48 protein-coding genes and 1 tRNA gene (1 of these 49 running past the window's edge) are annotated in these 57,671 nt (G+C 74.8%); 16 read left to right on the top strand and 33 right to left on the bottom strand.

From position 1 onward, the window contains the following. The coding region (locus ACIQI7_RS06295) for a transposase (RefSeq protein WP_401106869.1) at positions 1 to 128 on the bottom strand (128 nt) is incomplete at its 3' end. 192 nt (positions 129 to 320) lie between these two features. Here ACIQI7_RS06295 and ACIQI7_RS06300 point away from each other — a divergent pair. Then, the gene (locus tag ACIQI7_RS06300; protein ID WP_401105706.1) at positions 321 to 1,082 is read left to right on the top strand and encodes an SDR family oxidoreductase; all 762 of its coding nucleotides are present in this window, start codon (positions 321 to 323) and stop codon (positions 1,080 to 1,082) included. A 75-nt stretch (positions 1,083 to 1,157) separates the two neighbouring features. Continuing rightward, positions 1,158 to 4,103 (top strand): lysylphosphatidylglycerol synthase domain-containing protein, encoded by a 2,946-nt coding sequence (locus ACIQI7_RS06305; RefSeq protein ID WP_401105708.1) that lies wholly within the window; start codon positions 1,158 to 1,160, stop codon positions 4,101 to 4,103. Positions 4,104 to 4,262: 159 nt separating this feature from the next. On the opposite strand, the gene ACIQI7_RS06310 is transcribed toward ACIQI7_RS06305, so the two are convergent. Further along, positions 4,263 to 4,463: a hypothetical protein gene (locus ACIQI7_RS06310; protein ID WP_401105710.1), complete on the bottom strand. Its 201-nt coding sequence runs from the start codon at positions 4,461 to 4,463 to the stop codon at positions 4,263 to 4,265. 224 nt (positions 4,464 to 4,687) lie between these two features. On the opposite strand from ACIQI7_RS06310, the gene ACIQI7_RS06315 reads away from it, so the two are divergent. The 3 genes from ACIQI7_RS06315 (at position 4,688) to ACIQI7_RS06325 (ending at position 6,600) form a co-directional block, all read left to right on the top strand. After that, positions 4,688 to 5,209 carry a carboxymuconolactone decarboxylase family protein gene (locus tag ACIQI7_RS06315; RefSeq protein ID WP_401105711.1) on the top strand — a complete coding sequence of 174 codons (522 nt, stop codon included), beginning with the start codon at positions 4,688 to 4,690 and terminating at the stop codon, positions 5,207 to 5,209. A gap of 162 nt (positions 5,210 to 5,371) precedes the next feature. Next, positions 5,372 to 6,016, top strand: coding sequence for a class I SAM-dependent methyltransferase (locus tag ACIQI7_RS06320; protein ID WP_387752641.1), 645 nt, complete (start codon positions 5,372 to 5,374; stop codon positions 6,014 to 6,016). Then, the gene (locus ACIQI7_RS06325; RefSeq protein WP_401105714.1) at positions 6,013 to 6,600 is read left to right on the top strand and encodes a TrmH family RNA methyltransferase; all 588 of its coding nucleotides are present in this window, start codon (positions 6,013 to 6,015) and stop codon (positions 6,598 to 6,600) included. The genes ACIQI7_RS06320 and ACIQI7_RS06325 overlap by 4 nt, the downstream gene beginning before the upstream one ends. Positions 6,601 to 6,795: 195 nt before the next feature. On the opposite strand, the gene ACIQI7_RS06330 is transcribed toward ACIQI7_RS06325, so the two are convergent. The 15 genes from ACIQI7_RS06330 to bldG all read right to left on the bottom strand — a co-directional run bounded on the left by ACIQI7_RS06330 (position 6,796) and on the right by bldG (position 27,620). Next, a complete protein-coding gene (locus ACIQI7_RS06330; protein ID WP_401105716.1) occupies positions 6,796 to 8,382 on the bottom strand; it encodes a hypothetical protein in 1,587 nt (528 codons plus the stop codon). Next, positions 8,379 to 9,281, bottom strand: coding sequence for an ABC transporter ATP-binding protein (locus tag ACIQI7_RS06335; RefSeq protein WP_401105718.1), 903 nt, complete (start codon positions 9,279 to 9,281; stop codon positions 8,379 to 8,381). Before ACIQI7_RS06335 ends, ACIQI7_RS06330 begins: the two co-directional genes overlap by 4 nt. A 32-nt stretch (positions 9,282 to 9,313) precedes the next feature. Continuing rightward, positions 9,314 to 9,655: a hypothetical protein gene (locus tag ACIQI7_RS06340; RefSeq protein WP_401105720.1), complete on the bottom strand. Its 342-nt coding sequence runs from the start codon at positions 9,653 to 9,655 to the stop codon at positions 9,314 to 9,316. Positions 9,656 to 9,921: 266 nt separating this feature from the next. Continuing rightward, positions 9,922 to 9,995, bottom strand: a tRNA-Thr gene (locus tag ACIQI7_RS06345). Between the two features lie 81 nt (positions 9,996 to 10,076). Then, positions 10,077 to 10,727, bottom strand: a complete 651-nt coding sequence (gene leuE, locus ACIQI7_RS06350) for a leucine efflux protein LeuE (RefSeq protein ID WP_401105721.1) — start codon at positions 10,725 to 10,727, stop codon at positions 10,077 to 10,079. Between the two features lie 108 nt (positions 10,728 to 10,835). After that, positions 10,836 to 12,557: an alpha/beta hydrolase gene (locus tag ACIQI7_RS06355; protein ID WP_401105723.1), complete on the bottom strand. Its 1,722-nt coding sequence runs from the start codon at positions 12,555 to 12,557 to the stop codon at positions 10,836 to 10,838. A gap of 153 nt (positions 12,558 to 12,710) precedes the next feature. Next, the gene (locus ACIQI7_RS06360) at positions 12,711 to 13,886 is read right to left on the bottom strand and encodes a hypothetical protein (protein ID WP_401105725.1); all 1,176 of its coding nucleotides are present in this window, start codon (positions 13,884 to 13,886) and stop codon (positions 12,711 to 12,713) included. 348 nt (positions 13,887 to 14,234) lie between these two features. Further along, positions 14,235 to 15,446 (bottom strand): DNA polymerase III subunit delta', encoded by a 1,212-nt coding sequence (locus ACIQI7_RS06365; RefSeq protein WP_401106871.1) that lies wholly within the window; start codon positions 15,444 to 15,446, stop codon positions 14,235 to 14,237. 290 nt (positions 15,447 to 15,736) lie between these two features. After that, on the bottom strand, positions 15,737 to 19,285 hold the full coding sequence (tmk, locus tag ACIQI7_RS06370) for a dTMP kinase (protein ID WP_401105727.1): 3,549 nt from the start codon (positions 19,283 to 19,285) through the stop codon (positions 15,737 to 15,739). A 252-nt stretch (positions 19,286 to 19,537) separates the two neighbouring features. Further along, positions 19,538 to 22,408: a type I DNA topoisomerase gene (gene topA, locus ACIQI7_RS06375; RefSeq protein ID WP_401105729.1), complete on the bottom strand. Its 2,871-nt coding sequence runs from the start codon at positions 22,406 to 22,408 to the stop codon at positions 19,538 to 19,540. Positions 22,409 to 22,825: 417 nt separating this feature from the next. Continuing rightward, positions 22,826 to 23,284 carry a DUF3592 domain-containing protein gene (locus ACIQI7_RS06380; RefSeq protein WP_387752613.1) on the bottom strand — a complete coding sequence of 153 codons (459 nt, stop codon included), beginning with the start codon at positions 23,282 to 23,284 and terminating at the stop codon, positions 22,826 to 22,828. A gap of 269 nt (positions 23,285 to 23,553) precedes the next feature. Beyond that, the gene (locus tag ACIQI7_RS06385; RefSeq protein WP_387752610.1) at positions 23,554 to 25,086 is read right to left on the bottom strand and encodes a methyltransferase; all 1,533 of its coding nucleotides are present in this window, start codon (positions 25,084 to 25,086) and stop codon (positions 23,554 to 23,556) included. Positions 25,087 to 25,391: 305 nt separating this feature from the next. Further along, a complete protein-coding gene (locus ACIQI7_RS06390; protein WP_401105731.1) occupies positions 25,392 to 26,189 on the bottom strand; it encodes a hypothetical protein in 798 nt (265 codons plus the stop codon). Positions 26,190 to 26,699: 510 nt separating this feature from the next. Next, the gene (locus tag ACIQI7_RS06395) at positions 26,700 to 27,119 is read right to left on the bottom strand and encodes an ATP-binding protein (protein WP_387752605.1); all 420 of its coding nucleotides are present in this window, start codon (positions 27,117 to 27,119) and stop codon (positions 26,700 to 26,702) included. Between the two features lie 159 nt (positions 27,120 to 27,278). Then, entirely contained in the window at positions 27,279 to 27,620 is a 342-nt protein-coding gene (gene bldG, locus ACIQI7_RS06400; RefSeq protein WP_030240921.1) for an anti-sigma factor antagonist BldG, read from the bottom strand. Between the two features lie 222 nt (positions 27,621 to 27,842). On the opposite strand from bldG, the gene ACIQI7_RS06405 reads away from it, so the two are divergent. Next, positions 27,843 to 30,317 carry a DEAD/DEAH box helicase gene (locus tag ACIQI7_RS06405; RefSeq protein WP_401105732.1) on the top strand — a complete coding sequence of 825 codons (2,475 nt, stop codon included), beginning with the start codon at positions 27,843 to 27,845 and terminating at the stop codon, positions 30,315 to 30,317. Here ACIQI7_RS06405 and ACIQI7_RS06410 read toward each other — a convergent pair. From ACIQI7_RS06410 to ssd, 8 genes are all read right to left on the bottom strand, one after another. Next, the gene (locus ACIQI7_RS06410; protein ID WP_401105733.1) at positions 30,312 to 30,860 is read right to left on the bottom strand and encodes an Rv3654c family TadE-like protein; all 549 of its coding nucleotides are present in this window, start codon (positions 30,858 to 30,860) and stop codon (positions 30,312 to 30,314) included. The genes ACIQI7_RS06405 and ACIQI7_RS06410 overlap by 6 nt on opposite strands. Next, positions 30,848 to 31,210, bottom strand: coding sequence for a TadE family type IV pilus minor pilin (locus ACIQI7_RS06415; RefSeq protein WP_401105735.1), 363 nt, complete (start codon positions 31,208 to 31,210; stop codon positions 30,848 to 30,850). Before ACIQI7_RS06415 ends, ACIQI7_RS06410 begins: the two co-directional genes overlap by 13 nt. A 172-nt stretch (positions 31,211 to 31,382) precedes the next feature. Next, positions 31,383 to 31,655: a DUF4244 domain-containing protein gene (locus ACIQI7_RS06420; protein ID WP_401105737.1), complete on the bottom strand. Its 273-nt coding sequence runs from the start codon at positions 31,653 to 31,655 to the stop codon at positions 31,383 to 31,385. Positions 31,656 to 31,721: 66 nt separating this feature from the next. Next, complete coding sequence (locus ACIQI7_RS06425; RefSeq protein ID WP_401105739.1) at positions 31,722 to 32,318, bottom strand: hypothetical protein; 597 nt, start codon at positions 32,316 to 32,318, stop codon at positions 31,722 to 31,724. Between the two features lie 176 nt (positions 32,319 to 32,494). Beyond that, positions 32,495 to 33,577, bottom strand: a complete 1,083-nt coding sequence (locus ACIQI7_RS06430; RefSeq protein WP_401105740.1) for a type II secretion system F family protein — start codon at positions 33,575 to 33,577, stop codon at positions 32,495 to 32,497. After that, on the bottom strand, positions 33,574 to 33,720 hold the full coding sequence (locus ACIQI7_RS06435; protein WP_401105742.1) for a hypothetical protein: 147 nt from the start codon (positions 33,718 to 33,720) through the stop codon (positions 33,574 to 33,576). The genes ACIQI7_RS06430 and ACIQI7_RS06435 overlap by 4 nt, the downstream gene beginning before the upstream one ends. Beyond that, entirely contained in the window at positions 33,717 to 34,976 is a 1,260-nt protein-coding gene (locus tag ACIQI7_RS06440; RefSeq protein ID WP_401105744.1) for a TadA family conjugal transfer-associated ATPase, read from the bottom strand. Before ACIQI7_RS06440 ends, ACIQI7_RS06435 begins: the two co-directional genes overlap by 4 nt. Positions 34,977 to 35,062: 86 nt before the next feature. Continuing rightward, positions 35,063 to 36,187: a septum site-determining protein Ssd gene (gene ssd / locus ACIQI7_RS06445; protein WP_401105746.1), complete on the bottom strand. Its 1,125-nt coding sequence runs from the start codon at positions 36,185 to 36,187 to the stop codon at positions 35,063 to 35,065. A 726-nt stretch (positions 36,188 to 36,913) separates the two neighbouring features. On the opposite strand from ssd, the gene ACIQI7_RS06450 reads away from it, so the two are divergent. After that, the gene (locus ACIQI7_RS06450; RefSeq protein WP_401105748.1) at positions 36,914 to 37,813 is read left to right on the top strand and encodes an HAD family hydrolase; all 900 of its coding nucleotides are present in this window, start codon (positions 36,914 to 36,916) and stop codon (positions 37,811 to 37,813) included. Between the two features lie 379 nt (positions 37,814 to 38,192). Here the strand turns inward: ACIQI7_RS06450 and ACIQI7_RS06455 are convergent, their stop codons facing one another. Next, positions 38,193 to 39,083 carry an oxidoreductase gene (locus ACIQI7_RS06455; RefSeq protein ID WP_401105750.1) on the bottom strand — a complete coding sequence of 297 codons (891 nt, stop codon included), beginning with the start codon at positions 39,081 to 39,083 and terminating at the stop codon, positions 38,193 to 38,195. A gap of 219 nt (positions 39,084 to 39,302) precedes the next feature. On the opposite strand from ACIQI7_RS06455, the gene ACIQI7_RS06460 reads away from it, so the two are divergent. The 7 genes from ACIQI7_RS06460 to ACIQI7_RS06490 all read left to right on the top strand — a co-directional run bounded on the left by ACIQI7_RS06460 (position 39,303) and on the right by ACIQI7_RS06490 (position 49,676). Further along, positions 39,303 to 40,310 carry an ATP-binding protein gene (locus ACIQI7_RS06460; RefSeq protein WP_401105752.1) on the top strand — a complete coding sequence of 336 codons (1,008 nt, stop codon included), beginning with the start codon at positions 39,303 to 39,305 and terminating at the stop codon, positions 40,308 to 40,310. A 441-nt stretch (positions 40,311 to 40,751) separates the two neighbouring features. Next, the gene (locus ACIQI7_RS06465; RefSeq protein WP_401105753.1) at positions 40,752 to 43,184 is read left to right on the top strand and encodes a SulP family inorganic anion transporter; all 2,433 of its coding nucleotides are present in this window, start codon (positions 40,752 to 40,754) and stop codon (positions 43,182 to 43,184) included. Between the two features lie 242 nt (positions 43,185 to 43,426). Next, a complete protein-coding gene (acs, locus tag ACIQI7_RS06470; protein WP_401105755.1) occupies positions 43,427 to 45,397 on the top strand; it encodes an acetate--CoA ligase in 1,971 nt (656 codons plus the stop codon). Positions 45,398 to 45,765: 368 nt separating this feature from the next. After that, a complete protein-coding gene (gene nhaA / locus ACIQI7_RS06475; RefSeq protein ID WP_401105756.1) occupies positions 45,766 to 47,220 on the top strand; it encodes a Na+/H+ antiporter NhaA in 1,455 nt (484 codons plus the stop codon). Positions 47,221 to 47,565: 345 nt separating this feature from the next. Continuing rightward, entirely contained in the window at positions 47,566 to 48,042 is a 477-nt protein-coding gene (locus tag ACIQI7_RS06480) for a phage holin family protein (RefSeq protein WP_387752568.1), read from the top strand. A gap of 174 nt (positions 48,043 to 48,216) precedes the next feature. Next, positions 48,217 to 49,311: an alpha/beta fold hydrolase gene (locus ACIQI7_RS06485; protein ID WP_401105758.1), complete on the top strand. Its 1,095-nt coding sequence runs from the start codon at positions 48,217 to 48,219 to the stop codon at positions 49,309 to 49,311. 155 nt (positions 49,312 to 49,466) lie between these two features. Further along, on the top strand, positions 49,467 to 49,676 hold the full coding sequence (locus ACIQI7_RS06490; RefSeq protein ID WP_159028462.1) for a hypothetical protein: 210 nt from the start codon (positions 49,467 to 49,469) through the stop codon (positions 49,674 to 49,676). Positions 49,677 to 49,727: 51 nt separating this feature from the next. Here ACIQI7_RS06490 and ACIQI7_RS06495 read toward each other — a convergent pair whose 3' ends face one another. From ACIQI7_RS06495 to ACIQI7_RS06520, 6 genes are all read right to left on the bottom strand, one after another. Next, positions 49,728 to 50,027, bottom strand: coding sequence for a metal-dependent hydrolase (locus ACIQI7_RS06495; RefSeq protein WP_401105761.1), 300 nt, complete (start codon positions 50,025 to 50,027; stop codon positions 49,728 to 49,730). Between the two features lie 19 nt (positions 50,028 to 50,046). Beyond that, positions 50,047 to 51,234 (bottom strand): MarP family serine protease, encoded by a 1,188-nt coding sequence (locus ACIQI7_RS06500; RefSeq protein WP_401105763.1) that lies wholly within the window; start codon positions 51,232 to 51,234, stop codon positions 50,047 to 50,049. A 46-nt stretch (positions 51,235 to 51,280) separates the two neighbouring features. Then, positions 51,281 to 52,009: an NUDIX hydrolase gene (locus tag ACIQI7_RS06505; RefSeq protein WP_401105765.1), complete on the bottom strand. Its 729-nt coding sequence runs from the start codon at positions 52,007 to 52,009 to the stop codon at positions 51,281 to 51,283. A gap of 41 nt (positions 52,010 to 52,050) precedes the next feature. Beyond that, the gene (gene nth, locus ACIQI7_RS06510; protein ID WP_387752555.1) at positions 52,051 to 52,929 is read right to left on the bottom strand and encodes an endonuclease III; all 879 of its coding nucleotides are present in this window, start codon (positions 52,927 to 52,929) and stop codon (positions 52,051 to 52,053) included. A gap of 367 nt (positions 52,930 to 53,296) precedes the next feature. Continuing rightward, positions 53,297 to 53,797, bottom strand: coding sequence for a MarR family winged helix-turn-helix transcriptional regulator (locus ACIQI7_RS06515; protein WP_387752553.1), 501 nt, complete (start codon positions 53,795 to 53,797; stop codon positions 53,297 to 53,299). Positions 53,798 to 53,838: 41 nt separating this feature from the next. After that, positions 53,839 to 55,461: an FUSC family protein gene (locus ACIQI7_RS06520; protein ID WP_401105768.1), complete on the bottom strand. Its 1,623-nt coding sequence runs from the start codon at positions 55,459 to 55,461 to the stop codon at positions 53,839 to 53,841. A 132-nt stretch (positions 55,462 to 55,593) separates the two neighbouring features. Between ACIQI7_RS06520 and ACIQI7_RS06525 the strand changes: the two genes are divergently transcribed. Next, the gene (locus ACIQI7_RS06525; RefSeq protein ID WP_401105770.1) at positions 55,594 to 56,382 is read left to right on the top strand and encodes an alpha/beta fold hydrolase; all 789 of its coding nucleotides are present in this window, start codon (positions 55,594 to 55,596) and stop codon (positions 56,380 to 56,382) included. Positions 56,383 to 56,423: 41 nt separating this feature from the next. Here the strand turns inward: ACIQI7_RS06525 and ACIQI7_RS06530 are convergent, their stop codons facing one another. Next, entirely contained in the window at positions 56,424 to 57,257 is an 834-nt protein-coding gene (locus ACIQI7_RS06530) for an isocitrate lyase/phosphoenolpyruvate mutase family protein (protein WP_401105772.1), read from the bottom strand. A gap of 133 nt (positions 57,258 to 57,390) precedes the next feature. Here ACIQI7_RS06530 and ACIQI7_RS06535 point away from each other — a divergent pair, with 133 nt between their 5' ends. After that, on the top strand, positions 57,391 to 57,671 hold the start of the coding sequence (locus tag ACIQI7_RS06535) for a DUF5937 family protein (RefSeq protein ID WP_401105774.1). 727 nt of this gene lie beyond the right edge of the window; 281 of the gene's 1,008 nt are visible here — the first part of the coding sequence; its start codon is at positions 57,391 to 57,393; its stop codon lies off the right edge, out of view.

Consider the following 57,671-nt stretch of genomic DNA (forward strand, 5'->3'; position numbering starts at 1 on the left):
AGCCGCCACAGCACCCCGTTGACCACCTGCCGGTGATCCCGCCAAGGACGCCCGGCACCATCCCGCTGCGGCAGCAACGGCTCAATCCGAGCCCACGCAGCATCCGTTATCTCTCCTCGACCCACCACAAGATCAATTATGAGACACGGCCTAGCCCCGGGCGGGTGCGCCGAGGGTGGTACTGCCGTTCCCAGGCTCCCCCGTCCCGGGAAGGGCCGTCCCGGGAACGCGGTTCCCGGGAGACGCGCAGCCCTGGGTAGCCGCCCGCGGCCCGCGCAGAGTGGTCGACGTCAGCCCGACCGCACCGTCTGGAGCCCCCGATGAGCTACCCGTCCCTCGCCGCCCGCACCGCCGTCGTCACCGGAGCCGCCAGCGGCATGGGTGCCGCCACCGCCCGGCTGCTCGCCGCCTCCGGCGCCCGGGTCGCCCTGCTCGCCCGACGCACCGAGCGGCTGGACGCCCTCGCCGCCGAGATCGCCGCCACGGGCGGCCAGGCCCTCGCCGTCACCGCCGACATCACCGACCAGGCCTCGGTGGACGCCGCCGCGAAGGCCGTCCACGGGGCTTACGGCCAGGTCGACCTGGTGGTCAACAACGCCGGGGTGATGCTGCCCAACCCGCTCTCCGACGGCCGGATCGACGAGTGGACCCGCATGGTGGACACCAACCTCACCGGCGCGCTGCGGATCGTCCGCGCCTTCGGCTCCGACCTCACCGCGGCCGCCGCCGAGGGCCGCACCGCCGACCTGGTCAACGTCTCCTCGATCGCCTCGCACGTGGTCTTCCCCGACTACGCGGTGTACGGGGCCACCAAGGCCGCGCTCACCCAGCTGTCCGCCGCCCTGCGCAGCGAGTTCGGCCCGCGCGACGTCCGGGTCAGCGCGATCGAGCCCGGCCTGACCGACACCGAACTCGGCGGACACATCGACAACCCGGTGCTGCGCGAACAGCTCGGCGGCATGTTCGACGCCATCCCGGCACTCGGGGCCGAGGACGTCGCCGACCTCATCGCGTACACCGTCAGCCGCCCCCGGCACGTCAACCTGCGCCACCAGGTCGTCCTGCCCACCCGGCAGGCGTAGGGGCGGTCGCCGCGTCGTACCGGCACGGCCGGATCCCCGCTCCGCGCCCACGGGCGGCATGGGAGCATGCCACCCGTGGCGATCGTGACGGGGAGAACGAACGGCGACACCGACGGGGGCGACCCCGGCGGTGCGCCCGCGCGGCGGGAACGCGGCGCGGGGACGCGGGACAGTGGCGGCGGAAACGGCAGTGAAGGCGGCAGAGGCGGCGACACCGGCGGCGGCATCGGCGGCATCGGCGGCATCGGCGGCACGGTACTGGCCGACCGCGGCGGGGCATCGGACGACCGCGGCGGGGCGCGGGCCGACCGTGACGCGGTGGCGGCCACCGCCCGGATACCCGGGCAGGCCGGCCCCGGCCGGTTCCGGGCCCGCCCGCTGCCCGCCACCGACCGGGTCCGGCAGCCCGTCGCCCTGATCCGGCTGCTCGGCGGACTGTTCGCCATCGCCCTCACCCTGCTGCTCGCCGACTACGCCCGGGCCACCGTCGGCGGCATCGCCGCCGACGTCGCCGAGGCCGCCGCGCTGGTACCCCGCCCGCTGGGCGGCCTGGCCGGCGGGCTCACCACCGCCGCCGTCCTGCTGCTCCCGGTCGGCCTCGCCGCCCGCCGGCTGCTGGGCCCCGACCGGCGGCGCGCCCTCCAGCAGGTCTCCGACGGGCTGCTCGCCGCCGTCCTCGCGTACGGCGCAACCCTCGGACTGGACCTGTGGGCCGACGGCCTGGCCCCGCTCTCGCTGCTCACCGCGCTCACCCAGCCGCTGCCCGGCGGCGGGCTCGGGCACACCGAACCCGTCTACGGGTACCTCGCGCCGGTCCTCGCCTTCATGACCGCCTCCGGCAGCCGGGAACGCCGCCTGTCCTGGACCGTCCTCGCCCTCTCCGGCCTCGCCGGACTGACCGGCGGGTACGCCACCCCCACCGCACTCCTGCTCGGGCTGCTGATCGGCTGGACCGGCGCCCACGGCACCCTGTACGCCGTCGGCACCCCCGACCCCTGCCCCCGGCCCGGCGAGGTCCTGCGCGCCCTGCGCGACAGCGGCCTGCGCCCGGCCGAGACCCAGCCGGCCGGCCCCGACCGCTACCGGGTCCGACAGGCCGACGGCCGCCCCGACCTCGACGTCCAGCTCCTCGACCGGCAGGCCGTCACCGCCGCCGCCGTCCAGCGCGCCTGGCGCCGACTGCGGCTGCGCACCGCCCCCGACCCGCGCGTCCTGCGCTCCCCCCGCACCGGGCTGGAGCACGAGGCCCTGGTCACCTACGCGGCCCTCGCGGCCGGCGTCCGCACCCGCCGCATCGCCGCCACCGCCGGCATCGGCCAGGACACCGCCCTCATCGCGTACGAGCGGCTCGCCGGACGCACCCTGGACGAACTCGCCGACGAGGAGATCACCGACGAGTTGCTCACCGACGCCTGGCGGCAGTTCGCCCTGCTCCAGCGCCGCGAGATCGCCCACCGCGCCCTCGTCCCCTCCTCCCTGCTGATCGACGACTCGGGCGCGGTGCACCTGGTCGACTTCGCCGACGGCGACATCGCCGCCACCGAGCTCGTCCTCTGCTGCGACCTCGCCCAGCTCCTCACCACCCTCGCCCTGCGCGCCGGGGCCGCCCGCTCCGTCCGCACGGCCACCGCAGTCCTCGGCCCCGACCCCATCGACGCCGCCCTCCCGCTGCTCCAGCCCATCGCCCTCACCCACACCACCCGCCGCGCCCTCAAGCAGCACGCGAAGCGCACCGCTCCCCGGGCCGCCGGGCCGGCCGGGAACGGCGGCGGGGGCTCCGTCGGGGCCGGGGGCGGGTCCGGAGGCGGGGCCGGGGCCGGAGGCGTGGCCGGGGCCGGAGGCGTGGCCGGGGCCGGAGGCGTGGCCGGGGCCGGAGGCGGGGCCGGGGCCGGAGGCGGGGCCGGTGCTCGCCCCGTGGCGGACTCCCGGCCCACCGTCGACCCGGGCGCGCCGGGCGGTGGCGACAGGCCCGCCACCGGCCCGGACCCCGGGCACGACGACCCCGCCCCCGGCGGGCTGCTCGACGAGATCCGCGCGGAGGTCCTGCGCGCCCGCCCGCAGGCGGTGGGCCGGCCGGTGCGGCTGGAGCGGCTGCGGCCGCGGACCCTGCTGGTCGTCGTGGGCGGGGTGGTGGCCGGGTGGCTGCTGATCCCGCAGCTGTTCGCGGCGGAGGACAACCCGGTCTCCGCCCTGGCGGACGCCGATCCGTGGTGGCTGCTGCTGGCGCTGGCCGCGGCGGCGGCGAGCCACGTCGCGGCGGCGATGGGCTTCGTCGGCTTCGTGCCGGAGCGGCTGAACTTCCGCAACGCGGTGCTGGCCCAGGTGGCCGGGTCGTTCGTGAAGCTGGTCTCGCCCGGCGGCGTCGGCGGCGTCGCGCTGAACACCCGCCTGTTGCAGCGGGCCGGCATCCCCACCGCGCAGGCGCTGTCCAGCGTCGGCGTGGGGACGCTGATCGGCCTGGTGCTGCACCTGCTGCAGCTGGGGGCCTTCGTCTACCTGCTGGGCTTCGAGCCCGGCGGCTCCGAGCTGGACGCGCTGCCCGCGGTGGTCGGCGGGCTGGCGGGGGCTGCGGCGCTGCTGGCGGTGGTGTCGGCGATCCCGGTGGCCCGGCGGTGGCTGGCCACACGGCTGCGGCCGCTGACGGCCGAGGTGCTGCCGCGGCTGCTGGACCTGCTGCGCAGCCCGACCCGGCTGGCGGTGGGGGTGACCGGGCAGCTGCTGGTGTCGATCTGCCTGATCGCCTGCCTGTACTGCTGTGCCCGGGCGATCGGCCGGGAGCCGTCGTTCGCCTCGGTCGCGGTGGTGTTCCTGGTGGGCAACGCGGTGGGCAGCGCGGCGCCGACCCCGGGCGGGGCCGGCGCGGTGGACGGGATGCTGATTACGCTGCTCCAGCAGACCGCCTCGATGGAGCGGGGCGGCGCGCTTGCCGCGGTGGCGCTGTACCGTCTGCTGACGCTGATCCTGCCGGTGCTGCCCGGCTGGGCGGCCTTCGTCTGGCTGCAACGCCGCCGGGCCCTGTAGCCGGGGCGGCCCCCGACCCCCCGCGCTCGGACCCCGGGGGGGGCGGACCCCGGGGACCGGGGGCCGGGGGCCGGGTGGCCGGGGCCCGGGGCGTGGGGCCCGGGGCGTGGGGCCCGGGGCGTGGGGCCCGGGGCGTGGACCTGGCCCGACGCCCACCGGCTACTCCCGGTACTCCTCCTCGTCGTGGCGGACCGCCCGGGTCTGCTCCACGACGTCCGCGACGTCGGTCGCGGGGTCCGCACCGACGGCCCGGCGTTCGGCCACCACGTCGTACGTGTCGCCCTCGGCCGCCTTCTCGTCGGGCTCGACGGTCTCGGCGGTCTCCTCGATCAGGTATTCCTCGTGCTGTTCCTGCGGCATGGCATCCGTCCTCACTGTTCGGAGGCCTTCACGGGCCCGGCTGGCGTACTGGCAGTATCCGCCGCCCGGCGCCGGGACGCGAAGTGCCGACGGCGCTCCGGCGTGTTGCCGGAACTCCTGCGGATCCCTTGGCCGGGTGCCTCGGATACCCGCTCGATTGCCCCGTGAAACAGCACACTCAATGACCCACGGACGGGGTGCATTCCGCGCCTAGGGTCATAGCCATGACGACGAACGAGAACACCCGGACCACCGAGGTCACGCTGACCGCCGAGGTCGCTCGGACCGCCGCTGCCGGCGCGGCTCCCGCCCGCCTCGACTACGCCCGCACCGCCCCCAAGGTGTTCCGCGCGATGATCGCCCTGGACGCCGCCGCCCGGGACGGCCTGGACCCCGCCCTGGTCGAGCTCGTCCAGATGCGCACCTCGCAGCTGAACGGCTGCGCGTACTGCCTGGACATGCACGCCAAGGACGCCCGCAAGGCCGGCGAGACCGACGAGCGGATCTACCTGCTGCCGGTCTGGCCGGAGGCCCCGGCCGGGGTGTACACCGAGCGCGAGCGGGCCGCCCTGGCGCTGGCCGAGGAGATCACCCGGATCGGCGGCGGCGTCTCGGACGCGGTGTACGCCCGGGCCGCCGCGCACTTCGCGGAGGCCGAGCTGGCGCAGCTGATCTCGGTCTGCTTCACCATCAACGCCTGGAACCGGATCAACGTGGCCACCCGCAAGACCCCCGGCACCGCCTGATCCCGCCCTGTCCGGGTCGCCGCCGGGCAGCGCCGGCTCCGCCGGCGCCCGGATCGGCGCCCGGACCGCCGTCCAGGCCACCGGGGTACGATCGGTGCCGTACGAAGGGCTGACCCACACCCACCCGGTGGCCCCGAGGCCCATACGAACGACGGGGAAATCATGTCCGGCTCGCACTACTTCACCGGTGCACCCGAGGTCGCCAGCGACCGTCGGCCGATCACGGTCTCCCTGCCGGACCTCACCCTGGAACTGACCACGGACACCGGGGTGTTCTCCCGCAGCCGGCTCGACCCGTGCACCCGGATCCTGCTGGAGCACGCCCCGCAGCCGCGGGTGCGCGGCCCGATCCTGGACATCGGCTGCGGCTACGGTCCGATCGCGCTGACCTGGGCGAGCCGTCGCAAGCGCCTCCCGGTCTGGGCGGTGGACGTCAACGAGCGCGCCCTGGAGCTGGTCCGGCTGAACGCCGAGGCGCTGGGGCTCGGCAACGTCCAGGCCGCCCTGCCCGACGACGTCCCCGAGGACGTCCGCTTCGCCACCATCTACTCCAACCCTCCGATCCGGATCGGCAAGGCCGCGCTGCGCCGCCTGCTCACGCACTGGCTCGACCGGCTGACCCCGGACGGCTCGGCGTTCCTGGTGGTGCAGAAGCACCTGGGTTCGGACTCGCTCCAGAAGTGGCTGAACGAGCAGGGCTACCCGACCACCCGGGTCACGTCGGTCAACGGGGTGCGGATTCTGGAAGCGCGGCCCCGCCCCGAGGTGGGCGAGGGCTCCGAGAGTGGACGAGGTACGACGACGTGAAGCAGCTGCGCGGGACCGAACTGAAGCGTCTGCACCGCTCGTGGCGGCGCAGCAACGAGTTCCGGCTCGCGATGATCCTGGAGAACCTCCAGTCGCCGTTCAACGTCGGCTCGGTGGTCCGCACCGGCGCGGCGATGGGCGCGGAGAAGCTGTACCTGACCGGGGACACCCCGTCGGTGCGCTCCTCCGGCGCGCAGAAGGCCGCGATGGGCACCGACAAGTACCTGAAGGTGGAGCACTTCCCCACCGTCGCCGAGGCGGTCGCGGCGGCCAAGGCGGACGGCTTCAAGGTCGTCGGCCTGGAGCTGGCGGACGAGGCGGTGCCGATGTTCGCCGCCGAACTGACCCCGGCGGTGGCCTTCGTGCTCGGCCACGAGGACCGCGGGATCACGCCCGAGGCGCTGGCCCTGTGCGACCAGGTGGTGTTCGTGCCGCAGCTGGGCCGAGTCGGCTCGCTGAACGTCTCGGCGGCCGCGACGGTGGCCTGCTACGAGGCGCGCCGGCAGGGCTACGCGATCAGCGGCACGCCGGACGGCGACCTCGCGGGCGACCTTGCGGCGGGCGACCTCGGCGACGACGAGTAGCACCTCCTCTGTCTCCACGGGAGCCCGGGTCGTCCGCCGATGACCCGGGCTCCCGGCTTCGGGCTCCCGGCTTCGACCAGCCCGTGACGCCGCCCCGTGGCTCGGCTCGCGTGGCTCGGCCCGCGCGGCTCGGCCCGCGACCGCGCCCTCGGCTCGTTCCTGCCCCTCGACTCCGCCCTCGGCCTCCTCCCCCGCTCAGTCCTTGACGTTCCGTCGGGCGGCGCCGACCAGGAACACCACCGCGAGCATCGCCGCGGACAGCGCCCCGACCAGCAGCGGCCCTGGACCGGCCGGGCTGCCGCCCACGCGCACCGCCCCCATGAAGTCGACGGCGGCGACGTTGTTGACGAGCACCCACCAGAGCGGCAGGTAGACCGCCTGGAAGAGCCGGTGGCTCCGGCTCACCACGCCGAGCGCCATGGCCAGCGAGGGAACGAACAGCGCGCCACCGACCCAACTGGCCGTCCCCGCGCCGTCCCCCGCCACCAGCATGCGTATCAGCGGGGCGACGCCCGTCACCGCCGTGAGCACCAGCCCCGACGCCCACTCGGCGAGCAGCCGCCGCCGGGCCGACGGGTAGGCGCCGAGCAGCACCTCCAGGCCGTTCTCGACCTGCTGGCTGCCGAGCCTGGACCAGATCAGGACCGGCCACAGCCAGACCAGGGGCAGCAGCAGGCCGGTGACGGCGTTCATCGGCAGCACGAACCCGGCCACCGTCAGCCCGGCCGCGGTCGGCCACCACCAGCGGGAGACGCCCTGAACCAGGATCCGGACCTCGCCCGCCAACAGCCGGCCGAACGCCCCGGCCCGCCGCGGTACGGTCCGCGGCAGTGCGGCCCGCGGCAGTGCGCCCGGCGCGGTCGCCCAGCGCGCCCCGGCGGGCTCGGTCCCGTCCGACCGGTGCGGCGCTTCGGCCGCCGCCTCGGCCCCGGAGCCACGCGCGGGGTCGAACCTGCCGAACCACAGGGCCGGCAGCAACGCCACCGCGAACGCCGCCAGGAACAGCGCCAGCCGGGCGAGGACGAACCCGGAGGACACCTCGAGACCGTCCCACCGGAAGGTGCCCAACGGACTGTCGACCTTCGTCAGGCCGAGGCTGAACTGCCCAAGGTCGGCCGTCCCGTGCTGGGCCTCCAGCGCCGTGCCCATCGACCGCGCGACCTGGTGCACGCCGAGGCCGTCCAGCGGCGCGGAGGCCGACTGCCCGCCGATCGCGAACACCATGGCCAGCACGAACCACACGACGTTCCCGAGACCGCCCCGCAGCGGCGGCACCGTCTCGAACAGGAGCGCCGCCGCCGCGACGAGCGCCATCACGGGCAGCGCGAGCAGCAGGAACGGCTCCACCAGGGCGAGCGGATTGACCGCGCGGTCCTCACCGCGGGCGAGCTGCATCAGCAGCGCCGTGACGGCCAGCGCGCCGACCATCGAGGCGAGCACCAGCAGGTTGCTCAGGAACTTGCCCACCAGGTAGCGCGAGGTGGACAACGGGGTGGCGGCGAGGACCTGCCCGACCCCGGTCGTCACGTCCCGCGCGATGCCGCTGCGCACCACGTAGAAACCGCCGAAGGTGAGCCAGAGCGCACCGGCCAGCGCGGTGACCGCGCCGACGTAGGCGCTGTTGTAGACGCCCCGGTTTCCGCCCACGTCCATGATCGTCCAGTGGCCGCCCGCGTCCGGCACGGCCAGGTAGCCGAGCCCGACCGCGGCGAGCAGCGTCACCGCGTACACCGGCCGGCGCACCCGGTCCCGGAAGTCGCCGATCACCAGCCCCCCGATCACCGGCTCACCGCCCGCTGCCCGACCTGGCCCCGCTCCCCCGCTCCCCGGATGACGCCGAGGTAGGCGTCCTCCAGATCGGGCGCCACCGGGACGGCGTCCGCCCACGGCCGCCCGGCGGCGATCACCCGCAGCCGTACGCCGTTCCCCGTCCGCACCATCCGACTGACCACGTGGCGGGCCTGCACGGCCGGCACCTCGCCCGGATCGACCACGGCCTCCCACACCTGCCCTTCGATCTCCCCGAGCAGTTCGTCCGGCGCGCCCCGGCGCAGCAGCCGCCCCTGGGCGACCACCGCGATGTCGGAGGCGACCGACTCCACGTCGGAGACGATGTGGGTCGACAGCAGCACGACCCGCTCGGCCGCGAGCTCGCTGAGCAGGTTGCGGAAGCGCACCCGCTCCTCCGGGTCCAGCCCGGCGGTCGGCTCGTCGACCACGATCACCCTGGGGTCGGCCAGCAGCGCCTGCGCGATGCCGACCCGCCGGAGCATGCCGCCCGAGTACGCGCCCAGCGGGCGCTTGACCGCCTCGGTCAGGTCGGCCAACTCGATCAGCTCGTCGATCCGGGCCTTCGCGGACCGGCCACCGATCCCCTTGGCCGCCGCCAGGTAGGACAGGAACTCCCGCGAGGTCAGGTTCGGGTAGACCCCGAAGTCCTGCGGCAGGTACCCGAGTTCCCGACGCAACCGGTCCGGCTCCGCCACCACGTCGACACCCTCGTACCGGACCTGCCCGCCCGTGGGCCGGGTGACCGTCGCCACGATCCGCATCAACGACGACTTCCCCGCCCCGTTCGGCCCCAGCAGCCCCACCATCCCCGGCCCGAGCCGCATCGTGACGCCGTCGACGGCCCGCTTGCCGCCCTTGTAAACCTTGGTGACACCCACCAGTTCGAGCATGCTCCCCGTCTCCCCGCCCCGACTCATCGCCCTCACCCCTTGAGCTCCGTCTCGCGCCCGTCCCTCAACACGGCTACGCCTTCAGGCGCCTCGACCCGGAACCTGGCATCACAATCGGCGAGCCCGGAGCACCCCGCCCTGAGCTCGAGCACCCCGTCCGTGAGCGTCCACGACTCCTTGACGCTCCCGACCTTCCCGCCGGTGTCGAACCACCTGGTGACCTTCACGTCCGCCCGATCGGCCACGACCAGATCCGTCGGATGCCCGTGCGCCTTGACGTTCAGGCTCTTCCCCGCGAACCCGAACGTCCTGTCCTCCGGCTTCGCATCCGCCGCATCAGCACACCCGCCCACCGACACGAACACAGCCACCACGAGCCCGACCAGGCCATGCACGGACCTCGGACACCGAACCACCGCACCCTCCGGAAGGCTGCAACCGGGCCCGCCCCTCGGGCCCACCGGTAGCCTCACCGATCCCCGGCCCCCTGCCATCTGCCGTTCGGCAGATATCCCGTTGGACCAAGGACAGAGTTTCGACCCGCCCAACCCCGGCCCAGCCGGCCCGCCCCACCTCGACCGGCAACCCCGCCAATGCAAAAAGGTCCAGGTCATCGACAGATGACCTGGACCTCGAAAAGAGCCGCCTGCGGGATTCGAACCCGCGACCTACGCATTACGAGTGCGTTGCTCTGGCCAACTGAGCTAAGGCGGCACCGCTGCCGTGTGTGGTGGCAACGCGGGCCAGTCTACACAGGTTGGCGGGTGATCCGTAACGGGGTGGTGGGGGCGGTGGTCAGGCGGAGGAGACGGCGAGTTTGGCGGCGAAGCCGGCGAAGAGGACGGCGACGCCGCTGGTGAGGGTGGCGGAGAGGCGCTTGCGGCGGCGGAAGGCGGTGGCGAGGGTGGTGCCCGCGAAGATCAGGAGGGAGAGGTAGAGGAAGCTGAAGGTCTGGAGGATGCCGCCGAGGAGGGCGAAGGAGAGGGCGGGCTGACCGTAGGAGGGGTCGACGAATTGTGTGAAAAACGAGAGGAGGAAGAGGATCGCCTTCGGGTTGAGCAGGCTGATCACCAGGGCGCGGCGGAAGGGGTTCTCGGTGGATTCGGCGGCCGCTTCGGCGGTGGGGTCGGCCGCGGCTCGGCGTTCGCGCCAGAGCTGGCGGGCGGCGCGGAGCATGCCGTAACCGATCCAGAGCAGGTAGGCGGCGCCGCCGAACTTGACCACCGCGAAGACCGCCGGGTTGGCCTTGAGCAGGGAGGCCGCGCCCAGCGAGGTGAGGCTGATCAGGGTGAGGTCGCCGATGAAGACGCCGGCCGCCGCCCGGTAGCCGGTGCGGATGCCCTTGCGGGCCGCGACGGACAGGACGTACAGGGAGTTGGGGCCGGGCAGCAAGATGATGACGAGGGCGCCGAGGACGTACGTCGCCAGGTCGTTGACTCCGAGCACGATGAGCTCCGGTGCAGGGAAGGGTGGCAGGGGGCGCTCATCGTAACGTCGGACCGGTGATCGGTTGAAGTGAAAACCACCTGTCGGACACCCGGCTCCCGGCCCGCCCTACCGCTCGCAGCGCTTGCCCTGCTCCGGGGCCTCCCCGGTCAGCAGGAAGCGGTTCACCGCGCCGTCCACGCACGTGTTGTGGCGGCCGTACGCGGTGTGGCCGTCGCCGTCGAAGGTGAGCAGACGGCCGGACTCCAGCTGACCGGCCAGCGACCGGGCCCAGGCGTACGGGGTGGCCGGGTCGCGGGTGGTGCCGATGACGACGATCGGGGCGGCCCCGGCGGCCCGGATGGTGTGCGCCGCGCCGGTGGCCCGGACCGGCCAGTAGGTGCAGGTCAGGGCCATCCAGGCCATGTCGCGCCCGAAGTGCGGCGAGACCCGCTCGAACTCCGGCACCGCTCGCTGGACGTCCTCCGGCCCGCTGAACGGAGCGGGCAGGTCGAGGCAGTTCACCGCGGTGTTGGCGAACATCAGGTTGGGGTAGGAGCCGTCCGCCTCCCGCCCGTAGTAGTCGTCGGAGAGCTTCAGCAGCCCGGTGCCGTCGCCGGCCTCCGCGTCGGCGAGCGCGGTGCGCAGCTTGGGCCAGAGGAAGTCCGCGTACATGGCCTGGATGACGCCCGTGGTCGCCTGGGACTCGGTGAGCCGGCGGCCGCCATCGGTGGTGGGCAGCGGGGCGGTGCGGACGCCCGCGAACAGGGCGGTGAGCTGCTCGCCGACCTGCTGCTCGGTGCGCCCGAGCGGGCAGTCCTCACGCGTGGCGCAGTCCTGGGCGAAGGCGGTCCAGGCGGTCTCGAAGCCGCCCGCCTGGGTGCGGTTGCCGGTCACGGAGTCGAGCGCCGGGTCCATCGCGCCGTCCAGCACCAGTCGCCCGACCCGGCCGGGGAACAGCCCGGCGTAGGTGGCGCCGAGGAAGGTGCCGTAGGACTTGCCGACGTAGTTCAGCTTCTCGTCGCCGAGCAGGGCCCGCAGCACGTCCATGTCGCGGGCGCCCTCGACGGTGCTGAGGTGGCCGAGCGCCGCCCCGGCCTGCTTCCGGCAGCCCTCGGCGAACTCCTTGTCGGCCGCGATCAGCGCGTCGATCCCGCGCTGGTCGCCGGGGGTCAGGTCGACCGTGGTGTAGGCGTCCATCCGGTCGCCGGTCAGGCAGTTGACGGGGTTGCTGCGGCCCACCCCGCGCGGGTCCAGGCCGACCAGGTCGTACCCGGCCCGCACCCCGCGGTCGTACGTCCGGGCGGCGGCCTCCAGGTACTCGACCGCCGAGCCGCCGGGCCCACCCGGGTTGAGCAGCAGGGAGCCGAGCCGCGTGCCCGGGGAGGCGGGAGGGGAGACAGAGGCGGGAGGGGATCCGGCGTCGGCAGGGGAGACGGGGGAGGCGGGGACGGACGGCTCCGCCGTCGCGCGGGCGGCCGCCAGGGTGAGGTCGCCGTCCGCCGGGTGGTCGTAGTCCAGCGGAACCCGGAACGTCGTGCACTCGAACCCGCCGTCGCACGGCTGCCAGGCCAGGCGTTGCGCGTAGTACGGCGCGAGCGCGGCCGGGACGGCGGCGGGCAGCGGCTCCAGCGGGGTGGCTGCCGCCGGGGCCGAGGGCGCGACGGGAGCGGCCGAGGAGGACGCCTTCGCCGCTCCGGACGGATCGGCGCTGCAGCCGCCCGCCAGCAGCCCCGCGGCGACCAGCGCCGCGGCCAGCGCGCGCGCCCGTGCCCGGGGCCGCGCCTGTGCCCGGGTCCGCGCCTGTGCCCGAGGCCGTGCCTGTGTCTGTGCCCGCCTGACGGCCCTCATCCGTCACCTCTCCGCAATCGACCAGCACGTGAACAACCAGGGGGAACCACCGGGAACGACCGGAGGAACAACTCCCGGGAGCACCCGGAGGAAACGCCGCTGCCCGGCACCCGCCCCGGGGCACCGGGCAGCGTAGCGCCGCCGGAGCGGCGCTCAGGACGCCTTGGCCAGCGCCTCGGCCAGGTACTGCGCCGCCTGCCGGACCAGCCGCAGCCGCTCCCGGTCGGGGGAGTAGTCCTGCACGTTGTCCGAGATCCGCACGTCGGCCTTGGCCGCCGCTCCGGGCCCGGCCTTCAGCGCGGCCTGGAGCTTGCGGGCCGCGTCCAGCCCGACGGAGTCCGACCTGGCAGCCGCCAGCAGCAGCTTGGCCGCGCTGCCGGCCGGGGCCTCGGCGCCGGTCTGGGTGAGCGCGGTGGCGTCGTACCGGCCGGAGACCGCCGCGGCCGCGCCGTACAGGTCCGGCCGGGACAGCCCGGCGGCGGCCGCACAAGGCGCACCGCCGTCGACGCCGAGGGTGCCCCAGGACGCCGGGCCGGGCGGCAGGGCGCGGAAGGAGGCCGCGATGGTGGCGCGCAGCGTCGCGTCGTCGGCGACGGCGGCCGGGGCGGCGGCGACCAGCTCGCAGGGGTGCGCGGTGCCGTTCGGCGCCTCGGGGGCAACCAGGATGAAGGGACGGGTCTTGCCGGTCTGGAGGGCCGAACCGATGCCGTCGAAGATGTCGGGGACCTCGGAGTCGGCGGTCTTCTGGGGCGTGGCGGCCTGCATCACGACGACCGGGAAGCGGGCGTTCGGCTCCTTGGCGTACTGCGGCGGGAGCCAGACCCGGATGTTGCGGGGGCGGCCGTCGGGGCCGAGCACGGCGGACTGGAGCAGCTCACCACCGCCGGGGTGGCCGACGCTGTCGAAGCGGCTGGCCACGACCGGAGCGCTGGTGGGAGCGGAGACAGCGGCGGGAGCAGCGGCTGCGGCTGCGGCGGCGGCCGACTCGGCGCCCGCGGGCGGCGCCGCCTGCTGCTGGCGGGCCGCCTCCCCCGAATCGGTCCCGGCGCCCGCGGCCGAGTCCACGACCGGCTCCGCCCGGTCCGGCTCCTGGGCGTCCCGGCCGAGGCCGCCGAAGGCGCCGAACGCGGTGAGCACCGTCAGCGCGGTGACGCACATCCCGCAGACCATCGCGCCGCCCGCCCGCAGCAGCATCGGCCAACGGTCGCCGGCCAGCTCGTAGGTCTCGGCGGCGCGCAGGTCGCGCCAGCGCTGGCGGGCCCCCCGGGCCAGCCAGACCCCGCCGAGGGCGGCGGCCAGCAGGGGGATGACGAGGAGCGAACGAACCACGGGACGCACCACCTCTGGAGGGGGCCGCGCCGAACCGGAACCGGCGCGTGCGGGAGGCGACCGCCCCGGTAGCGGGCGCAGTCGGCCCCCAGCGTGCACACCGGGCGGGCGGTCACACGACGGTGTGCCCGGCGAGTGTCGCCCGTTCACTCGAAGGGGGGACGTCCCTCGCTCCGGGAGGCCTACGGGCCTCGCCCACTGAAGCGCACCGCCCGGTGGAGCCCCGGTGGCACCGCGCGGCACAGTGGGTCGGCCCTCGGGACGAACCACGAACGAACGAACGACACGCGAGCGGCGGGAACGGCCCTCGGACGGACGCCCCGGCCCGACGCCCGGACCGCCCGGCACTCAGCCCGCGCGCAGCGCCACCGTCATGGCCTCGACCGCCAGCAGCGGGTCCACGTTGCGGTCCAGCGCCTGGCGGCACTCCAGCACCGCCTCGATCCGGCGCAGCGTGCTCTCCGCCGGACCGGCCTGGGCCACCCGGTTCAGCGCCTGCCGCTGGTCCTCGTTGGCGAGCGCGCCGGTGGAGCCGAGCTGGATGGCGAGCACGTCCCGGTAGAAGCCCAGCAGGTCGAGCAGGGCGACGCCGAGGGTCTCCCGGCGGGTGCGGGTGGCGCGGCTCTTCTGCCGCTTCTCCAGCTCCTTGACCGCGCCTGCCATGCCGCGCGGCGCCTTGCTGCCCTCGGCGGCGCCGTAGGCGGCCTTGAGGTCGTCGGTCTCCTTGGCGTCCTGGGCCTCGGCGAGCGCCTCGGCGTCGGCCTTGGCGGTGTCGACCAGGCGCTGGGCGGCGGTCAGGCAGCCGCCGATGTCGCCGATCTCCAGCGGGATGCGCAGCACCTCCGTCCGGCGTGTCCGGGCCTGCTCGTCGACGGCGAGGCGGCGCGAGCGCTCGATGTCGCCCTGCCCGGCGAGCGCGGCCAGTCGGGCCGTCTCCGGGTCCACCCCGTCGCGGCGGACCAGGGTGTCGGCGACCGCCTCGGCCGCCGGGGTGCGCAGCACCAGCAGGCGGCAGCGCGAGCGGATGGTCGGCAGCACGTCCTGGACGGAGGGGGCGCAGAGCAGCCAGACGGTGCGCGGGGAGGGCTCCTCCACGCCCTTGAGCAGCGCGTTCGCGGCGGCCTCGGTGAGCCGGTGGGCGGCGTCCACCAGGATCACCGACCAGCGGCCGCCGGTCGGGTAGCTGGAGGCGCGCATCACCAGGTCGCGCATGTCGCCGACGCCGATGGAGAGGCCGTCGGTCCGGACGTACTTCACGTCGGCATGGCTGCCGGCCAGCACGGTGTGGCAGCCGTCGCAGAACCCGCAGCCGGGCGTGCCGCCGAGCGCGAGATCGGCGCTGGTGCACTGGAGGGCGGCGGCGAAAGCGCGGGCGGCGGTGACCTGCCCCGCGCCGGGCGGGCCGGTGAACAGCCAGGCGTGCGTCATCAGGGAGGCGTTCGCGCCCTCGACCGGGACGGCCCCGCGACCGGCCTCGACCGTCGCCCCGGCCGCCCGGGCGGCGGCGGTCAGCTGCTCGACCACCCGCTCCTGGCCCACCAGGTCGTCCCAGACGGCCACTGCTGCTCCCAAGCTCCGTACGGCAGCGCTCCCGGCGCCTCTTCCCCGCCGTCGAGCATACGTCGCCGCTCCGACACCCACTGCTCCGTCCGGGTCACGGCGAACGGGGCGGCCCGGCCCCCAGGCCCCGGCCGCGAGGTCCCAGGCCCAGCCCCAAGCCCAGGCCCGAGGCTCCCGCCCTGGGGCGACGGACCTCCGCCGACCGGCCTTCCCCGACGGACGGACCACCCGACGAGACGCGGCGGCGCCGCCGGGGACCTGCCCCGACGGCGCCGCCCACGCGTGTCCGGTCAGCCCCGGCGGCCCCAGCGACGGCCCTTGCCCTTGCCGTCGCCCTTGTCCTGGGCGTCCCCGCGTCCCTCGGGGCGCTCCGCGCCGGCCTGCGGGCCGCCGTACGGACCCTGCTGGCCCTGGCCGCCGCGCTCCCAGTGCGTCCACTCGTCGTGCGAGCCGAGCAGGGTGTCGGTGAGGCTCGGCAGGTCGTCCAGCGGCGTCTCCTCGGCCCACTCCGGCCGCGGCCGCTCGGCGCCCGACTGCGTCCTGGGCTCCGGCTCAGCAGCCGGCTCCGCGCCGACCACCGGCAGCTCGCGGGTGCTGTCCACCGGCTCCGCCCGCCGCGGCCCCTGGGCCGGCCGGCCCTCGGTACGGCTCTGGGCACGGCCCTCGGTACGACCGTCGGCACGACCCGGCTCGATCCGGGGCAGCACCTCGGTCCGGTCGGTCTCCGCCGGAATCGTCGGCAGCACGGCCGTCTCGTCCACCGCCGAGGCCGGCACCACCGGCAGCTTGGCGGTCTCGTCGACCGATCCGGCAGCCCCGCCGGCGGCCCGGCGCGCCTCAGCGGCCTTGCGCGCCTCGACGGCCTCCGCCGCCCGGACGGCCGCCTGCCGGTCCCGCGGCGACAGCTCGCGCGTCGCCTCGTCCCCGAGCCCACCCGAAGAAGCCTCGCCAGCCGCCTGCGCCGACGGCCCCGACGGCCGCGACGGCGCCTGCGAGGCATCCCGCGGAGCGTCCGCCGGAGAAGCGTCCCGGACCGCCCGCAGCTCCGTGGTCACGGCGTCCCCGGCCGTCGCCCCGGCAGCCGGGCCCGAACCCGTACCCGGAGCAGCGCCCGGCCGCCCCTCGGCCCGGTCCTCCGCCGACTCCGCCGCCGCAGCCGCGGCCGCGAGCGCGGCGGCCTGCGCCAGCCGCGCCTCCTCGGCCCGCTGGAGCGCCTCCTCCGCCCGGCGGCGCTGCTCCTCGCGGGCGAGCTCGCGCTGCCGCTGGAGCTCGGCCTGGGCAGCCGCCTCGTCGGCGATCCGCTTGCGCTCGGCGGCCTCCGCGGCCAGCCGGGCCTCCTCGGCGGCGCGGCGCTCGGCCTCCTGCTCGGCGCGGCGCTTCGCCTCCTCCTCCGCCCGGCGGCGGGCTTCCTCCTCGGCCTTGCGCCGGGCCTCGGCGGCGGCCCGCTCGGCCTCCTCCTTGGCCAGCCGCTCCTTCTCCTCCTGCTCGGCCCGCAGCTGCGCCAGCACCTCCTGCCGCTTGCGCTCGGCGGCCTCCTCCTCGGCCTTCCTGCGGGCCTCCTCGGCGGCGCGGCGCTCGGCCTCCTCCCGGGCCAGCCGCTCCTGCTCGGCGCGGGCGGCCTTCTCCTGCTCGGAGAGCGGCAGCTCGCGGTCGAGCCGGTGCCGGATGGCGGTGGTGACGAAACCGGGGGCCTGGCTGCCGTCCACGACCAGGTAGCGCGCCGGGTCGGCGGCGGCGAGGGCGAGGAAGCCGGCCCGGACCCGCTGGTGGAACTCGGTGGGCTCGGACTCCAGTCGGTCCAGCGCCTCGGTGAAGCGCTCGCGGGCCCTGGTCGGGTCGACGTCCAGGACGACGGTCAGGTCGGGCAGCAGCCCGCCGGTGGCCCAGCGGGAGATCCGGGCGACCTCGGTCGCGGCCAGGTCGCGCCCGGCGCCCTGGTAGGCGATGGAGGAGTCCATGTACCGGTCGGTGATCACCACCGCGCCGCGGGCGAGCGCCGGGCGGATGACGTTCTCGACGTGCTCGGCGCGGTCGGCGGCGTAGATCAGCGCCTCGGCGCGGTGCGACAGGCCGGTGTTGCCGACGTCCAGGACGAGGCCGCGCAGCCGCTGGCCGACCGGGCTGCCGCCGGGCTCGCGGGTGAGCACGACCTCGTGCCCCTTGCCGCGGATCCACTCGGCGAGCGCCTGGGCCTGGGTGGACTTGCCGGCGCCGTCGCCGCCCTCCAGGGCGATGAAGAAGCCGGTGCCCGCGCCCCGGTGCGGCACCGGGCCGCCCGGGCCGCGCACCGAGTCCACCAGGTCCCGGACGAAAGGCGCGGTGCCGCGCCGGTCGTCGGTGCGCAGCAGCACGACCGCGGCGAGCACCAGCGTGAGCAGCCCGGAGGTCGCGACGGCCAGGGCCGCGCCGCCGTGGATGAAGGTGAAGGAGCCGGGCTCGACGGTGCCGTACTCGACGTCCCCGAATCCGGCGGCGATCAGCGGGACGGCGACCAGCGCGGCGGCGACCACGGCCCGGAGCACCGCGAACAGGTGCTCGGTGACCTTCGGCAGCCGGGCCTCCTCAACCTCCTGGGCGAGCAGCGTGCGCCCGGCCGAGACCACGATCCCGGCGGCCAGGCCGGCCAGCACGGTGAGCAGCAGGACCAGCACGAAGTCCAGCACCAGCCCGGCCAGGATCAGCGCGACGCCCTGGGTGAGCAGCGCCAGCGCGAGCAGCCGGCGGCGGGACAGCGAGGGCAGCGTGGCCCGGGTGAGCCGGGCGCCCAGGGCGGGCGTCCCGGTGGCGGCGAGCACCAGCAGGCCGTAGCCGATCGGCCCGGCGCGGTGCTCGGCGGCGGTGAGCAGCGCGAGCGCGGCGACGCCCGCCATCGCGGCGTACCCGGCCGCGACGGCGAAGGTGAAGTACGGGGCGCTGCCGGTGCGGCCCTTGCCCAGCGCGGGGCCGGGGGCGGCGTCGGTCGGGGCGCGCAGGCCCTGGAACGGGGAGACCGGGGCGACGGACACCGGGCCGCCGGGCAGCTGCTGGAGGTAGCCGCGGACCGCCGAGGCGGCGAACAGCCCGGCCGCGCCGAGCGCCGCGAAGGTGAGCTGGTGGGCCCGGAGCCAGTCGGAGCCGAGGGCCGCGGCGATGTTGTTGAGCAGGGTGAAGGCCACCAGGCCGACGGCACCGAGCGGCACGGTGACCCAGCCGGTGAAGCGGTCGATGCCCCGGGCGCTCTCCAGGTTGGCCGCGGCCGGACGCTGCTCGGCGGCCGGGGCGTACGGGTCGGCCGGCGGCAGCAGGCCGGGGACGGCGGCGGCCTTGGCGATCCCCCGGACCCGCTCGGCGGCACCGGTCAGGAACACGGTGGCGAGCAGGACGTAGGCGGCGGCCCCGGAGGGCTTGGCGGCGGAGCCCATCCAGACGCTCCACCAGGGCGCGAGGCCGATCAGCAGGGCGCGCAGCACGTCGGCGCCGAACAGCGTCCAGCGCCGGTCCAGCTTGCCGGCCACCAGCCGGTGCACCGGTCCGAGCAGCGCCACGCCGACCAGGCCGGTGGCCAGCACGCGGACGGCGAGGACCGCGGCGAGGGCGAAGGCGAGGCTGCGCGGCGGGCTGCCGAACCGGCCGCCCTCGGCGGCGGCGATCACGGTGAGCGCGAGCAGCACCAGCAGGCCGAGCCGGTCGGCGGTGCCGCCGATCAGCTGGGTGGTCCACAGGCGCCGGTAGGCACGTGTCCGCAGCAGCGCCCGGGCCCGGTCCATCGGAGTCCCGGCGGGCGCGACCTCGGGCAGGTCGGACGCCCAGGCTCTGGCGGCCGGGGCGGCGCTGGGGGTGGGCTGCTCCTCGCTCGTCATACGGTCAGCGTAGCGGGCGGGGCTTGGCCGGATTGTGGCGAACGGGCTTCCGGATCCCGCTCATCACGGGGTTGTGACGTTCCCCGCACAGATCCCCGCGCGCATCCCGGCACGCATCCCCGCACAGATCCCGGCACGCTTCCCCGCGCGCATCCCCCGCGGGCATCCTCGGCGCGATCCCCGTCCCACCCCGGACAGCGCTCGGGCCCGCACCCCGGGATCGGGATGCGGGCCCGCTGCCACCGCCGGGGATCAGCTCTCGTCGGTGGCCGTGGTCTTGCTCGCGGCCGTCTTCTTGGCCGCCGTCTTCTTCGCCGCCGCCGTCTTGGTGGTGGTGGTCTTCTTGGCGGCGGTCTTCTTCGCGGCCGCGGTCTTGGTCGCGGCGGTCTTGGCCGTGGTCGTCTTCTTGGCCGCGGCCTTCTTTGCCGGGGCCTTCTTCGCGGCCTTCTTCACCGGCCCGCGAGCCCGCTTCTCGGCGAGCAGCTCGTACCCGCGCTCCGGCGTGATGGTCTCGACGTCGTCATCCTTGCGGAGCGTGGCGTTGGTCTCGCCGTCGGTCACGTACGGGCCGAAGCGGCCGTCCTTGACCACCACCGGGCGCTCGCTGACCGGGTCGTTGCCCAGCTCCTTGAGCGGCGGCGCGGCGGCGGCCCGGCCGCGCTGCTTGGGCTGGGCGTAGATCGCCAGCGCCTCGTCGAGGGTGATCGTGAAGAGCTGGTCCTCACTGGTGAGCGACCGGGAGTCGGTACCGCGCTTGAGGTACGGGCCGTAGCGGCCGTTCTGCGCGGTGATCTCCGCGCCCTCGGGGTCGGTGCCGACCACCCGCGGCAGCGAGAGCAGCCGCAGCGCGTCCTCCAGCGTGACGGTGTCCAGCGACATCGTCTTGAACAGCGAGGCGGTGCGCGGCTTGACCGCGTTCTTGCCGGTCTTCGGCGTGCCCTCGGGCAGGATCTCGGTCACGTAGGGGCCGTAGCGGCCGTCCTTGGCGACCAGCATGTTGCCGCTGACCGGGTCCGGGCCGAGCTCGAAGTCGCCGCTGGGCTTGGCCAGCAGCTCCTCGGCCAGCTCGACGGTGAGCTCGTCCGGCGGCAGCTCGTCCGGGATGTCGGCGCGCTGGCCGGGCTCGCCCTCGACCGCCGAGGCGCGCTCGACGTACGGGCCGTAGCGGCCGACCCGCAGGGTGATGTCGTCGCTGACCCTGAACGAGCTGATCTCCCGGGCGTCGATCGCGCCGAGGTCGGTGACCAGTTCCTTCAGGCCGCCCAGGTGGTCGCCGTCGCCGTTGCCGGCCTCGGCGGCACCGCCCGCGGCGTGGCCCTCGCCCTCGCCGAAGTAGAAGCGCTTCAGCCACGGCACGGACTGCGCCTCACCGGCGGCGATCCGGTCGAGGTCGTCCTCCATCTTGGCGGTGAAGTCGTAGTCGACCAGTCGGCCGAAGTGCTTCTCCAGCAGGTTGACCACGGCGAAGGAGAGGAACGACGGGACGAGCGCCGTCCCCTTCTTGAAGACGTACCGGCGCTGGATGATCGTGTCGATGATCGACGCGTAGGTGGAGGGGCGGCCGATCTCCCGGTCCTCCAGCTCCTTGACCAGCGAGGCCTCGGTGTAGCGGGCCGGCGGCTTGGTGGCGTGGCCCTCCGGGGTGATCCGCTCGGCGGCCAGCGGGTCGCCCTGGGCGACCTGCGGCAGCCGTCGCTCGCGGTCGTCGAGCTCGGCGTTCGGGTCGTCGGCGCCCTCGACGTAGGCCTTGAGGAAGCCGTGGAAGGTGATGATCTTGCCGGAGGCGGAGAACTCGACGTCCCGGCCGTCGGCGGAGGTGCCGCCGACCCGGACGGTGACGGACTGGCCGACCGCGTCCTTCATCTGGGAGGCGACGGTGCGCATCCAGATCAGCTCGTACAGCCGGAAGTCGTCACCGGTCAGACCGGTCTCGGCGGGGGTGCGGAAGCGGTCGCCGGACGGGCGGACGGCCTCGTGCGCCTCCTGCGCGTTCTTGACCTTGCTGGCGTAGGTGCGCGGCGCGTCCGGCAGGTAGTCGGCGCCGTACAGCTGGGTGACCTGGGCCCGGGCGGCGGAGACCGCGGTGTCCGACAGCGTGGTGGAGTCGGTACGCATATAGGTGATGAAGCCGTTCTCGTACAGCTTCTGAGCCACCTGCATGGTCCGCTTGGCGCCGAAGCCCAGCTTGCGGCTGGCCTCCTGCTGGAGCGTGGTGGTGCGGAACGGCGCGTACGGCGAGCGGCGGTACGGCTTGGACTCGACGCTGCGGACCGCGAACGCCGTCTGCTCCAGGGCGGCGGCCAGCTGGCGGGCCGCCTGCTCGTCCAGGTGCAGGGTGTTCGCGCTGGCGGCCTTCAGCCGGCCGTCCTGGCCGAAGTCGCGGCCGCTGGCGATCCGCTTGCCGTCGACGGACGCCAGCCGGGCGCCGAAGGTCTCCGGGTTCGCGGCGTCGGCCGGGGTGCGGCCGGTGCCGAAGGTGCCGACCAGGTCCCAGTACGACGCGGCGCGGAAGGCCATGCGCTCGCGCTCGCGCTCGACCACCAGCCGGGTCGCGACGGACTGCACGCGGCCCGCCGACAGCTTCGGCATGACCTTCTTCCACAGCACCGGCGAGACCTCGAAGCCGTACAGCCGGTCGAGGATGCGGCGGGTCTCCTGGGCGTCGACCAGGCGCTGGTTGAGCTCGCGCGGGTTGGCCACGGCCTCCTGGATCGCCGACTTGGTGATCTCGTGGAACACCATGCGGTGCACCGGCACCTTGGGCTTGAGCACCTGCTGGAGGTGCCACGCGATGGCCTCGCCCTCGCGGTCCTCATCGGTGGCGAGGAAGAGCTCGTCGGACTCCGCGAGCAGCGACTTCAACTTGCTGACCTGGGACTTCTTGTCCGCGTTGACCACGTAGATCGGCGCGAAGTCGTGATCGACGTCCACGCCGAGACGGCGCACCTCGCCGGTGTACTTGTCCGGCACCTCGGCCGCGGTGCTGGGGAGGTCGCGGATGTGCCCGACGCTCGCCTCGACGATGTAGCCGGGGCCCAGGTAGCCCTTGATCGTCTTCGCCTTGGCCGGCGACTCGACAATGACGAGTCGCTGTCCGTGCGCGGTCTCGCTGCTCGGGGACACCTTCGCTCTTCTCTCCCGGTCCTTATGTGGCTGGTCGGCGCCGGCAGCACGGGCTGCGCTCCGCCCGACCCCTCCACCGTCCCGGGGCTGCCGCGGCACGACACCCCCACCAGCGGAGTGTGACCGTACCCCGGCCACCCTTGTCAAACGGACTGATCCCGCTTTTTCACTTGCCGGGCTCACCGACGCCACTCGAACGGTAACCCGATGACGGAGGTTCGCGCCCCGCGGAGGGGGGCCTTCGGCAGGTTCCGGAGGATGGAATGACGGATTTCAAGATCTGTCAACGAAAAATCGACGGGCGGGCGCGGGGTGGCGCGAATTCGCCCGGGGGCGCGTTCGGCGGCGGGACGCTCGGTGCCCGCGCGGCGCTCGCTCGTCGGGTGGCCGGCGGGCGGTAGTCGGCGGGCGTCGGGTTCAGGCGCCGGCCACGGCCAGCAGGCCCGCGCCCGCCGCCAGGCAGCCCACGCCCAGGACGCTCCACAGCAGGTCGACGACAGCCGCCCGGCCGACCTCCCCGGCCGCCAGCACCACCCGGCTCGGATGCCGCGGGTCGTAACAGATCCGCACCGGGACACCCGGCGCGAAACGGTCCGGTCGGCGCAGCGGGGTGTGCCCGCGCGGGCGGGCGATCACGAGCCCCGCTATCCCGCACGCGCCGGGGCCGCCGACCGAGGGCGGCACCGAGAAGGAGAGCAGCGGCGCGCTGTCCAGTTGGCCGTGCACGTCGTCCTCGGCCACCACGGTGGCCACCGTCGGCACCCCCCGGTGGCGCACCCGCAGGCGCAGACTCACTTCCGCGGCGCACCAGAGCAGCAGCACGCCACCGAAGAGGGCGAGCACCGAGCCGCCCACCATCGCCGTCGTCGTGTCCACCCCTGGCCCCCGGCTCCCCAGCTCTGTCCACAGCCTGTGGACAGAGCTTCGCAGCGGAGGGCCAACGGGAGACAGCCGTCCGGCGGCGGCCGGACGAACCAGGGGGTACGGGCGGGTGAACCGGGCCCGGATCCCGACGGGGTCCGGGCGTCCGGTCAGACCAGACCGGTCACGACTGACCGGTTTCGACAGGCCGGCTTCGACGAACCGGCTTCGTCAGACGGGTCTCAGCGGACCGGCTTCGACAAACCGGTCCCAGCGGACCGGTCTCAGCGGACCGGGTCGATGAAGCCCTGCTCGGTCAGCAGGCGCAGCGACTCCGGCACCCGGTCCCGCAGGACCACCCGGTCCTCGCCGAGCAGCTGCGCGATGGCGTCCACGATCTCGCCCGCCGACAGCGTCCCGTCGCAGACACCGACGAAGCCGGCACCCACCGTGTCCACCTTGGTGGCCCGTCGCATGCCGCGGTTGTGACGCAGGATCACGTGCTCGGGGTCCTCCGCGCCCGGCGCGCCGACCTGCTCCTGGACCACCTCGTCGGCCAGCACGTAGCGGGCCGCGAGCAGGCCCGCATCGTCGTGCGAGCGGAGGAAGTCCTGCCGGTCGAACCAGGTCTCGATGTGCGGGCCGAGCGGCTGCTCCACCGGATGCGGCCACTCCTCCACCCGGACGGTCGGACGCTCGGCGCCGCTCGCCCGCAGGGTGATCCAGCCCATGCCGATGCCCTCGACCCGGCCCGCCTCGAAGGCGTCCAGCCACTCGCCGTACCGGGCCTGGTAGTCCCCGCCGGGGCCCCGGTGGTCGCCGCCGTCGCGCAGCCACAACTCGGCGTACTGGGCCACGTCCTGGACCTCGCGCTGGACGACCCAGGCGTCCAGGCCGGTGCCCGCGACCCAGCCGGCCAGCCGCTCGTGCCAGTCCTCGCCCTTGACGTGCTGCCAGTTGGCGAGCAGCTGGCAGTAGCCGCCGGGCTCCAGGTGGTCGGCGGCCGAACGGACCAGGCTGCGGCACAGGTCGTCGCCGGCCATGCCGCCGTCGCGGTACGTGAACCGGCCACCCGGCGAGATGACGAACGGCGGGTTGGAGACGATCAGGTCGAACTTCCGCTCCCCGACCGGCTCGAAGAGGCTCCCGGCGGCCACCTCGGTGTTGTCGAAACCGGACAGCGCCAGGGTCAGCTCGGTGAAGCGCAGCGCGCGCGGGTTGAGGTCGGTGGCGGTGACGGTACCGGCGTGCCGGGCGGCGTGCAGCGCCTGCACGCCGGAGCCCGAACCGAGGTCCAGCGCGGCCCGGACGGGGCGGCGCACGGTGATGTTGGCCAGCGTGGTGGAGGCGCCGCCGACGCCCAGCACCAGGTCCTTGCGGGCCACCCCGTGCGCGGTCTCGCCGGAGCCGATGCCGCCCGCGCCGCCCACCGCGCAGCCCAGGTCGGAGACCACCCAGGCGTCCGAACTGGGCATCCCGGCGACCTCGTTGGCGTACGGCCGGACATCGACGGTGGCGCGCACCAGATCGCCGTCGGGGCGCAGCCAGCCGTCCGCCAGACAGTCCTCCACCGGCAGCGCGGCGGCGGCCGCCCGGTACGGGACCGGCTGCTGCAGCAGGAACAGCCGCACCAGCGTCTCCAGCGGACTGCCACCGCGGGTCGCCCGCAGCGCCGGGACCGCCTCGCTGCGGGCCAACGCCGAATAGCCGATGGGCCCGAGCAGGTCCAGGCATCCGTCGGCGGTGAACGAGGCGGCGAGCAGCGCCTCGCGGAACTTGGCGAGGCGGGTGGGGTCGAGAACGGGGCTACTGATCACCCCGCCATTGTCCCCCGCCGCCCAACCCGCGGCCGCCGCTGCGCCCCGCGCCCATCGGACGGAAGCCCGCGCCGCACCGCGCGCCCCCGGAAGCAGCCGTGCGCCGCCCTGGAGGGCGTGCCGAGTCGTTCGGCAGGCCGCCGAGGGCGCCGCACCGGCCACCGCAGGCACCCGCTCCTGGGGACAGCTGATCCGCGGACGCAGGCCCGCACGGTCGGTTGTCGGGCGGCGCGCGCCGCCCGCCGCTGACGGCTACCGGGGCCGCTGTCAGGGGCGGGCCCGTCGGATCGTCCGGGCCGCCGGGCTCAGCTCGCGCTGGGGGCGGGGGTCTCCGGGGCGGTGGGCGGGGCGGCCGGAGCGGTGGTCGAGCCGGCCGCGGCCGGGCTCGCGCCGTCGGTCGCACCGGGCGCCGGGGTGGCCGCCGGGGTGGCCGCCGGGGCACCCGGGGTGTCGGTGGCACCGGGGGCCGGGGCCGTTCCCGCGCCGCCGGGGGCCGGGGTGCCGCTGGCACCGGCACCCGCGCCACCGGTCGCACCGCTGGTCGGGGCCGTGGTCGGGGACGGCTTGCAGCCCTCCTGCTTGGCCATCGCCGCGCCGAGTTCGCCGCGCTGGAGCTTGCTCTGCGCCTGGGTGGAGAGCGAGGCCAGCTGCTGCACCTGGTCGGCCACGCTGCGCAGCCCGTCGGCGAACTTGGCCTGGTCGTTGTTGGGCAGCGCGTCCAGCTTCTTCTGGACCTCCACGTAGCCGTCGGCCGCCTTCTTCAGCTCGTCGACGGTGTCCTTCTGGAGGGCCGCGCCGTCCTTCACCTTGGGCGCCCCGGCCGAGTCGATGGCGGCGGCTATGTCCTGGTTGGTCTTGGCCAGCCGACCGATGTCCGTCGAGAGCCGCTTCTGGAGGTCGGCCGGGGCCTCGCCGGTCTTCACCTGGCCGGTGTCGGCGAGCGCGGTCTGCGCCTGGGTGATCGGGCCCTTGGCCGCGCCGCAGACGGTCGACGCCCAGGAGTCCAGCTGCTTGCTGTTCTGCTTGCCGTCATCGCCGCAGCCGACGGCACCGAACGCGAGCAGCACGCCGAGGGCGGGTACGGCCAGCAGTCGCTTGTTCACCGGGAGAAGCCTTTCGGTTGCGGTCGTCATCGGTCGTCGAACCTACACGGCCGATGTCCGTCCCCCGGCTGCCCGGTCCCCGCTGCCCGTTCACCCACGGGCCACCCGTCTCGACACCCCGGCCGGACCGTTCCCGGCCCCGGGCGTCCCCAGGCATCCCCGCCCGTCGCCCGTCGCCCGTGGCCCGTCGCCCGTCGCCCGGAAGGCAACCGCGTGCCGGCTCCAGGAACCGGCCGGGCCCGGTCCTCGCACGGCATGCCGACGGGCCGACTGGCTGATCGGCCGGTCGGGCCGGCCTGGCCGGTCGGCTGCCGTGGCGAAGCCGGCGCCCTCCCCGGGCGTCGGCCGAAGCACCGCGCGGCAGGGCAGCCCGAAGCGTCTGCGGTGACGGGGGCAGCCGCCAGTGCGGGAGGGTTCGCCCGGGCACATGGCCAGGTGCCGGCCTCCGGCTTGGGGCGCAGGGGCGGGCGCGCGGGAAACGAGGACGGGCGGAAACGCGGAGGCGGAGCCTCAGACCGCGACGGAGGGGACCGAAACCGGCCAACTCATCCGGATCAGGCCACCGTCCGCGCCGTTGGTGACCTCCAGGTCCTCGACCAGGCCGGTGATCACGGCGAGGCCCAGGGTGTCCTCGTCCGGCTCGCCGCCCTCGGCGGCGCCGGAGGCCGGGACGGCGGCGGGGCCGGCCTCGTCCTCGACCTCGATGAGGAAACGCTTCTCCTGGTCGGTCAGCGCCACCCGGACGGTGCCGCCGAGGCCTCCGCGCTGGTGCAGTCCGACCGCGCGGGAGCACGCCTCGCCGACCGCGAGCCGTACCTCGTCGAGCACCGACTCGTCGACCCCGGCCCGTCTGGCGACGGCCGCGGCGACCAGTCGGGCCGTCCGCACATGCTCGGGAAGCGCGCTGAATCGAAGTTCGACGGTTGCCATCTCTCCCTCTCGGGGTGCTCCGGCCGGGGCCGGACGTCCGGCCCCTGCGGACCGGCGGAACCGGCCCAGAAGCGCCCGGGGGACGCGCCGGGCCACACGGGCCCGGGCACCCGGACGCGAGGAACGAGCGGGCCGGCCGCACGGGCCGGCCCGGTCGCGTCAGTCGGTCGCGCTGACCGCGTCGTCCACCGAAGTGTGGATCGGGAAGACCTTGGTCAGGCCGGTGATGCGGAAGATCTTCAGGATGCGCTCCTGGTTGCAGACGAGGCGCAGCGAGCCCTCGTGAGCGCGCACCCGCTTCAGACCGCCCACCAGCACACCGAGGCCGGTCGAGTCGAGGAAGTCAACGCCCTCCATGTCGACGACGAGGTGGTACTTGCCGTCGTTGACGAGCTCGACCAGCTGCTCCCGCAGCTTCGGGGCGGTGTACACATCGATCTCGCCGCCAACCTCGACGACCGTACGATCGCCGACTGAACGGGTCGACAGGGACAGGTCCACGGAACCTCCAGCACCTTGCCTTGCTACGTCATGTGCGATCCTCGGCCGGACGGCCGCCACCGCATGGTCGCGAGCCCGGGCGCGCCCAGCCAACGCGTGGCAAGCCTCAGCGCTGCGACCCACGGCCATACGGCCGTCACGGCCACATTCAACCACCTGCGACCATGCCCGCACGATGGCTTACGACGATTCTCCGTCACGCCGGTGACACACTGGGTCCCCATGCCGCCCCGACACAGCCCGCCCGAGGCACTGCTCACGACCCTGGCCACCGTCCGGGGACGGTCCGACCGGCTCACCCATACGGAGCACCTTCCCGCCCGACCTGCGCGTTATTCACCGTGGCCCGACTCGATCCGTCCGGAGATCGTGGCCGCGGCGCGCGCCGTCGGAGTGGAACAGCCGTGGGCGCACCAGGCAGAAGCGATGAACCTGGCCAAAAGCGGCCAGACTGTGGTGATCGCCACAGGCACCGCCTCGGGCAAGTCGCTGGGCTATCTGGCCCCGGTGCTCAGCGATCTGCTGGACGGCACCGAGGCCCGCAACGGCCGTGGCGCCACCGCGCTCTACCTGGCGCCGACCAAGGCGCTCGCCGCCGACCAGCGCCGCCGGGCCGCCGAACTCGCCCCGCCGAGGGTCCGCGCCGCCCTGTACGACGGCGACACCCCGCCCGAGGAGCGCGAGTGGGTCCGCCAGTACGCCTCCTACGTGCTCACCAACCCGGACATGCTGCACCGGGGCGTCCTGCCCGGCCACGCCCGCTGGTCCTCCTTCCTCAAGGCGCTGCGCTACGTGGTCGTCGACGAGTGCCACAGCTACCGCGGCGTGTTCGGCTCGCACGTCGCCCAGGTGCTGCGGCGGCTGCGCCGCGTCTGCGCCCGTTACGGTTCGTCACCCACCTTCCTGCTCGCCTCCGCCACCACCGCCGACCCGGCCGCGACCGCCCGGCGGCTGACCGGACTGCCCGCCGCGGCCGTCACCGAGGACGCCTCGCCGCGCGGGCCGATGGTCTTCGGACTCTGGGAGCCGCCGCTGACCGAGAACGTCGGCGAGCACGGCGCGCCCGTGCGCCGCACCGCGACCGCCGAGGCCGCGCACCTGCTGACCGACCTGGTCGAGCGGGAGACCCGCACCGTCGTCTTCGTCCGCTCCCGGCGCGCCGCCGAGCTCGTAGCGCTCCAGACCCAGGACCAGCTCGACCGCGCGCTCGCCGGCCGGGTCGCCGCCTACCGCGGCGGCTACCTCGCCGACGAACGCCGCGCCCTGGAACGCGACTTGCACACCGGCCGACTGCTCGGCCTCGCCTCCACCTCCGCTCTCGAACTCGGCGTCGACATCTCCGGCCTCGACGCCGTCCTGATGGCCGGCTACCCCGGCACCCGGGCCTCGCTCTGGCAGCAGGCGGGCCGGGCCGGCCGGGAGGCCCAGGGCGCGCTGGCCGTCCTGATCGCCCGGGACGACCCGCTGGACACCTACCTGGTGCACCACCCGGAGGCGCTGTTCGCGGCCCCCGTCGAGGCCACCGTGCTCGACCCCGACAACCCGCACGTGCTCGCCCCGCACCTGTGCGCGGCCGCCGCCGAACTCCCGCTCACCGATGCCGACCTGGAGCTGTTCGGGCCGTCCACCGCGCCGCTGCTGCCGGTCCTGGAGCGGCGCGGCCTGCTGCGCCGGCGCAGCGACGGCTCCTGGTACTGGACCCGTCGCGAGCGCGCCGCCGACGCGGTGGACCTGCGCGGCAGCGGCGGCAGCCCGGTGCAGATCGTCGAGGCCGACACCGGCCGACTGCTCGGCACGGTGGACGCCGCCGCCGCGCACACCACCGTCCACACCGGGGCCGTCCACCTGCACCAGGGCCGCACCTACCTGGTCCGGGAGTTCGACCTGGAGAACTCCGTGGCCCTGGTCGAACCGGCCGACCCGCCGTACACCACGGCCGCCCGCGACATCACCTCCGTATCCGTCCTCGACACCGACACCACCGTGGAGTGGGGCGAGGGGCGGCTCAGCTTCGGCTCGGTGGAGGTGGTCAACCAGGTGGTCGGCTACCTCCGGAAGCGGATCTCCACCGGGGAGATCATGGGCGAGACCAAGCTCGACCTGCCGCCCCGCACGCTGCGCACCCGCGCGGTCTGGTGGACCGTCACCGAGGACCAGCTGCTCGACGCGGACATCCCGCCCGACCAGTTGCCCGGCGCCGCCCACGCCGCCGAGCACGCCTCGATCGGCCTGCTGCCGCTGTTCGCCACCTGCGACCGGTGGGACATCGGCGGCGTCTCCGTCCCGCTGCATCCGGACACCGGGCTGCCGACCGTGTTCGTCTACGACGGCCACCCGGGCGGGGCCGGCTTCGCCGAACGCGGCTTCCAGCGGGCGGTCCAGTGGCTGTCGGCCACCCGGACGGCGATCGCCTCCTGCGAGTGCGAGCGCGGCTGCCCGTCCTGCGTCCAGTCGCCCAAGTGCGGCAACGGGAACGACCCGCTGGACAAGGCCGCCGCCGTCCGGCTCCTGGACGTCCTGCTGGCCGGGGCACCCGGAGGCGCGGGGGAGCCGGACGGGCAGGAGGAGCCCGACCGGCAGGACGGAACGGACGAGGCGGGCGGGCAGGGCAGGCAGGGCGGCCCGGAGAGGGCCTCGGAGGCGGCCTCGGAACTGGACGGTGGAGCGCCGGACGGTGGAACGCCGGACGGTTCATGAGGCCGCCGCCGCGGTGCTCGGAGCACCGCCCGGTCCGTCGCCCCGACCCCCGCCGGGCCCCTCGCCCGACCCGCTCCCCGGGACGTCCTCGGGGACGGTGACCGGGGCCCGTACCGGCCCGGCCCGGGCCCTCGCCCGCGCCGGGCCGACCGGCAGCCGGGCCGGGAGCCCGCGGACCCCCGCCTCGGCCACCACCTCGACCGCGTCCGCCGACCGGTCGACCGCACAGGACACCAGCGCGGCGCCCTGTACGGCGGCGAGTTCGGCGGCCCGCGCGCAGCCCCCGTCCGGGTCCAGCAGCAGCCGGTCCGCCGCGGCCAGGGCCGCGAGGTCGGCGGCGGACTCGGCCCGGTGCCGGGCGGCGATCACCGAGCCGACCGCGATCGTCGCGGCGAACGCCGCCGTACCCAGCATCGCCAGGGCGAGCAGCCAGACCGTCGCCGAGCCGGCGTCCGGCCCCCGCCCGCCCGCCGCGACCGCTCGGGCGGCACGGGCACGCGCCGCCCGGCCCGCCGACGCCCGCAGCCAGCTCAGGACGGCCATGGGCCACCGCCTCCCTCCGTGACCGCCACCAGGGCGTCCTCCCGCGCCGCCACGGCCGCCGCGGTGAGCCGGACGGCGAGCAGCCCACCGAGCCTGCCCGGCCCCGCGCACGGCGCCTCCACGTCGACCCGCACCGTCTCGGCCGCCAGGGCCACCCGGACCTGTGCGCCCGGCGGGGCCGCCGCGCGGGCGAGTTCGGCGGCGTCCGCCTCCCCGCGCGCGGCCGCTCTGGCGCCGACCCGGGCGGCGTCCACGCAGCGGATCTGCGCGGCCGCCGCGAGCACGCCCCAGATCAGCATCGCCACGAGCAGGACGAGCGCCGGCAGCGCCACCGCCGTCTCCGCCGTCACGAAACCCGCGTCGCCGCGCCGCCCCGGCCGCAGCGACCACGCCCGGCCGGCACGGCGCTCCCCCGCCCGGCGAGGGACTGCTCCTGACCCCTGGCCGGGCGTCCGCCGAGCGTGCCTTCCGGCCGAAGGCCGGGGGCACGGCGCCCCGAAGAGACGGGTTCGTCGACCGGCGCTAGGTCGCATGGAGCGCCCGCACCAGCATGTCGGTCAGCGCGCCCGTGATGGCCTCGCTGGTCACCACCTTGTACAGCCCGGCCGCGAGGGCGCACGCGCCCAGCGTCCCGACGGCGTACTCGGCCGTGGTCATCCCGGCGTCCGAGCGGCCCCGGAGCCGGGCCACCCTGCGCACCCGGCAGGCTGCTCGGCGGCTCCTCCGCCGCCATGCCCCGGCCGACGGGCGGAGCGGACGCCCGGCACCGGGCCCGATCGCGATCACTGCGGTCATGAAACTCTCCTGTCGCTTGTCTTCCGTCTTCCATTGATGGTCGATGTCCGTGCACCCGACCCTTGTTCACATCGCCTGGGCGAAGCGGCTGGTGAGGCCGATCACCACCGGCACCACACCGATCAGGACGAAGGCCGGGAGGAAGCAGAGCCCCAGCGGCGCGGTGGCGAGCACCGCGGCCCGCCGGACCCGGGCGTGGGCCGCGCGGGCGGCCGCCGTGCGCTGCCCCTGGGCCAGGCCGATCAGCGGGCCGGCGGCCGGGACACCACCGAGGCTGCTGCGCTCCAGGCAGCGCGCCAGCGGTGCCAGCGGCGGGTGCTGCTCGCCCAGCCGGCTCCAGCACAGCTCCGGCGGTGCGCCCAGGGCCAGTTCGGCCCCGATCGCCACCAGCCGGGGCCCCAGTGGCGCTCCCACGCTCCGACCCACCGCCGACACGGCCTCCGAAGGCAGCGCCGCGGAGCCGAGGCAGGCCGCCAGGAGCTCGGCGCCCAATGGGAGTTGCCTGGTCAGCAGCTCGTCCTCGCGGGCCGCCCGGCGGTCCGCCGCCGGGCGTGCCCGAGCCGACCACCGGTGGACGCCCACCGCCAGCAGCGCCCCGGCGACCAGTCCGGTACCGCCACCGAGCAGCACCATCGCCGCCAGCCCGGCCACGGCCGCCGTCACCGCCCGCCGTCGGCGCCCGACCCCCAAGGCCGCCAGCCGCGTTCTTCGCCCCCTCTCCTCCCGTCCTCCGCCCCGGGCGAACACCCTCCGACGCCTCGCCCGGCCGCGCACCGACGTCCACCCCGCGGCAACCGCCACCGCTGGAAGGGCGACCGCCAGCCACTCGGCGCCTCGCATCACCTCGCCCCCACTTCCGCCCCGAGCACCCGTGCGCGCACCCGCGACAGCCCGCAGTTCCGCTCGCTCGTCCGAGGAGCGGGCGCCGCACGGCCGAGGGTTCGACGCGGCTCGCCCCTCCTCGAAGGCGCCCCCAGCCCGCCGTGGGCCGCCGCCCGCACGATGCGTGCCGTCCAGAGCACGCCCAGCCCCTCCAGGACCGCCCCCGCCACGAGGCAGCCCAGCCCGGCCGGGGTGTGCAGCAGGACCTCCAGCGGACGTGCGCCGAGCGCCGTGCCGAGGAGCAGTCCGACGGCCGGCAGCGCGGCCAGGACGGCGATGGTCGCGCGTGGACCCGCCAGCTCCCCGGCGATCTCCTCCGCGAGCGCCCGCTCGCCGCGCAGCGCCTCCGCGACCCGCTCCAGCGCGTGGGCCAGCCCCGCGCCGCTGTCGGCGGCCACCCGCCAGCAGGCCGCGACGGCCGCCGCCCCGCTGCCGCCCGGCAGTTCGGCCAGCAGGTGCAGGGCAGCGGGCACGTCCCCGCCGTAACGGCCGGCCGCCAGCCGCGCCACCGGCTCCTCGCCGAGCCTGCGCAGCGCCTCCGGGTCGGCGGCGAGCCGCACGGTGACCAGGTGCAGCGCCTGCTCCGGCGTCGCCCCGCCGCGCAACTCCCCCGCCAGGCCGGCGCAGAGCTCCACCACGGCCGCCGCCCGGTGCCGGGCCTCCACCGCCAGGCGTCGCCGCAGCCGCCACCTGCGCAGCGGCAGCACGGCCAGGGCGGCCACGAGCACCGGCACCGGCGAGGCCACGGCCCTTCCAGCGGCCAGTCCGAGCGGCAGGAGCAGCAGTTCGGGCGTCAGGAGCTCCGCCAGCCGGCCCCGGGCCCGCGCCACGATCTCCGCGCCCGGCCCTGGTCCCGACCCCGACCCCGACCCCGTCACCGGCACCGGCACCGGCACCGGGGGACCGCTGCCCGCCAGCACCAGCCTGGAGCGCCGCCCGCCCGGCAACTGCTCCTGCACCGAGCGCCACGCGGCGACGGCCACCAGGAACAGCACCACCGTCCAGCAGAGCGCGATCTGACTCCGCACCAAGTCGTTCACCTCCGTCGTCCTCCGTCCTTCCGACCCGCGCCGCCGAGCAGCACCAGGGCACCCGCAGCGCACCCGCCCAGCAGCAGGGCGAAGGCGAGTTCCACCACCCGCACGTCCGCGACTCCCGGCCCGGCCACCGTCACCGCGATCACGACCGCCCCGATCCGAGCGACACCCCACGCGCCGCCAGCAGTCCGACCAGCCGCTCCCAGCCCGCACCGGGACGCAGGCCGCCGGGCGCCGGGAAGGCCACCGCGGGTGTGGTCACGGCCGATCCGTCGCCGGCTCCGGCCAGCGTGTGGATCTCCGCCACCCGGCGCAGCCCCGAGCCCGGATCGCGGGCCAGGTGCACCACCACGTCGAGCGCGGCCCGCAGCTGGCTGTGCAGTGCCGGCCGGTCGAGACCGGCGAGCGAGCCCAGGGCCTCCAGCCGGACCGGCACGTCCGCCGCCGTGTTGGCGTGGACAGTGCCGAAGCCGCCCTCGTGCCCGGTGTTCAGCGCGGCCAGCAGGTCCGACACCTCGGCCCCGCGCACCTCGCCGATCACCAGCCGGTCCGGACGCATCCGCAGCGCCTGGCGGACCAAGTCCCGCAGGGTGAGCTCGCCCAGCCCCTCCTGGTTGGGCGGCCGGCTCTGCAATCGGACGACGTGCGGATGGGCCGGCTGCAGTTCGGCGGAGTCCTCGGCGACCACGATCCGCTCGTCCGGCCCGACCAGGCCGAGCAGGGCCGACAGGAGCGTGGTCTTCCCCGAGCCCGTCCCGCCGGACACGAGCAGCGAGAGCCGAGCCCGCACGATGCCCGCGAGCAGCTCGGCGCCCTCCGGTGGCAGCGACCCGCCCGCCACCAACTCGTCGAGCGTGAAGGGCCGGGGGCGGCAGACCCGCAGCGAGATGTGCGTGCAGCCGGCGGCGATCGGCGGCAGCACGGCGTGCAGCCGGGTGCCGTCCGGCAGACGGGCGTCCACCCACGGGCGGGCGTCGTCCAACCGCCGGCCGGCCGCGGTGGCCAGCCGGTGGGCCAGCCGCCGCACCGCCTCGGCGTCGGCGAACCGGACTCCGGTGGCTCGCCGCAGGCCGCCGCCACGGTCGACCCACACCTCGTCCGGGCCGTTCACCAGGACGTCCGTGACGTCGGGCGCCGCCAGCAGCCGGTCCAGCGGGCCCGCACCCACCAGCTCGGCACGCAGCGAGCGCACGGTGTCCAGGACCTCGTCGCCGCCGAGCGGCGGGCGGGTGGCCCGCAGCGCGGCCGCGACCGAGCCCGCCGTCGGGGCGGCGCCCGACTCGGCCAGCCGCAGCCGCACCGCGTCCACCAGGGCCGCCGTCCGCTGCTCGCGGGCCGTCCGGCCGTACGGGCAGGGACCGTGACCGGGCCCCGGCTCCGGCGGCCCGCCGGACGACGGCACGCTCCGCAGCGGCCGGTGCTCCCGCGCACCCCCGCCGCCCGGGCCGGGCGAGCCGCTCCGAAGGACCGTTCTCCGCAGACGGACCATCAGTACACCCCTCCGCCGACCGCCGGCACCGGCGGCAGCACCTCGTTCAGAAAGCCCGCGCAGAAGCGTGCGAGCGGGCCGTTCTCCCGGCTCCCGGGCGGGACGCCCTTCACGACGTCCTGTGCCAGGCCCGGCTCCGGTTCCAGCTCTCCCGCCAGCGGCAACCGCAGCCCGCGGACGATCTGCCGGGCCGGGAGCCCGCCGGCCCGCACCGGCCGCACCACGGCCCGGACGTCCCCGAGCCGCATCCGGGCCGCCGCCGCGACCCGGTCGGCGGCGGCCACCGCGCGCAGTTCGGCCGACACCACCAGGAGCGCCAGGTCGGACTGCTCCAGCGCCTGCCCGGCGGCCGCGTCGAGGTGGCGGGGCACGTCGACCACCACCAGCCCGCCGCGCCGCCGGGAGGCGGCCAGCACGCTGCGCATGGCCTCCGGCGGGACGGTCAGCGTGTCGCCGCGGTCCCAGGACAGGCAGGACAGCGCGGAGAGCCGTTTGAGCGCCGGCAGCGCCCTGGCCAGCTCGGCTCCGCTGACCCGCCCGCGGGAGCCGGCCAGGTCGGGCCAGCGCAGCCCGCTGACCCGCTCGCCGCCGAGCAGGATGTCGAGACCGCCGCCCAGCGGATCGCCGTCCAGGAGCATCGTCCGCCGGCCCGCCCGCGCGGCGGTGACCGCCAGCGCGCAGGCCAGGGTCGAGGCCCCGGCCCCGCCGGACCCGCCGAGCACCGCGACGGTGACCGCCGGGCAGCCGACCCCCTCGGCCGCGTCGGCCACCCGGTCGAGCAGCCAGGCCTCGGCGTCGGGCAGGAACAGCACGTGCTCGGCCCCGAGTTGGACGGCCCGGACCCACACCCCGGGATCGTCCAGGTCCAGCCCGAGCAGCAGCACCCCGCCGCGCCGCCCCAGCCCGGAGCAGCGGACGGCCTGGTCGTCCCCGACCAGGACCAGCGAGGCGCCTTCCCAGAGCTCCCGCGTCGGCGGGGCGCCCCGGACCAGCCTCGGCTCGGTGCCCGCAGCCGCGCAGATCCGCAGCAGGTGCTCGGCCAGGCCCTCGTCCTCGGTGACGACGAGCGGACCGGCGACCGCGGGGCCCTCGGCGGTGATGTGGTCGGCGATAGGCGTCGACATGGTGTCTCCCCTCCGCGCCGCCGACCACCGGAGCGGTGGCCGGCGGCGCACGTCGGACGGTTCCGGCGGACGGCCGCCCGACAGACCTCAGGGAGGAAGGAGTGAGGCCCTGCCCGGCGACCGCCGCCGGTCATCACGGTGGGGGGAGATCCCGGATTCCGTCATCCGGGTTCCGATTGCCTGTGGATAACTCATGGGCTGTGGATGAAAACGTTCACCCGGGCGGGGGGCTAATCGGCGAAGAATTGACGAAAGGGGGTCACCGAGATGAACCGGCGGCCCGGCGCATCCCGTTCACCCCTTCTCCGGACCGCTGCCCGCCGCCTTCCCGACACCGCTTCCGAACGGACCGCACGGCCGCTCGGAACCGGCCGTTCGATCCTCGACGGACATGAGCGAATGACAACGCAGAGTGACGAAAGCCGATCAGTGGGCCGAGGTGGCGACACCCCCTGTAAGCCGTCGACGCGGCGGCGGCGAATGCGCCGCGAGAGGCGTTCAAGCCCTGAAAATGGCCCCGGACGTGCGACGACCCCCGCCGGGGGGGAGAGCGGGGGTCGTCTATCCACAGCCCGGCTCGGGGGGGAGGAGCCGGACCGGGTTAGCACGGTCGCGAACGATCCGTGACTTCCATGGTGTACCCGAGCGGCCAGAAACACAAACCCGCACGCCCGCGAGTACGCCGAATGGCGGGGTGTTTTGCGGCTCCCTCTATCCTCGGTTCCCGTGGACACCACCGAGAACGCCGACGACCACGCCGACGAGTCCCCGGACGACACCACCGGGCCCGAAGAGCTCCGCCCGCCCGTTCGCCCCCGGCCCGGCGGACCGCGCACGGCGGCCTTCTTCGACCTCGACAAGACCATCATCGCCAAGTCGAGCGCGCTGGCCTTCAGCCGCCCGTTCTACCAGGGGGGCCTGATCAACCGTCGGGCCGTGCTGCGCAGCGCGTACGCCCAGTTCGTCTTCCTGGTCGGGGGCGCGGACCACGACCAGATGGAGAAGATGCGCGAGTACCTCTCGGCGCTCACCCGGGGCTGGAACGTCCAGCAGGTCCGCGAGATCGTCGCCGAGACCCTGCACAACCTGATCGACCCGATCATCTACGACGAGGCGGCCTCGCTGATCGAGCAGCACCACGCGGCCGGCCGGGACGTGGTGATCGTCAGCAGCTCCGGCTCCGAGGTGGTCGAGCCGATCGGCCGGCTGCTCGGCGCGGACCACGTGATCGCCACCCGGCTCAAGGTCGAGAACGGCTGCTACACCGGCGAGATCGAGTACTACGCCTACGCCGAGAACAAAGCCGCCGCCATCCGGGAGTTGGCCGGGACCGAGGGGTACGACCTGGCCGCGTCCTACGCCTACAGCGACTCCTCCACCGACCTGCCGCTGCTGGAGGCGGTCGGCCACCCGTCGGCGGTCAACCCCGACCGCGCCCTGCGGAAGGAGGCGCAGGCCCGGGAGTGGCCGGTGCTGGTCTTCGACAAGCCGGTGGAACTGCGGCGCCGGCTGCCCGAGTTCTCCGCTCCGAGCGGCTCGGTGCTGACCGCCGTGGCGGCCGGGACGGCCGTGGTGACCGCCGGGGTGATCTGGTACCTGGCCCGGAGGCGGCGGCCCGCGGCCTGAGGCCTCGCCGCGGGCCGCCTTTGGCCAAAACGGGCAATCGGGACAGACTTCTCGTTTCGGGTTCCCCTTTCGCCCGAAACGCGATACAAATGAAGCACGGCCCGCGAGACCCGGTCAGGACCTAAGAGGTCAAACCGACAACGCAGTTCAGGCCCACGGACCGCACGTACAGATATCCGGGCACCCACATGCAGCCGACCCGCTGTCGGGCCGCCGGACCAGGCGAACGGGCAGGATCCCCGTCTGATCGGCACTTCCGGTGCATGCATGGTCACCCGGTATCTGCACCAGCGGCGGCACCCAGCAGGATCAGGTGCCGCCGCATCTCTTTCTCCGCGCGCCCCCCAAGGGGGCGCGTGCGAGGTTCCGGTCCGGCCGCTCAGACCATCCCGCGCTGCATCGCCTCGCAGACCGCCGTGCTCTCCCGGACGCCGAGCCGCAGCGCCCGTCCGCAGTGCGCGATCCAGGCCGCCATCCCCTCGGGGGTGCCCGCCAGGTAGCCGGCCAGGGCCCGCCGGTAGGCGGCGGTGCCGAGCTCCGCCAGACCGACCTCGGCCGGGCAGATCGACTTCGGGTCGAGCCCCTCGGCGATCAGCACGATCCGCTGGGCGGCCCGCGCGATCACCCCGTTGTGGGTGCCGAACGGCCGCAGCGCGAGCAGTTCGCCGTGCACCACCGAGGCCACGACCAGGGCCGGCGTGCCCACGCCCTGCCCCTCCGCGCGCGCCACCAGCAGCCGGGACAGCTGGTCCAGCCGGGCCGCGACCTCCTCCGCGCCCGGGGCGGGCGGCAGCGCCGGGAGCGGATCGACCACGGCGTCGACCTCGACGCTCTCCACCGGCTCCAGCTCCAGCGGGAACAGCTCCTCGGCGCCCTCACCGGCCCGCCGCGGGCGGCCGGCGGCCGGATCGGCGTCGCCGACCGCGAGCAGGTGCAGCCGGGCCAGCACCTGGAGCGGCGAGTGCCGCCAGATGCTGAGCAACTGGCCGGCCTCGGCGGCGATCCGCAGGGCGGCGCCGACCGCCCGGGCTTCGGGGTCCGCGCCGAAGTCGCTGCGGCGGCGGACCTCCTCCAGCGGCCAGTCGGCCCCGGCCAGGGCCGCCGACGCGCGGGCGCCGCGCAGCGCGGACTCCGAGGTGACCTCGGCCGCCCGGCGGCGCATCACCCGGTGGCCGTAGAGCCGGTCGACGGCCTTGCGCACCTCGGCCACCGCGTCGGGCACCCCGGGGAGCTGGGCCAGCGGGGCGAGGGGATCAGTTCCAGTGCTCACCTACCCGAGAGTAATGAACGGGCCGCCCCTCCCGGAACAGCAACCCCGCATCACCCGTTAGAGGCAATCCTCACTTCCCGCCCCCGGCGAACCCGAAACCCCGGCTAGCATGGCCACTATCGGAGACGATAACGATTTCCAACTAGGGGTTCCGCCCCCACGCGGCCCCTGGGCAAGCGGCCCGTAGCGAGGGCCCTGAGCGAGAGCCGGAGTCCCCAGATGAAGATCGCCTTCGTCGGCAAGGGCGGCAGCGGGAAGACCACGCTGTCCGCCCTGTTCATCCGCCACCTGGCAGCCATGGGCCGACCGGTCATCGCCGTGGACGCCGACATCAACCAGCACCTGGGCCCCGCCCTGGGGCTGACGGACGCGCAGGCGGCCGAACTGCCCCCGCTGGGCGGACACCTGCCGGAGATCAAGGAGTACCTGCGCGGCAGCAACCCGCTGATCCGCTCCTCCGACGAGATGATCAAAACCACGCCGCCCGGCCGCGGTTCGCGACTGCTGCGGATCGTCGAGGAGAACCCGGTCTACGCCGCCTGCGCCCGCCCGATCGCACTGGACGAGGGCTCGGTCCGACTGCTGGCGACCGGCGCGTTCACCGAGGAGGACCTCGGGGTGGCCTGCTACCACTCCAAGGTCGGTGCGGTGGAACTGCTGCTCAACCACCTGCTGGACGGCCCGGGCGAGTACCTGGTGACCGACATGACCGCTGGTTCGGACTCCTTCGCCTCCGGCCTGTTCACCCGCTTCGACCTGACCTTCCTGGTCGCCGAGCCGACCCGCAAGGGCGTCTCCGTCTACCGCCAGTACCGGGACTACGCCCGAGACTTCGGCGTGCAGCTGCGCGTGGTCGGCAACAAGGTGCAGGGCCCGGACGACCTGGCCTTCCTGCGCCGCGAGGTCGGCGACGACCTGCTCACCACCTTCGGCCAGTCCGACTGGGTGCGCCGCCTGGAGCAGGGGGCCCAGCCGCCGCTGAGGGCCCTGGAGTCGGCCAACCGGGCCGTACTGGAGGAGCTGCGGATCGAGACCGACACGGCGTACGGGCGGCGGGACGCGCGCCGCTACACCGAGCAGGCGGTCCTGTTCCACCGCCGCAACGCGGAGAGTTGGGCCAACGCCAAGGTCGGCATCGACCTCGCGAGCCAGGTGGACGGGGACTTCGTCCTGGGCGAGTACGCGGGCGTCGGCGAGCGCACGGCCCCGGCGGGCGCCCACGTCTGACCAGCACCACCGCGACCGAACGGGCCGTGGCCTCCCCATTCCGGGAGGCCACGGCCCGTTCGCATGCCGCCCGCCCGGCCGGTCGGCCGCCACGGCCGCCGCCACCAGCAGATTCCCGACCGTTCGGCCACCACCCATTGGGGTGAATCAGGGGGTTTTCCGCTTCCCTCCCGGAACCACGCTGTGCAAAGCTTTCATTACCCTCGGTTTACCGAGTCTTGATGGTTCGCCCGGTGGTCCCCGGTGAGACGTCCCGCACCTCGCCCGGAGCCCTGGCGGGCCTGATGGTCGACGCCGGCCGGTGACACCCGCACTCCCCCGCCGCGCCCACGCCATCCCGCCACACCGTCGCGCCCACGACAGCCGATCCGCCCCGGAGCCCCACGCCGGACCCACCACCGGACCTGACTGCGTTCGCTCCCCCGGACAGACGGGAAGACCATGACCCTCGACATCTCCAGTGCCCCCATCGCCTCCGACACCACCGACCACGCACCACCCGGCCCGGGCCCGCGCGCCCGCTGGGCCCACGACCTCTCCGCGTCCCTCGTGGTCTTCCTGATCGCCGTGCCCTTCTCCCTCGGCATCGCGCTCGCCACCGGCGCCCCGCTCACCGCCGGGCTGGCCGCCGCCGCCGTGGGCGGCATCGTGGTCGGGCTGTGCGGCGGCACACCGCTCCAGGTCAGCGGCCCCTCGGCGGCGCTGACGGTGGTCACCGCCGGACTGATCGCCCAGTACGGCTGGCGGGCCACCTGCGCCATCACCGTCGCCGCCGGACTGCTCCAACTCCTGCTCGGCGCACGCCGGGTGGCCCGGACCGCGCTCGCCGTCTCGCCCGCGATCGTGCACGGCATGCTGGCCGGGGTCGGCATCACCATCGCCATCGCACAGCTGCACGTCGTCCTCGGCGGCTCGCCGCAGAGCTCCGCGATCGCCGACATCCTGGCCCTCCCCGGCCAGTTGGCCGGCCCGCACCCACCCGCGCTGCTGGCCGGCGCGGTGACCGTGGCCGTCCTGCTCGGCTGGCCGCGGCTCGGCCGACTCCCCGGCCGCGCGGGTGAGTTCGGCACCCGGCTGGCCAAGGTGCCCGCCCCGCTGGCCGGTGTCGCGCTGGCCACCGCCCTCGTGTTCGCCCTGGACCTGCGGCTGGCCCACATCGAGCTCCCTGCCTGGCGGCCGCAGACGCTCCTGCCCGAACTACCGCACGGACCGGTCCTCGGCCTGCTCGCCGCCGTCCTCACCGTCACCGCGGTGGCCAGCGTGGAGTCGCTGCTGTCCGCCGTCGCGATCGACCGGATGTCCCGCCGCACCGGCGACCTCGACCGCGAACTGCGCGGCCAGGGCCTCGCCAACCTGGTGAGCGGGCTGGTCGGCGGCCTGCCGGTCGCCGGTGGCGCGGTGCGCAGCACCGCCAACGTGCGGGCCGGCGGCCAGACCAGGTGGGCCTCGGTGCTGCACGGCGTCTGGGCGCTGGCCGCCGCGCTGGCACTGGCCGGCGGGCTGCGCCGGATCCCGCTGGCCGCGCTCGCCGCGCTGGTGCTGGTGGTCGGACTGCAGATGGTGAGCTTCGCGCACATCCGCAAGGTGCACCGGCACCGCGAGTTCCCCGTCTACCTGGTCACCGTGCTCGGCGTGGTCGCCGCCGGCGTGCTGTGGGGCGTCGCGATCGGCGCCGGCACCGCCATGCTGCTCGCCCTCTACCGGCTGACCCGCGCCCACGTGGACGTCGAGACCGGCCCCGACGGCACGGTCACCGTCCAGACGCACGGCCCGCTCACGTTCACCACCGTGCCCCGGCTCAGCCGGGCGCTGGCCGGCATCCCGGCCGGGGCCGGGGTCACCGTGGTCCACGACGGTTCCTTCCTGGACCACGCCGCCTACGAGACGCTGCACAGCTGGCGGGCCGGGCACCAGGACGCGGGCGGCCGGGTCTCGATGGTGACGCGGCGCCAGGACGACGAGGTGCTCGACCCGGACGGCACCGTGCGCGCGGGCAGCTCCCCGGGCCAGCACCGCTGCCGGGCCTGGACGCCCTGGGTCGGCCACCACTGCATCGAGCAGCAGGAGGACCCGCACGGCCGGCTGCTGGACGGCGTCCGGGTGTTCCAGCTGCACACCGCCCCGCTGATCCGGCCGGAACTCGCCCGGCTGGCCCGCGAGGGTCAGACTCCCTCCCAGCTCTTCCTGACCTGCGCGGACTCCCGGATGGTCACCAGCATGATCACCAACAGTGGTCCGGGCGACCTGTTCACCGTGCGCAACGTCGGCAACCTGGTGCCGGCCCCGCACGAACCCGGAGCGGCGGACGACTCGGTGGCCGCCGCGGTGCAGTACGCGGTCGAGGTGCTGGAGGTGCGCTCGATCACGGTCTGCGGACACTCCGGCTGCGGCGCGATGCAGGCCCTGCTGGACGGGGTGCACGAGCGCCCCGGGCCGCCCACCCCGCTGGCCCGCTGGTTGCGCAACGGCCGCGGCTCGCTGGACCGGCTCCGACGGGCCCCGGCGGAGTTCGCCGCCCGGCCCGCGGCGGACGTCGCGGAGCAGCTCTGCATCACCAACGTGGTCCAGCAGTTGGACCAGTTGATGGCGAACCCGGCGGTGGAACGCCGGGTCGAGGAGGGCTCCCTGCGGCTGGTCGGGATGTACTTCGACTTCGCGACGGCCCAGGCCTACGTCCTGGACCGGGCCACCGGGGCGTTCAGCCCGGTCGAGGCCCGCGCAGGGAAGCGGGCGAACGAAATCGAACACCACGCCGAGGGTCCCATCGGGACCGGCCCCGGTGTCCGGCCGAACACAGCATCGGCCGAACGGGTGAATGAGGACGATCGGGCCCCGGTCGGGGGCAGTGGGGAGGGCCCTCGACTGGCTGCCTGAGAGCCGGGTCCGTGTCCCCGCCGGGCGGGCCGGGGCACGGGCCCACCCACCCCCGCACGGTCGTCCGGTCCGCCGTGGCGAACCGTGCGGGAGGCCGACCGGCCACCGGTCAAAGGTCTACACCAATTCCCAGGAGCCTCTTGTCAACTGCCCCGTTCGCCTGGTGAGCTGTGCGCTGGGACACACGGGACAATCCCCACGCACGGGAACGCCCCCGATCATGACTCGATGAGGAGTGCGCGTTGAGCAACGAGAGCCTGGCCAACCTGCTCAAGGAGGAGCGGCGATTCGCCCCGCCGGCAGAGCTCGCCGCAGCCGCCAACGTCACCGCGGCCGCGTACGCGCAGGCCTCCGAGGACCGTCTGGGCTTCTGGGCCGAGCAGGCCCGTCGCCTCACCTGGGCCGTCGAGCCGACCGAGACCCTCGACTGGTCCAACCCTCCCTTCGCCAAGTGGTTCGCCGACGGCAAGCTCAATGTCGCGTACAACTGCGTCGACCGCCACGTGGAGAACGGCCTGGGCGACCGGGTCGCCATCCACTTCGAGGGCGAGCCCGGCGACGGCCGTTCGATCACCTACGCCCAGCTCAAGGACGAGGTCTCGCAGGCGGCCAACGCGCTGCTGGAGCTCGGCGTCCGCAAGGGCGACCGGGTCGCCGTCTACCTGCCGATGATCGCCGAGGCGGTCGTCGCGATGCTCGCCTGCGCCCGGATCGGCGCCACCCACTCGGTGGTCTTCGGCGGCTTCTCCTCCGACGCCGTCGCCTCCCGCATCCAGGACGCCCAGGCCAAGATCGTCATCACCGCCGACGGCGGCTACCGCCGTGGCAAGCCCTCCGCCCTGAAGCCGGCCATCGACGAGGCGCTCACCAAGGCCGACGGCGTCGAGCACGTCCTGGTGGTCCGCCGTACCGGGCAGGACATCCCGTGGACCGAGGGCCGCGACGTCTGGTGGCACGAGATCACCGCGCGCCAGTCCACCGAGCACACCCCCGAGGCGCACGACGCCGAGCACCCGCTGTTCATCCTCTACACCTCGGGCACCACCGGAAAGCCCAAGGGCATCCTGCACACCTCGGGCGGCTACCTCACCCAGGCCAGCTACACCCACCACGCTGTCTTCGACCTCAAGCCGGAGACCGACGTCTACTGGTGCACCGCCGACATCGGCTGGGTCACCGGCCACTCGTACATCGTCTACGGCCCGCTCTCCAACGGCGCCACCCAGGTCATCTACGAGGGCACCCCGGACACCCCGCACCAGGGCCGGTTCTGGGAGATCGTCCAGAAGTACGGCGTGACCATCCTCTACACCGCGCCGACCGCGATCCGCACCTTCATGAAGTGGGGCGACGACATCCCCGCGAAGTTCGACCTGTCCTCGCTGCGGGTGCTGGGCAGCGTCGGCGAGCCGATCAACCCCGAGGCGTGGGTCTGGTACCGCGAGCACATCGGTGGCGGCAAGTGCCCGATCGTGGACACCTGGTGGCAGACCGAGACCGGCGCCATCATGATCAGCCCGCTGCCGGGCGTCACCGAGACCAAGCCGGGCTCGGCCCAGCGCGCCCTGCCGGGCATCGCGGCCACCGTGGTGGACGACAACGCCGCCGAGGTGCCGAACGGCTCCGGCGGGTACCTGGTGCTCACCGAGCCGTGGCCGTCCATGCTCCGCACCATCTGGGGTGACGACCAGCGCTACGTCGACACCTACTGGTCGCGCTTCGAGGGCCGCTACTTCGCCGGTGACGGCGCCAAGAAGGACGAGGACGGGGACATCTGGCTGCTCGGCCGGGTGGACGACGTCATGCTCGTCTCGGGCCACAACATCTCCACCACCGAGGTCGAGTCGGCCCTGGTCGGCCACCCGTCCGTGGCCGAGTCCGCCGTGGTCGGCGCGACCGACGCCACCACCGGTCAGGCCATCGTCGCCTTCGTGATCCTGCGCGGCGGCGCCACCGAGAGTCCCGAGCTGGTCGAGGAGCTGCGGGCGCACGTCGGCCGCACGCTCGGCCCGATCGCCAAGCCGAAGCAGATCAAGGTGGTCGGCGAGCTGCCGAAGACCCGCTCCGGCAAGATCATGCGCCGACTGCTGCGCGACATCGCCGAGGGCCGCGAGGTCGGTGACACCACCACCCTGGCCGACAGCACGGTGATGAGCCAGATCCAGGCCCAGCTGCCGGCCTCGGACAACGGCAACGGCAACGGCAACGGCTGAAGACCACCGGGCCGGTAACGGCCGACGGGTAGCCGCCACCGGCCGGTAGCGGCCGAGCGCCACTGGGACAACGGCTGTGCCCCGAGCGGTGACAACCGCGCGGGGCACAGCCGTCTCGTCAGCCCCCAAGGGACACCGGGCCACCGATCGGACCAGCCGCTACTCCTCCGGAGTGCAGAACCGGCTGGCAGGGCTTAAGTCCTTGAATAGGACAATCCGGATGTCACCTGAACGTCCCGCTAAACTATTAAGGACGCATCAAGATCCCTTGACGGGCATCGCGGGCGTCACAGGGCGCGCCGGGAAGTCTGGTCGGCAACTGCACCACCCGTGCATCCGTTGCCGCTCCCAGCCCCAGGAGGTCCCCCGTGACCGACCAGCCGCCCGTCCACGAGCCGACGACCCGCCGCCGGCAATTCCTCGGTCGGCTCTCACTGCCCGAGCGCACCTTCGTCACCGACGCCCTGCGCACCGAGACGGTCGGCGGCATGCTGCTGCTGGGCGCCGCCGTCATCGCGCTGATCTGGGCCAACGCCTGGCCGCACTCCTACCAGAGCGTGCTCGACTACACCGTCGGCCCCTCCGCCCCGCTCCACCTCGACCTCTCCCTGGCCACCTGGGCCAAGGACGGCCTGCTGACGATCTTCTTCTTCGTCGCCGGGATCGAGCTCAAGCGTGAGTTCGTCGCCGGTGAGCTGCGTACGCCCAGTGCGGCGCTGCTGCCCGTGGCCGCCGCCGTCTGCGGGGTGGCGTTGCCAGCGATCCTCTTCGCCCTGGTGAACTCCGGCAGCGGCGGGCACCCCGGCGGCTGGGCGATCCCGACCGCCACCGACATCGCCTTCGCACTCGGTGTACTGGCCGTGGTCGGCAGCCACCTGCCGTCCGCACTGCGCGCCTTCCTGCTGACCCTGGCGGTGGTCGACGACCTGATCGCGATCCTGATCATCGCGATCTTCTACAGCCACGGCATCAAGTTCTGGGCGCTCGGCCTGGCCTTCGCCGGGCTGGTGCTGTTCTGGTTCCTGCACCGGCGCGGCGTCCACGGCTGGTACCTCTTCGTACCGCTGGCCGTGGTGACCTGGGCGCTGATGCACGAGAGCGGCGTCCACGCCACGGTGGCGGGCGTCGCGATGGGCCTGATGCTGCGCTGCCACCGGGAGGGCGACGAGCAGCACTCCCCCGGCGAGCACATCGAGCACCTGATCCGCCCGCTCTCGGCCGGTCTGGCCGTCCCGCTGTTCGCACTGTTCTCGGCCGGGGTGGCCGTCTCCGGTCCGAAGCTGCGCGAGGTGTTCACCCAGGCCGCCCCGATCGGCATCGTGATCGGTCTGCTGGTCGGCAAGTCGGTGGGCGTGTTCGGCGGCGCCTGGCTGACCGCCCGGTTCACCAGGGCCGAGCTGAACCCGCGGCTCAAGTGGGCCGACATGGTCGCCGTCTCGGTGCTCGCGGGCATAGGTTTCACCGTCTCGCTGCTGATCAGCGAACTCGCCTTCCCGGACGACCCGGCGCTCGCCGCCCGGGCCAAGACGGCCGTGCTGGTCGGCTCGGTGATCTCCGCGGTGGTCGCCACCGTGCTGCTGAAGCTGCGCAACCGGCACTACCGCGCGCTGTGCGAGGAGGAGGACCGGGACGTGGACGGGGACGGCATCCCGGACGTGTACCAGGAGGACGACCCGGCTTGGCGGGCGAGGGTCGGCGAGTCGGCCCGCCCGGCGGCCGGCGGGGCAGCCGACCCCGGCATTGGTCTCGATTCCGACCCCGACCCCGACCTCGGCACCGGCACCGGCACCGGTCACCAGGGCCGGCCCGGACAGTCCGGCTGAGGCGGTGGGGGGGACCGGGCCGCCATGGCCCGGCCGAGGCACCCGGCCGAGGTACCCCGGCCGAGAACTCCGGAGCGGCCCTCCGGAAGACACCCTGAGGGCACCGGCAGGAACGTCCGGAACACCCCGACAACAGCGGTCGGCGGCCCCGGCGGAGGCGTCCGGGTGCCTTCCGGCCGCCGGGACACGTCCCTCCGCCGGGGCCCCGGAGTGGTGTCCGACTGACCGGTAGGGGCATGATTCTGAACTGTCGACAACCCACAGACGCCTCCGGACCCCCCACCGGCCCCGGAACCGCAGACCCGCGGCGGCGTCACGCCGTACAGCCGCAGAGGAGAACCGCTGATGCCCGCAGGAGCCGCAGACCCGTCCAGCAACGGCCGGGCGCCCTACGAGGGCGAGCGTTCGGTGGGGCAGCTGTTCGCGGCGGCCACCGCCGACCTGTCCGCGCTGGTCCACGACGAGATCGCGCTCGCCAAGGCCGAGATCCGGGCGGACGTCAAGCGCGGCGTCTCCGGCGGCGTCTCGCTGATCGTCGCCGGCGTGGTGGCGCTGTTCTCCATCCCGATGCTGAGCGCCGCGGCGGCCTTCGGCATCCACGCCCTGGGCCTGTCGCTGGGCTGGTCCTTCCTGATCGTGGCGGGCGCCTACCTGCTGCTCGCGGTGCTGCTCGGGATGCTGGCCTGGCGCTCGTTCAAGAAGATCGAGAAGCCGGTCCGCACCATCGAGGGCGCCCAGAAGACCGCAGACGTGCTGAAGAACGCCCGGCCGCGTCCGGCCACCCAGGAGGAGATCGACCGGGCCCTCGGCCGCATCCCGTAACCGGCGTTCCGTCACCGGTGTCCCGTAACCGGCGACCCATTACCGGGCTTCCACAACCGGATCCCGCGACCGGCGCCGGCGACCGGTGCCACCGACCGGCGTCGGCGGGCGCCGGACCCGCCGACAACGAGTGCCGGGCACGTGTCCGGCGCGCGGATGTGACACGCTCTCGGTATGCCGCTTGACCAGAAGCCCGTGCCCGCGCAGCCGTCCGCCGACTCCGGCCCCGACTCCGGCGCCGGACTCACCCCCGAAGGCCCCGTCGGCCCCGGCACCGCCCCCGAGGGCACCGGCCTGGCACCCGCACGGGAGCCCGCGGACGAGCCCCGCGAAACGGCCTCCGCCGGGGCCCCGGCGGCGGGCGGCGAGGCCTGGAGCATCCGGCAGCCCGGCCCGTGGACGCACCGCGACCTCGCGGCCAACGGTGCCCGCTTCCACATCGCCGAGCTGGGCTCCGGCCCGCTGGTGCTGCTGGTGCACGGCTGGCCCGAGTACTGGTGGGCCTGGCGCCACCAGCTGACCGCCCTCGCCGAGGCCGGCTACCGGGCGGTGGCGCTCGACCTGCGCGGCATCGGCGGCAGCGACCGCACCCCGCGCGGGTACGACCCGGGCAACCTCGCCCTGGACATCACCGGGGTGATCCGCTCGCTGGGCGAGCGCCGGGCGCACCTGGTCGGGCACGCCTCCGGCGGCACCCTGTCCTGGGTGGCGGCGGTGATGCGACCGTCCGTCATCCAGAGCCTGACCGCGGTCTCCGCCGCGCACCCGAGGGACCTGCGCCGGGCACTGCTGACCGACCGCCGGCAGTTCGCCGCCTTCGAGCACGTGCTGGGCTTCCAGCGGCCGTGGATACCGGAACGCCGCCTGGTGGCCGACGACGCCGAGCTGGTCGGCCAGTACCTGAACTCCTGGACCGGCCCGAGCGGCCTGGACGAGGCCGCCGTGCACGCGTACCGGCAGGCGATCCAGATCCCCAGCACGGCGCACTGCTCGATCGAGCCGTACCGCTGGCTGCTGCGCTCGATGGCCCGGCCGGACGGCATCCAGTTCGCCCGGCGGATGAAGAAGCCGATCACCGCGCCGACCCTGCACGTCCAGGGCGCGGCGGACCCGGTGCTGCTGTCGCACACCGCGCTCGGCGGCGGCGAGTACGTGGCGGCGCCGTACCGCTGGCGGCTGATGCCCGGGGTCGGGCACTTCCCGCACGAGGAGGCGCCGGAGGAGTTCACCGCCGAGCTGCTGGACTGGATCGGCCGCCACAAGGAGTGACCGGAGACGGTGCCGGACACGGCCGTACGTGCGGTCGACCGGAAGGGCCTTCGGACCCAACTCCCTTATTTTGATGCTCATATGACAACCGCATAGGCCAATTTCGACGAGGGCCGGGCGGTTACCTCCACCGGCCCAGGGGCATCCCTTCCGGTATGAGTTGGATGCCCGAAAGCGGCGGCGCCCCGCGCGGCCGACGTCACAACAGCCCCCAGCGCTCCGCCCACCGGCCCGACCGGGCGGACGACCTCGGTTTCGACGGCCCGGACGGCCGTCAGCGCACGGAGCGGCGGCAGCTCGGCATCCCCCGCATCCTCGGTCGGCGCGCCCGCTGGGTGGGCGCACGGCTGCGGCGCGAGACCTGAGGCGGCGCTCGGCGGCGGTGCGAGACCTGAGGCGGCGCTCAGCGGCGGCGCTCAGTTCACGATCGTCGGCGACAGCGCCGTGAACCAGAGCAGGACGAAGGTCGCCACCGACATGATCGGCACCAGCACCTCGGTCTCCACACTGTTGCCGCTGCGCTTGACCAGCACGACCTCGTAGCGCTCCTTGTGCGGCCAGAGCAGCGGCGCGCCCTTCCTGGCCAGGCAGTCACCGAGCAGGTGCGCCAGCGTGCCCGGGGCCACCGCGTACGGCAGCCGGCCGGGCGAGTCGGGCATCCAGGCGTTCGTCCCGAAGGTGCCGAGCGCGGCCAGGCCGATGACGGTGATCCACACCGTTCCCGGCCCCCGGGGGTCAGAGCGCGCAGCCCTGGGTGTCCACCCGGGCGGTCGCGGCGCCGCCCTGCTCGGCGTCCTGGCGCACCTCGGCCGCGGTCAGCACGTAGCCGGTGTCCGCGCTGTCCAGGGACTTGGCGAAGACCACGCCGTACACCTCGCCGTCCGGGGTGAGCAGCGGGCCGCCGCTGTTGCCCTGGCGGACCACCGAGCGCACCGAGTAGACGTCCCGGACCACCTGGCCGCGGTGGTAGATGTCCGGGCCGTTGGCCTGGATCCGGCCGCGGATGCGGGCGGGCTGCACGTTGAAGGCGCCGTTCTCCGGGAAGCCGGCCACGATCGCGCTGTCGTTGGTCTTCGCCTCGCCCGCGAAGGCCAGCGCGGGCGCGTTCAGCTTGGGCACGTCCAGGACGGCGATGTCGCGCTGCCAGTCGTAGCGGACCACCGTCGCGTCGTACAGCTGGCCGACGCCGCCGATCTGCACGGTCGGCTCGTTGACCCCGCCGACCACGTGGGCGTTGGTCATCACCCGGTGCGGGGCGAACACGAAGCCGCTGCCCTCCAGGGTCTTGCCGCAGGAGGTCGCCGTGCCGACCACCTTGACCAGGCTCTGCCGGGCCCGTGCCACCGCGGGGCTGGCGGCCAGCGCGGGGTCGGGGCTGTCGACCTGGGTGATCGGCTCGTGCTCGAAGGGGTTGAAGACCTGCGGGAAGCCGTTGCGGGCGAGCACCTTGGAGAAGTCCGAGAACCAGTTCGGCGCGTCGCTGGGCAGCGCGTTCTGCACCCCGCCGAGGACGGCCGAGGAGCGGACCTGCTTGGAGACCGTCGGGAGCGACGCCCCGGCCAGCGCGGACCCGATCAGCCAGGCCACCAGCAGCATCGAGACGACGTTCACCACCGCGCCGCCGCTCGCGTCCAGCACCCGGGCGGGGCGGCGACCGATGTGCCCGCGCAGCTTCCAGCCGAAGTGGGCGGTGATCGCCTGGCCGACCGCGGCGAGGACGATCACCACCACGACGGCCACCACCGAGGCCGTGGTGCCGGGGCCGATGTGGTCGAGCAGCAGCAGCGGCAGCAGCTCGACGGCGACCAGGCCGCCGCCGAGGAAGCCGATCAGCGAGAGCACGCCGACCACGAAGCCCTGCCGGTAGCCCGACACGGCGAATGCCACGGCCGCGGCGATCAACAGCACATCCAGGACGTTCACTCGGACACCCTCCCACGGGCCGCGCGCCGGACGCGCCGACGAGCGGTCACGAAGCGTCGGCGTCGCCGCCCGGCAGCACCCGGGAGTGTTCGAGGTCCCCCTGGACCAGCGCCAGCGCCTCGTCCGAGAGGTCGACGATCCGGGACGGGTCCCAGGGCAGCTCCAGGCCGCTGTGGTGCAGCACCCGGTCGATCACCCCGGCGGTGAAGCCCCAGACCAGCCGCCCGGCGACCGCGAAGGCCGGGCCGATGTGCCCGGACGGGTGGCGCAGCCGCACCCGGTTCGCCGGGTCGGCCAGCTCCGCGATGGTGACCCGGAACACCGCGCCGGTCTCGGCCGTGTCCACCGGGCGCACCGGTGTCTCCTCGCGCCACCAGCCGAGCACCGGGGTCACCACGAAGCTGCTGACCGGGATGAACAGCCGGGGCAGTTCCGCGAACACCTGCACCCCGGCCGGGTCCAGACCGGTCTCCTCCCAGGCCTCGCGCAGCGCCGCCGCGATCGGGCCCGGGCCGTTCGGATCGCCGTCCTCCGGGTCCAGCACCCCGCCCGGGAAGGACGGCTGCCCGGCGTGCGAGCGCAGCGAGCGGGCCCGCTCGATCAGCAGCAGGTCCGGCCCCTGCGGCCCCTCGCCGAAGAGCATCAGCACGGCCGCCGGCCGGCCGCCCTCGACCGGCGGCAGGAAGCGGCTCAGCTGCTCCGGCAGCACCCGCTCGGCCGCCTCCCGGACCGGCTGCAGCCAGGCCGGCAGCCCGTCCGGCTCGATGCCCCGCACGACTCCCCCGGCGTCCGGCCCGGGGTGCCCCCACCGGCCGCTCACGCGTCCACCGCCAGGTCCGCGACCCGGCCGTGGTGGACGGCGGCGTCCGCTCGGGCGGCCGCCTCACCGGGGAAGTCGGCCGGCGGCCGCAGCCGCTGACCGGGATGGCCTCCCATCTCGTACTTCAACAGCTTGCGGGCCTTCTCCGGGTCGGTCTCCCCCTCGCCGTACGAGGGGCAGAGCGGCGCGATCGGGCAGGCGCCGCAGGCGGGCCGCTGGGAGTGGCAGATCCGGCGGCCGTGGAAGACCACCCGGTGCGAGAGCATCGTCCACTCCGACTTCGGGAAGATCTCGGCGACGGCCGCCTCGACCTTCACCGGGTCCTCCTCGGTGGTCCAGCCGAACCGCCGGGCCAGCCGTCCGAAGTGGGTGTCCACGGTGATGCCGGGGACCCCGAAGGCGTTGCCGAGGACGACGTTGGCGGTCTTGCGGCCGACGCCGGGCAGGGTCACCAGGTCGGCCAGCCGGCCGGGGACCTCGCCGCCGAACTCGTCGCGCAGCGCCGCCGAGAGGCCGAGGAGCGACTTCGCCTTGTTCCGGAAGAAGCCGGTCGGGCGGATGATCTCCTCCAGCTCCTCCGGGTTCGCCGCCGCCATGTCCTCCGGCGTCGGGTACTTCGCGAACAGTGCCGGGGTGGTCTGGTTCACCCGCAGGTCGGTGGTCTGCGCCGACAGCACGGTGGCCACCAGCAGCTGGAACGGGTTCTCGAAGTCCAGCTCCGGGTGCGCGTACGGGTACAGCTCCGCCAGCTCGCGGTTGATCCGCCGGGCCCGCCGCACCATCGCCAGGCGCGATTCCGGTTTCCTCGGCCTCGCCGCCGCCTTCTTCGCCACCGGCCTCTGCGCCGCGGCCTTCCGGACCTTGCTCTCTGCCATGCACGAAGGCTACGCCGACCGGCGGACCGCTTGGGGCCGATCAAGCACGGAAACCCGCCCTGGCATGGGCTGTTGTCCAATGAACTCCGCCCGTGGCCGTCACCTGACAGGTGGCGGGTCGATCGCCGAGGAGACGGGCCGGCTGCCCTGGCTCCGCCCCGTTCCGGTGGCCCCGCGCCATCGGGTTGACGGGCCGCTCGTTTCGCCCGGATCCGGCCGTGGACGGCACGAAACGAGGCCCGCCGGAGCCTTCCTTCGTCAACGAACGGAATTCCGGCCGATCCGCCCGGAGCGAGGCTCGCGACGAGTCACGAGCACGGTTCTCCGTCGGAGCGGCGTTCCCGATGCCGTGCCACCGGACGGCGGCTCAGCCCAGGGTGCGGCCGATCGTTCCCTCAAGACTGTTCAGCAGGCCGCTGAGGGACTCGGCGAGGCGGTCCTGCTCGGCGGGGGTGAGGCCGGCCAGCAGGGCCCGGTCGTAGGTGACGAGTTCCTGGATCAGGCCGTCCACCAGAGTCCGGCCCTCCTCGGTGAGCGCGAGGTGGGCGACCCGGCGGTCCCGGTCGTCGGTGCGCCGGCTGACCAGGCCGCGCTCCTCCAGCAGCCGCAGGCGCTTGGTGACGGCGGCGCCGGAGGCGAAGCTCTCCCGGGCCAGCTGGGTGGGGGTCAGTTCGCGGTCGAGGCGGCGCAGGGCGCCGAGGATGTCGAACTCCGCACGGGTGAGGCCGGCCCGGGTGAGCGGGTCGGGGGTCTGCTGGAGCAGTGCGGCGCAGCGGTTGATCCGGCCGAGGACGGCGATCGGGCCGGTGTCCAGCCCCGGGTAGGCCCGCTCCCACTGGCGCAGCACACCTGCGACGACGTCCTCCACGCGTGCTGCTCCCGTTCTGCGGCCTGCCGGTCGTCTGAATCCTAGGGCGTGTCCGGCAAAGCTCCGTGGGTACGGCGTTCCAGCAGGGCGGCCAGCAGCAGGTGGGCCTGCTGCTCGGTGGCGGTGGCGCGCTGGTGCGGGAGGGCGGGGCGGCGCCACTCGCCGGCGGCGGTGTCGGAGGCCTCGCGCAGCTCCAGCAGGGCGGCGGCGAGGCCGGTGCGGGCGGCGTGGGCCTCCGGGGCGTTCGCGGCGGAGACGGCGGCCAGCGCCCGGTGGCCGGCGGCCTCGGCTCCGGCCAGGGCACGGGTCAGCCGGGCGGCGGTGCGGCGGTTGGTGACCAGCAGGCAGGCCGCGAGGCCGGTGACCGCGCCGACGCAGGTGTCCAGCCAGCGGTCACCGATCAGCACCCCGGCCCGCTGCGGGCCGGCGAACTCCGTCATCAGCAGTGCCAGCGGGGTGACGAAGACCGTCGCCAGCCAGTAGCTGCGGGCGATCGTCGCCTCCGCGCCGAACTGGCAGACCAGCCCGAGCCCGATCAGCGCCACCGGGCCCGAGTGCGCGACCGGCAGCGCGGCGGTGAACAGCAGCAGGCCGAGCAGGTTGCCCAGCACCCGCTGCAGCGCGCGCTGCCAGGACAGCGTGCTGTTGGTCTGGAACACCGAGGCCGCGGTGACCACCGCCCAGTACGGCCGGCCGACGCCGAGCGCCAGCGAGAGCCACCCGGCGGCGGCACAGCCGACCGCGACCCGCAGAACGATCGGCAGCAGTGCCGAGCCGGGCCGCAGTACCCGGCGCAGCGGCGGCCGGGGGCCGCGACGGCGGGCGGCCGGCTCGGCCGCCTCCGCCTCGGTGAGGTCGAGCGACGGCAGCCGGCGGCCGCGCCGCAGGTCGCGGGCCCAGCCGAGGTACCGCGCGGCGTCCTCGGGCCGGGCCGAGTCGGCCAGCGCGGTCTCCGCCCTCACCAGCAGCCGCTCGGGCGCGTCGCCGAGGACGCGCCGCCGGGCAGGGGTGGAGAGCGCGAGGCTCTGCCAGGCCGCCTCGACCGCGCCGACCAGGGCGGTACGGGCCGCGGCGTCCGGCCGGCCGGGCCCGGTCCGCAGCAGCTTGGCGGCGGCTTCCAGGGCACGGGCGGTGGCGATCCGTTCCGGCCCGTACGGGCGCGCCAGGGCCGGGGCCATGCAGACCAGCCAGGCCAGTGCGGCGCCGAGCGCGGTGAGCGCCAGGTGCGGGGGTACTTCGGACATCCGCTGCGGGACGAAGGCGCAACTGGCGGAGGTGAAGGTGATGATCAGACTGCCGGGAGGGCCGACCCGGGCCGCGTCACAGAACAGTCTGTGCAGGGCGGCGAGCACCGCGGCCACCGCGACCAGGACGGCGGCGTCGCGGGTCAGCGCGGCGGCGGTGAGGGCGGCGCCGGTGCTGAGCACGGTGCCGAACAGCACGCCGGCCAGCATCCGGGCCCGGGCGCGGTACGGCAGCCCGTGCCCGTACAGCGCGCCGAGGCCGCCGGCCGAGGTGTAGAGGGCGAGGTCGAGCCGGCCGAGGCCGAGCAGGGTGAGGTTGAGCGCGCCGAGGGTGACCACGGCGCTGAGCGCGGGCTTGTGCCAGCCGTCCCCGGCCGGACCGACCCGAAGTGCCTGACGGAACTGGGCGGTTGTGACCATGCAAAAAGGTTAGCAGATAATTTATCCGTGAAATATATGCTCGGCTGGAAAAAGTTCCGGCGGGAGCGATGAGTTCCGCGGCGTACCCCGGTCTACCTCCATGACCGACCCGTACGACAGAAGGAAAACCCCATGAGCACCGTGGTCTCCACCGACGGCACCGTCCTCGCCTGCTCCGTCACCGGCTCCGGGCCGGCGGTCGTGCTGGTCGACGGCGCGATCTGCCACCGTGGCTTCGGGCCGGGCGCCGCGATCGCCGAGCAGCTGGCGGGCCACCACACCGTGTGGACGTACGACCGGCGCGGGCGCGGCACCAGCGGGGACACCGCCCCGTTCGCGGTGGAGCGCGAGATCGAGGACCTGGCCGCCGTCATCGCGGCGGCGGGCGGATCGGCCCGCGTCCTCGCCCTCTCCTCGGGCGCCGCGCTCGCGCTGCGGGCCGCCGCCGCGGACATCGGCATCACCCGGCTCGCCGTCTACGAGCCGCCGTTCAGCACCGGGGAGGAGCAGCGCGAGCGCTTCGGCCGGTACGTCGCCGAACTGACGGCGACGCTCGCCGAGGGACGCCGCGGGGACGCCGTCGCGGCCTTCATGGGCTACGTCGGGATGCCGGCCGAGATGGTGGACGGCATGCGCGGCGCCCCGGTGTGGCCGCTGTTCGAGACGGTCGCGCCGACGTTGGCGTACGACGCGGCGGCGCTCGGGGTCGAGACCGGCGCGGCCGTCCCGGTCGGCCTGCTGGCCGCGCTCGACCTGCCGGTCCTGGTCCTGGACGGCGGCGCCAGCCCGGAGCAGCTGCGGGCCCCGGCCCGCGCGGTGGCGGCGGCCCTGCCGGGCGCCGAGTACCGGACGCTGGAGGGCCAGACCCACGAGGTGGCGCCCGAGGTGCTGGCGCCGGAGCTGCTGAAGTTCTACGCCTGACGCCCGCGTCACCCCGCGGACGCGCGTTCGAGGACGGCCCGTCAGCCTCGGTACAGGCCGTTCAGCTCCCCGAAGCCGAGCGACCCGTCGAGCTCCGTCAGCGTTCCGGCGCCGAGCAGTTCGGCGGCCGCGCGGCGGGCCGCGGTGTACGCGAGCTGGGCGAGCCCGGTGCCGACGCTGACTCGCCGCACCCCCGTGGCGGCGAGCTCGGCGACGCCCGGTCCGCCCGCGACGGCCATCGCGTTGACCGGCAGCGGGGAGCGGGCGCACAGGTCGGCGAGGACGTCGAGGTCCAGCAGCCCGGGCACGAACAGGCCGTCGGCGCCCGCCCCGGCGTAGGCCTCGGCCCGGGCCAGCACGTCGTCGAGCCCGCCCAGCCCGAACAGGAGGACGTCGGTGCGGGCGTTGACCACCAGCTCGGGCAGCCCGGCCTCCGCCGCCGCGGTACGGGCCGCGCGCAGCCGCGCGGCCTGCTCCGCCACCGGGAAGAGCGGTCCGCCGACGGCCGTCGAGTCCTCCAGGTTGACGCCCGCCGCACCGGCGTCGACCAGGGCCGCCACCGTCCGCGCCACGTCGGCGGGCCCCGGCCCGTAGCCGCCCTCGGCGTCCACGGTGACCGGCAGGTCCACCGCCGCGGCGATCCGCCGGGCCGCCTCGACCGCCGCCGCCCGGTCGAGCCGCTGGCCGTCGCCGTGCCCGAGCGACCAGGAGACGCCGCCGCTGGTGGTGGCGACCGCCCGGGCGCCGGCCGAGGCGATCACCGCGGCGCTGCCCGCGTCCCAGGCGTTGGGCAGGACGAGCACGCCGTCCGCGATCAGCTCGCGCAGCCGCAGCGCCCGGCCGCGGGTGACGGAGATGGCAGGCGTGGTGGACATGGAGGCACCGGCTTTCGTACGGATCGGTGGGGTCACGGGCATCCTGCGGCCCGGCCGACGGCCCCGACCAGTGATTAAGCTGGGGCCGAATCTTGGCAGCCAGGGGCCCCGTCCCCACCGGGGAGGGGCCCGCATGCGCACCGAACTGCACTTCTCCGCCAACGACTTGGCGCTGACCCGGTTCGCCGTCTCCCCGATGCAGGAGGTGGTGACCAGCCTGCGCGCCCTCGCCCACTCGCCCGTCCCGGCGCTGTACCGCCGCTGGGCCGGGCAGGTCCGGGAGCGGAACGCCGCCGGGCCGGTGACGGAACGGCTGGCCGCGCTGGTGCCGCCCGACGGCCACCTGCCGGACTTCCTCAACCCCGCCCCGGCCGGCTTCTCCCCCTCCCTCGCCGAGGAGCTGGCCGCGATCAC

The organism is Kitasatospora sp. NPDC092039, assembly GCF_044756065.1.
Lineage (GTDB): Bacteria > Actinomycetota > Actinomycetes > Streptomycetales > Streptomycetaceae > Kitasatospora.

What these genes read in the sequence shown, in the direction of transcription:
- ACIQI7_RS06480 (WP_387752568.1), top strand. Translation starts at nt 47,566, where the DNA reads ATGCCCGCAGGAGCCGCAGACCCGTCCAGCAACGGCCGGGCGCCCTAC.
- ssd (WP_401105746.1), bottom strand. Translation starts at nt 36,187, where the DNA reads ATGTCGACGCCTATCGCCGACCACATCACCGCCGAGGGCCCCGCGGTC.
- ACIQI7_RS06335 (WP_401105718.1), bottom strand. Translation starts at nt 9,281, where the DNA reads ATGCTCGAACTGGTGGGTGTCACCAAGGTTTACAAGGGCGGCAAGCGG.
- ACIQI7_RS06520 (WP_401105768.1), bottom strand. Translation starts at nt 55,461, where the DNA reads ATGGTCACAACCGCCCAGTTCCGTCAGGCACTTCGGGTCGGTCCGGCC.
- ACIQI7_RS06465 (WP_401105753.1), top strand. Translation starts at nt 40,752, where the DNA reads ATGACCCTCGACATCTCCAGTGCCCCCATCGCCTCCGACACCACCGAC.
- ACIQI7_RS06490 (WP_159028462.1), top strand. Translation starts at nt 49,467, where the DNA reads ATGAGTTGGATGCCCGAAAGCGGCGGCGCCCCGCGCGGCCGACGTCAC.
- ACIQI7_RS06485 (WP_401105758.1), top strand. Translation starts at nt 48,217, where the DNA reads ATGCCGCTTGACCAGAAGCCCGTGCCCGCGCAGCCGTCCGCCGACTCC.
- ACIQI7_RS06420 (WP_401105737.1), bottom strand. Translation starts at nt 31,655, where the DNA reads ATGACCGCAGTGATCGCGATCGGGCCCGGTGCCGGGCGTCCGCTCCGC.
- nth (WP_387752555.1), bottom strand. Translation starts at nt 52,929, where the DNA reads ATGGCAGAGAGCAAGGTCCGGAAGGCCGCGGCGCAGAGGCCGGTGGCG.
- ACIQI7_RS06320 (WP_387752641.1), top strand. Translation starts at nt 5,372, where the DNA reads ATGTCCGGCTCGCACTACTTCACCGGTGCACCCGAGGTCGCCAGCGAC.
- ACIQI7_RS06310 (WP_401105710.1), bottom strand. Translation starts at nt 4,463, where the DNA reads ATGCCGCAGGAACAGCACGAGGAATACCTGATCGAGGAGACCGCCGAG.
- ACIQI7_RS06315 (WP_401105711.1), top strand. Translation starts at nt 4,688, where the DNA reads ATGACGACGAACGAGAACACCCGGACCACCGAGGTCACGCTGACCGCC.
- ACIQI7_RS06355 (WP_401105723.1), bottom strand. Translation starts at nt 12,557, where the DNA reads ATGAGGGCCGTCAGGCGGGCACAGACACAGGCACGGCCTCGGGCACAG.
- ACIQI7_RS06405 (WP_401105732.1), top strand. Translation starts at nt 27,843, where the DNA reads ATGCCGCCCCGACACAGCCCGCCCGAGGCACTGCTCACGACCCTGGCC.
- ACIQI7_RS06530 (WP_401105772.1), bottom strand. Translation starts at nt 57,257, where the DNA reads ATGTCCACCACGCCTGCCATCTCCGTCACCCGCGGCCGGGCGCTGCGG.
- ACIQI7_RS06410 (WP_401105733.1), bottom strand. Translation starts at nt 30,860, where the DNA reads ATGGCCGTCCTGAGCTGGCTGCGGGCGTCGGCGGGCCGGGCGGCGCGT.
- ACIQI7_RS06460 (WP_401105752.1), top strand. Translation starts at nt 39,303, where the DNA reads ATGAAGATCGCCTTCGTCGGCAAGGGCGGCAGCGGGAAGACCACGCTG.
- tmk (WP_401105727.1), bottom strand. Translation starts at nt 19,285, where the DNA reads ATGACGAGCGAGGAGCAGCCCACCCCCAGCGCCGCCCCGGCCGCCAGA.
- ACIQI7_RS06300 (WP_401105706.1), top strand. Translation starts at nt 321, where the DNA reads ATGAGCTACCCGTCCCTCGCCGCCCGCACCGCCGTCGTCACCGGAGCC.
- ACIQI7_RS06525 (WP_401105770.1), top strand. Translation starts at nt 55,594, where the DNA reads ATGAGCACCGTGGTCTCCACCGACGGCACCGTCCTCGCCTGCTCCGTC.
- ACIQI7_RS06395 (WP_387752605.1), bottom strand. Translation starts at nt 27,119, where the DNA reads ATGGCAACCGTCGAACTTCGATTCAGCGCGCTTCCCGAGCATGTGCGG.